We start from the raw sequence: 56949 nt of genomic DNA, 5'->3' as shown, positions 1-56949 counted from the left end.
CTGAAGCGGTTGCCAACGCTTTTTGGCCGGGCCCCTTGACGCTCGTCCTGCCCCGCCTTGCCAACTGCAGTATCTCCCGCCTTTGCAGCGCAGGGCTGGAGACCCAGGCCGTGCGGATGCCCGCGCACAACATCGCCCGCGACCTGCTGACGGCCTGCGGCCTGCCTCTCGCGGCACCCAGCGCAAACCTTTCGGGCAGGGTCAGCCCAACGACCGCGGCACACGTGGCTGCCCAGATCGGGGAAACCTTGACCATGATCCTTGATGGCGGGCCTTGCGGCGTCGGGTTGGAATCGACGGTCCTCGATCTCAGCAACCCGCTTGCCCGGCTTTTGCGCCCGGGTGCAATAACCCAGGAAATGCTGATGGAGGTGGTCGGCCCGCTGGAAGTGGTCTCTTCCGATCATGTCCCGCCGGAGGGAGCGGCCCTGACCTCACCAGGCCAGATGATAAGCCACTATGCGCCCACCCTTCCGGTTCGCCTCAATGCGGGTGACGTGGATCAGGATGAGGCCCTACTGGCCTTTGGTCCCGACGTCCCGATAGGTGCTGCCCAAACGGTCAACCTCAGCCCGACGGGCGATCTGGTCGAAGCTGCGGCAAGGTTGTTCGACGCACTCCATTGCCTGGATCGCAAGCCGCTGCGGGCGATCGCGGTTATGCCGATTCCGGAAGAAGGGCTGGGCCGGGCGATCAACGACCGCCTGCGCCGCGCCGCCGCGCCGCGCCCGCCAGTGCAGGGCTGACTTCTTGTTTAGCCATTGGGCTTATCCACTGGAAAACTGTTATCCAAGGACACTAAACTCCCCACCATGACAGACCATGCCCCCTACCAAGATGACGGACGGCTCAAGCGCCTCAAGGACTCGTTGATTGAGCGGCTTGGACCACAAGCGATCATCGACCAGCCCGACGACCTCGTTCCCTACGTCACTGAACGGCGGGGTCGGTACAAACCCCAGACTCCCTTCGTCGTCAGACCCGCGTCGACCCAAGAGGTCTCGGAGACCCTTAAGCTCTGCACTGCCCTGGAGGTGCCGATCGTGCCACAGGGCGGCAACACAGGGCTGGTGGGCGGTGGCGTGCCCTACGAGGGGCGCGGCGAGGTGATCTTGAATCTTGGTCGTATGAATAAAATTCGCTCACTCGATCCGGACAACTACAGCATCACCGTTGAGGCAGGTTGCATCCTGCAACGGATCCAAGAGGCGGCGGCGGACGTCGACAGGCTGTTTCCCCTTAGTCTGGGCGCAGAGGGATCCTGTCAGATCGGGGGCAATCTTTCGACAAACGCCGGCGGTATCCACGTAATCCGCTATGGGAATATGCGTGACCTCGTGTTGGGGGTGGAAGCGGTTTTACCCGATGGCCGCATCTGGAACGGCCTACGGTCGCTCAGGAAGGACAACACCGGCTACGACCTGAAACAGCTGTTCATCGGTGGCGAAGGAACCCTGGGCGTGGTCACGGCAGCGGTCCTCAAGCTCTTTGCGCGCCCACGGGAAACCGCCGTCGCCTTTGTTGCGGTTCAAGGCCCGGAGGCGGCGGTCAAGCTGCTAGGCGATCTTCGGCGCGCATCCGGCGAGGCGGTACTCGCCTTTGAGATCATCCCGCGCATTGCCCTCGATTTTGCCTTGAAGCATGTCGCCGGGACCATCGACCCCTTGGGTCAGCCAGCGGCTTGGTACATCCTTGTTGAGTTGGCGGCCGGACGCCCGGACTCGGGTCTGGGCGACTTGCTGGAAGAGGCTTTATCGGAAGCTTTCGAGTCGGAGCTTGTTTTGGACGCCACCGTCGCCCGCAGTGAAACACAGGCACAGCAGATCTGGTTCATCCGCGAGGCCATCGTCGAAGCCCAGAAGCACGAAGGCGGCTCAATCAAGCATGACGTGTCGGTGCCGGTAGCCGCAGTTCCAAGGTTTCTGGAGTTGGCGACCGCCAAAGTGCGGGAAATGATACCCGGAATTCGCCCTGTGCCCTTCGGACATCTGGGTGACGGCAACATCCACTTCAACCTCAGCCAGCCGTTGGGCGCCGACCGGGAAGCCTATCTGGCCCAGTGGGAAGTGGTGAACGAAGAGGTCCATACGATCGTTCATGCATTGGGGGGGTCAATTTCCGCCGAACACGGTTTGGGACGCCTGAAGTTGGAAGAGAACAAGCGGTTTAAAGAGCCGATCGAATTGGAGATGATGCGGGCAATCAAGGCCGTCTTCGATCCCAAGGGATTGATGAACCCGGGCAAGATGATCGACTAAGGAAACCTGTGCCGAAACCGCGTCGCGCGGGCCGTCACCGACCCTCCTTCTCATCGATCTTATCAGTTTCCATACGGTGCGATTCGATGCGCTGGCTGTCGCGTTGCGCTTCCTGCGCCGCCGCAAGCCGCTCGGCCTTGGTGCGTCCGTGCTTACGACGGTTCTCGGCCGCGCGGGCTTCCTGCTCGACTTTCTCACGTCGGCGACGCACCTGTTTCAAGCTAACGATGTTGTTCATGGCTGCCCCTCCCCGACCGAGCGCACTCTATCCCAGCATTAGGCGCTTTAGGAAGAGCTAAGCACGCCATCGTAACCATACTCTGGACACGCCGGAACCCGGACTATGGTTGTGGAGGAGACGGCGGCGACGCCATAATGCAGTATGGAACTCACGTCTAGCAGACCACAGAAGGAACGGGATCGGCATGCAGGATTATCGGGCGCCTATCGAGGACATGCGCTTTGTCTTGACCGAACTAGCGGGATTGGACCGGATTTCGACGCTTGCCGGTTACGAGGATGCAACCCCGGATCTGGTCGATGCGATCCTTGAGGAAGCCGCCAAACTGGCCGGTAACGTGCTGTCACCGATCAACCAGTCGGGCGACCTACAGAAGGCACGCTTCGAAAACGGCGTCGTACGCACACCCGACGGGTTTGCGGGCGCCTACCGCCAATTCGTCGACGGTGGATGGAACGCCCTGCCCTTCGATCCGGAATATGGCGGCCAGGGGCTGCCCTGGTTGGTAGCGGCCCCACTGACCGAGATGTGGAACAGCGCCAACATGGCCTTCGCGCTTTGCCCGCTGCTGACTCAAGGCGCCGTCGAACTCCTGCAAACACACGGCAGTAAATCCCAGAAGGACCAATATCTCGCCAAGCTTATCGCTGGAGAATGGACCGGAACGATGAACTTGACCGAGCCACAGGCCGGCACCGATGTCGGTGCGGTAAAGACGCGGGCACAGCCGGAAGGCGACCACTACCGGATCACGGGCCAGAAGATTTACATCACCTATGGTGAACACGATTTTACCGACAACATCATCCACATGGTGCTGGCGCGCACGCCGGGCGCACCGGCTGGCCCCAAAGGCATCAGCCTTTTCGTAGTACCGAAATTCCTCCTCGACGAAAACGGTAAGCCCGCCAAGCACAACGACCTGCGCTGCGTATCCATAGAACACAAGCTGGGTATCAACGGTTCGCCGACCTGTGTCATGGCCTATGGCGACCACGAAGGCGCTATTGGCTATCTGATCGGCGAGGAAAATCGCGGGCTGGAGTACATGTTCACCATGATGAACAACGCCCGCCTGACGGTCGGCATCCAGGGCATCGCCATTGCTGAACGTGCCTACCAGCAAGCCCGCGCCTTTGCGTTCGAGCGCGTGCAATCCAAGGAAATCGACAAACCCGGCGGCGGGGCGGCGGCAATCATCAAGCACCCTGACGTGCGGCGCATGCTGGCGTCGATGAAATGCCAGGTGGAGGCGGCCAGGGCGCTCGCCTACCGTGCCTCGGCCGAGTTGGACCTCGCCAAGCGCGCGCCGGAGGAAAGTGCGCGACAAGGCCATCAAGTCGACGGGATCGACTTGCTGACGCCGCTCGTCAAAGCCTGGAGCACGGATTTGGGTGTCGAGATTGCTTCAACCGGCGTCCAGGTCCACGGCGGCATGGGTTTCATCGAGGAGACCGGGGCGGCGCAGCATTATCGGGATGCACGCATAACGCCCATCTACGAGGGGACCAACGGGATCCAAGCCCTGGATCTCGTCGGGCGCAAAATATTGCGCTATCAGGGCGAAACCGCCCGTCGCTTCTGTGCCCGCGTCATCGATGAGGTGGCCGCCCTGAAGGGCTCGGAAAACGTGACCGCGACCGCGCGATCCGTGGGCGAAGCAACCAAGATCCTGGAACAGGCAACGGATTGGCTCGTCGAAACGGGCAGCCGCGACCTGCGCAAGGCAGCCGCATCGGCAACGCCCTATCTCAGATTGTTTGCCACGGTTGCCGGCGGTTGGCAGATGGCGATCGCCGCAGCCCGCGCCGAGTCAAAGCTTGCGAGCAGCGACGGCGATCCCGTTTTTATGGCAGCGAAGGTTAAGACGGCCGCCTTCTACGCCGACACGGTCTTGCCTCAGTGCTCAGGCCTGATGGTTTCGGCCACCAAGGGCGCGGACAGCACGCTCGCCTTTACGGACGAAGAACTGTAACAGCGCTCAAACCCGGTCGATCAAACCACGTCGCCGGACTTAAGCTGCTTGACGGCCAGCCGGGCGAGTTCGTCGGCCCGTTCGTTCTCGGGATGTCCGCTGTGGCCCTTCACCCATTCCCATTCGACTGTGTGGGGTGCCATGGCCGCCTCCAGGCGCTGCCAAAGGTCCTGGTTCTTGACCGGCTTCTTCGCAGCGGTCTTCCAGCCCTTGGCGCGCCAGCTATGAATCCACTTGGTGATACCGTCGCGCAGATAAGTCGAGTCGCTGGTCAGGCGCACCCGTGATGGCCGCTTGAGCGCCTCAAGCGCCACAATCGCCGCCATCATCTCCATGCGGTTATTAGTCGTGTCGGGTTCCGAACCGGAAAGTTCCTTCTCATGCGCGTTGTAGCGCAGCACCGCGCCCCAGCCGCCCGGTCCAGGATTACCGCTGCAAGCGCCGTCGGTAAATATCTCGATCAATGGTTCTTTCACCGTCATCCCAGGCCGTAGGCTCCGGGCCCTTTCACCAGTTGATGGAACCGCAGCTTTCGGCAGTATTCTCTTGGGTCCTTGGGCGTGACATAAGCCCCTGGTGGATGATTGAGAATGTCATAGAGCCGCGTGAGCAAAAACCGCAGCGCACTGCCCCGCGCCAGGATCGGCAAAGCCGCCAACTCGGCCTCGTTCAAGGGGCGGACACTCTGGTAGGACTGCAGAAGCATGCGGGCCTTGGTCGCATTGAAAGTGCTGGCGTCGCTCTCGAAGCACCAGGCGTTCAGGCAAACGGCAATCTCGTAGGCCAGGAAGTCATTGCAGGCGAAATAGAAATCGATCACGCCGGAGAGGCGCTCTCCGACGAAAAAAACATTGTCCGGAAAGAGGTCCGCATGAATGACACCCTCCGGCAAATCGCTTGGCCAGTTGGCCTCCAGAAAATTCAACTCCTGACGTATCAGGCCCGCAAGGCCCGGTTCAATTTCATCGGCCCGCCCCTCACAGGCGTCGACAAGCCCGCGCCAGCCATCGAGGGACAGGGCGTTGTCCCGTCTGATCTGAAAGGATTCACCGGCAAGATGCAATTCCGCCAGGGCCGCGCCAAGCCGCTGGCAGTGCCAGGGGTGAATGCGTTTGGGCCAAAGGCCGTCCAGGAAGGAGATTATGGCGGCGGGCCGCCCGCAAAGCTCGCGCAACGCAGAGCCGTCGCGGCCTTTGATTGGAACCGGGCAGGAAATACCGGCTTCCGCCAGATGCTCCATCAGCCCCAGAAAAAAGGGCAGATCGGCTGGATCAACGCGTTTCTCATAGAGGGTTAGGATGTAGTATCCGCTGGCGGTGTGCAGCACATAGTTGGAGTTCTCAACACCCTCGGCGATGCCTTTCAAAGAAAGCATCTCACCGATTTCATACTCCCGCAGAAACGCCTGCAGTTCCTCGTCAGAGACTTCCGTGTAAACCGCCATGACGTCGCCCGTTCCCTGACCTTTGCTCTATTCGTTATTCGTCTTGCTTACTGGTCCGCCCCAGCGCCCTGGAGCACTCTTGGCAGCTTGAAATGTACATCCTCACGTGTCTGCACACGCTCCTGCAGGGTCACGTCATAGCGTTCACGGCAGGCGGCAATCATTTCCTCAACCAATACATCCGGCGCTGAAGCGCCGGCCGTTATCCCCAAGGTGGAAACACCTTCCAATGCCGCCCAATCAATATCGCTCGCGCGCTGGACCAAGTAAGCCCTATCGCAGCCCGCCCGTTGGGCAACTTCCACCAGACGCCGCGAGTTGGATGAATTGGGAGCGCCTACGACAAGCAGCGCATCACACTCCGGCGCCAGCGCCTTGACGGCCTGCTGGCGATTTGTCGTGGCATAACAGATATCTTCCTTGCGGGGTGCCTCGATAGCAGGGAAGCGTGCCTGCAGGGCAGCGACGATTTCTGCGGTATCATCGACCGAGAGCGTCGTCTGCGTCACGAAAGACAGCCGTTTGCCCGCGGGCGGTTCGAGCCGCGCCACATCTTCGAGGGATTCGACCAGCGAGATCGCGCCGGGCGGCAATTGACCCAATGTACCGACGACTTCAGGGTGCCCGGCATGGCCGATCATCACGATGTGCCGTCCTTGCGCGTGATGGCGCTCGGCCTCCCGATGCACTTTGCTAACCAGCGGACAGGTCGCATCGACATACAACAATTCCCGTCGGTCAGCCTCCGCCGGGACCGACTTTGGCACGCCATGTGCAGAGAAGATCACCGGCACGCCACTCGGCACTTCATCAAGTTCCTTGACGAAAATCGCGCCCTTGGCTTCCAGCGATTCAACCACGAAACGGTTGTGCACGATCTCATGGCGCACATAGACCGGCGCACCATAAACTTCCAGGGCGCGCTCCACGATCAGAATGGCGCGCTCTACGCCTGCACAAAACCCGCGTGGTCCGGCCAGTAAAATCGTGAGCGGCTTACCTTGCATCAACTCTTCCTATCGCTCCAAGAGCATGGAACACTATATAAGAACCGTCGGCTCCCCTGTCGTTGCCCTTGTCGTCACACTCTGGCTTTTCTAGAGTGCGCTGGACAGTCGCCTGGAGTGCCGTCGGCCCGGTCGCTTGAGGACCGCGGGACAGTAAACCAGCCTGGCAGCAGAAGGAAAGAGCAAGATGGCCGATCCAATCCCCGCCCAGAAGGGTCCTTACAAGGTTTCAGTCGAGGCGGGGCGAAAATACTTCTGGTGTGCTTGCGGGCGCAGCCAGAAACAGCCATTTTGCGATGGGTCGCACAAGGGAACGGGATTGAACCCCGTACCTTTTTCGGCTGAACAATCAAAAGACTTGTGGTTTTGCGGCTGCAAGGCGACCAGTAAGCAGCCGTTTTGCGACGGCACCCACGCGAAGCTTTGAAAGGGCCCGGGGCTATGCAGAAACTCTCTCTCGGCGCCTTTGTGGCCCTGGCTTTCCTGGCAGGCTGCTCTAACACCGGCATCTTCGAGGACGTCCAGGAAACCCGATCATTTTGCCCAGGGCTTGAACTGGTCGAAGGCGCGCAACGCATCGTCGAATACAAGGGAAGTGGCCGCGATTTGACGGACGTTTCCCATTTGGTGGTGATTCTGGACGCGCAGTTCAGTTGCTTGGCTGATGACGACGAAGTCAGTGGCGACGTGCAGATCCAGTTCGAAGCGCGGCGCGGCCCGGCAAACGATGGCGTCGGCGCTCCCTTCAGGTACTTCGTCGCCGTAGCCGATTCACAGCGCCGTATCCTGGCCCGCCAGAGCTTTGACGTTCTGGTGCCTTTCGAAGGCAACCGCGGACGTTTTGTTTTCAACGAAACCATCGAGCCGGAAATTCCCTTGGCCAATGAAGGCGACGGTGCGGGTTACCGAATATTCATCGGCTTGGAAGTGACCCGCGAACAGTACCAGGAAAATCTTAGTGATATTCGCTAAGCGTGTTTTTGTTGACTTGTAGAAGACCCACGTTAGCCTAAGCGACGCTGAGTCCGGCTCAAGAGAAGAGTCGGAGTCTCGCCGCAAACGCCGCACGGGAGAGACCGGTCAAGACAGGCTAAAAAATGACCGGCGCCGAAGGAGCAACCGCCCCGGAAACTCTCAGGCAAAAAGGACCGTGCTGGCTAGGCGCCTCTGGAAAGCAGATGCTGTCCCTTGGGAGGGGCTGCGTCTCACCGAAGGGGTAAGTCCGGTTTTCGTCTTTTGATGATCCGGATGATTCTCTCAGGTTTAGGACAGAGGGGGCTGTGGCCGCCAGGAGGCGGTTGCACCCTCACGTCCGTAAATGCACCTGGGAGGCGTCTTAAAAGTGGCGGAACAATCAGAAAACCTGCGGCACACGCCGCTCTATGACCTCAATGTGCAACTGGGCGGACGCATGGTCCCTTTCGCGGGCTATGCGATGCCCGTGCAGTTCCCGGACGGCATTATCAAAGAACACATCCACGCGCGCGAAGCGGCGGGACTTTTCGATGTTTCCCATATGGGTCAGGCGGTCCTGGAAGGCCGCAACGGCCATGATCCTGCTGTCGCCCTCGAAACCCTGCTGGCCAATGACATTCAAGCCCTGGCGCCGGGCCGCACCCGTTACAGTCAACTGCTGAACGAACAAGGCGGCATCATGGATGACCTGATGGTGACCCGGCGCGCAGACGGTCCCGGGTTGTTCCTGGTCGTCAACGCCGCCTGCAAGGACGCCGACCTGGCGCATATCGAGAAACGGCTAGACGGCAAGGCGTCGCTCACCCGAATCGAGGACCGCGCGTTGTTGGCGTTGCAAGGTCCCGCTGCCGCAGCCGTGTTAGCGCGCTTCGCGCCGGATTGCGGCGCTCTCGTGTTTCTTGAGCAGCGCGCAATGGAGGTTGCAGGCGTTCCCTGCTTGGTCGGTCGCTTGGGATACACCGGCGAGGACGGCTATGAGATCTCGGTGCCTGAAGCCGAGGCCGAGGGTTTGGCGCGACGCCTACTGGGCGAACCCGAAGTAAAACCAATTGGCCTGGGGGCTAGAGATTCCCTGCGGCTGGAAGCCGGATACTGCCTCTACGGGCACGATATCGATACCACCACCACGCCGGTCGAGGCGGATCTAGCCTGGAGCATCAGCAAGCGGCGGCGGCAGGAGGGTGGTTTCCCGGGCGACAAGATTATCCTCCAACAGTTCGCCGAGGGGCCTCAGCGCAAGCGTATCGGCCTGCAGCCGGAAGGGCGCTCGCCGATTCGCGAAGGCACGCCGCTGGCGGACAGCAGCGGTCAGGAAGTTGGCATCGTGACCAGTGGCGGATTCAGCCCTAGCTGCCAGGGACCGGTGGCGATGGGATATCTGCCTCCAGCGCTGGCCACACCCGGGACCGAAGTATCGGCAATTGTACGCGGCAAGGCGGTGCCCTGCCGTGTCGTCACCCTGCCATTTGTGCCCAGTCGCACGGTGAGCACAAAAAAGTAACCCATCAACCGAAATCCAAGAAGCAGAGGAAACGTCATGTCGAGCATCAAGTTTAGCGAAGATCACGAATGGGTCGTTGTCGAAGGCGACGTTGGTAAGGTCGGCATCACCAATTACGCGCAAGAACAACTGGGCGATGTTGTCCATGTCGAATTGCCGGAAGTCGGACGCAGCCTTTCCAAAGGCGACGAGGCGGCCGTGATTGATTCCGTGAAGGCGGCCAGCGAGGTCTACGCACCGGTTGATGGTGAGATTTCGGAGATCAACGAAAGCCTGGCCGACGACTTCAGCAAGGTGAATAGCGACCCGCAGGGCGACGGCTGGTTCTTCAAGATCAAAATGTCCGACGCCAGCCAGCTTGACGGCCTGATGGATCAGGCCGCCTACGACGACTTTATCGCCGGTCTCTGAGCCAGCGTGACCGACGCATCGATAACGGGATAATCAGGAGTTCCCGCATGAACACGACTCGCACCAGCCTTCCCAGCCTTGAAGGCCAGGAGGAATTCGCCACCCGCCATATCGGCCCCGACGACAGGGAGGTCGCCGAAATGCTGGCGGTCCTGAAGGTCGACAGCCTGGATGAGCTCATCGAACAGGCCGTGCCTGCCAGCATCCGCACCTCCTTGACCGGCGATTTTCCCGACCCCCTGACCGAGCGCCAGGCCCTTGAGCGCCTGAGCGGGTACGCCGCCCGCAACAAGGTCGTGAAATCGATGATCGGCCTGGGCTACCACGATACCGAACTGCCCACTGTCATTTTACGCAATGTGCTCGAGAATCCGGGCTGGTACACGGCCTATACGCCCTACCAACCTGAAATCAGCCAAGGGCGCCTGGAAGCGCTTCTGAATTTTCAAACTATGATCGCCGACCTGACGGGCATGGAACTGGCAAACGCCTCGATGCTCGATGAGGCCACGGCGGCGGCGGAGGGAATGACCCTTTGTCATCGTATCGCTAAATCGAAAAGCAACCGCTTCTTTGTCGATGCAAGGACGTTGCCGCAGACCATCGCGGTTCTGGAGACCAGAGCGCAGCCCCTGGGCATCGAACTGATCGTCGGCGACGCCGCCAGCGAGTTGGCGAATACCGAGGTGTTTGGCGTTCTGCTGCAAAACCCTGACTTGGATGGCCGGGTGCGTGATCTCAGCGAGACCATAGCCGTGGCTCATGAACAAGGCGCCTTGGCGGTTGTCGCAGCCGATCCGTTGTCGCTGGTGCTGGTGAAATCACCGGGTGCCATGGGCGCAGATGTCGTGGTCGGAAGCGCCCAGCGATTCGGCGTGCCGATGGGTTTCGGCGGGCCGCATGCGGGTTTTATGGCAACCAAGGATGACTACAAGCGCTCGCTGCCCGGGCGCATCGTCGGCGTGTCCGTCGACCGCAAGGGTAATCGCGCCCTGCGTCTTGCCCTGCAAAGCCGGGAGCAGCATATCCGCCGCGAGAAGGCGACCAGCAACATTTGCACGGCTCAGGTTCTCTTGGCAGTGCTGGCGGGTTTCTACGCCACGTATCATGGGCCGGAAGGCCTGCGCCGCATTGCGGCGCGCGTCCAGCGCCAAGCCAGCATCCTGGCAGCCGGCTTGAAGCGACTAGGGGCCACGCTGGCCAACGACGTTTTCTTCGACACGCTTGTTGTGGAAGCCGGCGGTGATGCCGACGGCTTCATCGAGCGTGCCTTGGCCGAAGGCATCAATCTTTGCTCACTGGGCGATGGCAAGGTCGGTATCGCAATCGACGAGACTACCGAACGGCGGCATTTGATGGCCGTCCTTCGGGCCTATGGAAAGGGTGATCCGGATTTCACGGTACTCGATCTGGACGCAGAGGTGACGGACTCCTTGCCGCGGGACCTCCTCCGAGAAGACGAGATATTGACTCATCCCATCTTCCACGCCTACCGCTCGGAAACCGAGATGTTGCGGTACCTGCGATTGCTTCAGGAAAAGGACGTGGCGCTGGATCGCTCGATGATCCCGCTCGGGTCTTGCACCATGAAGCTCAACGCCACCACGGAGATGATTCCCATCACCTGGCCGGGTTTTGCCAAGATTCACCCCTTCGCGCCCCTCGATCAAAGCGAAGGATATCGCACGCTGATTGGCGAGTTGGAGGACTGGCTGGCCAAGCTCACGGGATTTACCGCCGTATCCCTGCAACCCAACGCGGGTAGCCAGGGCGAATATGCCGGGCTGCTGACCATCCGCAAATATCATGAAAGCCGCGGCGAGGGACAGCGCAACATCTGCCTCATCCCCAGTTCGGCGCACGGCACAAACCCAGCCAGCGCCATCATGGCCGGAATGAGCGTTGTCGTGGTGAAGTGCGACGACCACGGCAACATCGATGTGGAAGACATGAAAGCCAAGGCGGCAGCCAACAAAGATCGGCTGGCGGCGCTCATGGTCACCTACCCTTCCACCCACGGTGTGTTCGAGGAAGCGATCGTCGATATCTGCGAGCTGATCCACGAGCATGGCGGTCAGGTCTATATGGACGGAGCCAACCTGAACGCGCTTCTGGGCATCGCCCAACCAGGCGTGATTGGCGCCGACGTCATGCATATGAATCTGCACAAGACTTTCTGCATACCGCATGGCGGCGGTGGCCCCGGCGTCGGGCCGATTGGTTTGGCCGAACACCTCGCACCCTTTGCCCCGAATCATCCTATGCAAGCGGAAGCCGGCCCGGAGCTTGGCCTCGGCCCCGTTTCAGCCGCGCCTTGGGGTTCGGCGCTGATCCTGCCGATTTCCTGGGCCTACATCGCCATGATGGGCCGAAGCGGCCTGAAGCAGGCGACAAAGGTCGCCATCCTCAATGCGAACTACATCGCCGCACGTCTGGGCGACACCTTCCCGGTGCTTTATACAGGCGCGAACGGCCGCGTTGCGCATGAATGCATTATTGACCTCAGACCTTTGAAGGATCTGGCGCATGTCAGCAACGAGGATGTTGCCAAGCGCCTCATCGATTATGGTTTCCATGCACCGACCATGTCCTGGCCGGTCCCGGGCACCTTGATGATCGAACCGACCGAATCAGAGGCGAAGGCGGAGCTTGATCGTTTCTGCGAAGCCATGATCTCGATCCGTGCGGAAGCGGCGAGGATCGAGGCCGGTGATTGGCCGGAGACGGACAACCCACTGGTCAACGCGCCGCACACTGCCGAGCTGTTGCTGGCGGACGACTGGCAGCACCCCTACAGCCGAAGCGAAGCCGCCTACCCCGTCAAAGGCTTGCGCGGCGACAAGTATTGGGCACCGGTAGGGCGTGTGGACAACGCCTACGGCGACCGTAATTTGGTGTGTTCCTGTCCGCCGCTGGACAGCTATCAGGACGCTGCGGAATGATCTGAAGAAAGGAAAACTGGGGGGCCAATGAAAGTACTGATCGTCGGCCACGTAAAAACGGGAACGACGGCGCTTTACACGATTATCAAGGCGGCAATGCCTCAAGCTCACGGTGTGTTCGAACCACGGCACCTGGGCTTCGAGGCTGCGCACAGGCATCTGGTTACGAAGTACGTCCATCTTCGGACCTATAGGGGTGCCGCCGAGACCTACGACAAGCGCGTCGTTATCATTCGGGACGGGTTTGATTCACTTATCAGTTGGTTGTTCTTCGCGCCTTCTTTGAAACGCGGGTTCTCCGATGATGAAAAGGTGCGCGATTATCTGCAGCAGATTGAGATGCTGCGCGCGGGACAGGCCGGTTTCAAAGACCTGGATGCCCTCTTTCAGCAAATTTCAGGTCGCTCCGGCGCCGCGCAGATTTCTCAGCAGCAACGCTTGCTCTGCACGATACACGACGACTTAGGCGGCAATTGCCATCTTCTGCGTTACGAAGACTTGATCGCGGGTAGACTGGAAAGCCTTGCCGACTATCTCGGGCTCGATCTGCAAGCCAGCCACCAACCGCTCCCCCATCTTGGAGAACGCGTGGCGCGCAGCCGCAAGGCGGAGAACTGGAAGCGCTGCTTCTCGCGCCAGGATGTTCGGCACTTCGACCCTTACTACAACGAATTCCATAGCCGCTATGGCTACAACCTAACGGCGGACGATCTTCTTCCCCGCGCCATCACCAAAACCGAGTCCAGTGACTTCGTCCTGGCGCGGATAAACGGATTCCGCAAAGCCAAACACCTTCCCCTGGTTGGGGAACGCCCAAACGGCTTTGCCGGTGGGGCCGCCTTTGAAAAGGCGCTCGTCGCTTTCAACCGGGAGGCCGACAAGAACCGCGGCCTTGAGCACATACAAGAAGCAATCGCTGCTCAACCCGACATCGCTGGATACCATCTGCTTCACAGCCGCATTCTCGCGAACCAAAGACGATTGCCCGAAGCGCTCGCGGCGATGGATCGCGCGCTGCTGCTTTGCTCCTCGGAAAGCCGACCCGCGCTTTTGGCCGCGAAGGCAAAGCTGGCGGGTTGACGGGCTTGGGATAGAAACAAGGATCGGATTGGGGCGTCTGGACCTGCCTCAATCGGACCGGCTGCGCGCTTCCCAGGCATCTAGTACGCCTCGTGGCACCGCCTTACGGGGGTCGAGTTGGGCTGCCTTGTCCGCGGCAACCAACGCCTCTCGAGGGCGATCGACTTGGGCGAGAGTGCGGGCATAAACGGCCCAGTGCGCCGCAGCGTCAGGGCTGAGTTCCAAGGCCTTCGAGGCGGCCTGTAACGCATCCCGGTGGCGACTACAGTGCAGCAACACCCGCGCATAGCCCTGCCAGTATGCGGAGTTGGTCGGAAATCGCCCCAGCAATTCCTCGCAGCACAACAGAGCCTCGTCAAAGGCTTGCTCCCGGATCAGGAGGAAGATCAACCGGCGCCAGGCGGCTTCCTTGTCTTCAAGCTTGGCGAGGTCCCTATGGAACGCCAGCTCGGCCGCCCTATCACTCCGCTCAACGGCAAGATCGCGCAACAAGGCGAGCAAGTCCGTACTTTTGGGAGAAAGGTTGAGTGCAGCCGTCGCCACCGCCTCGGCCGATGCCTTGCGGCCAAGCGCCAGCAAAATTCGCGCCTTGAGGCGATGATAGCCCGCAATTTCCGGTTCCTGCAGGATTGCCTCGTCGACGAACCCGACCGCCTCTTCCAGGTTCTCCTCTCGCATCAGCGCAAGAAAGGCCCGCTCGTAATCTCTCGTCCCGGCGAAGCGGCGACTGCCGGAACGATAGGGCGGCAAAGCATTCTCCTGGCGAAAGCGGTTGACGACCTTGGTCACATAAGCGCCGGTTTCGTCCCACGAGGCAGATCGCGAAGCACCCGAACAAAGTTCCAAGCGGTACCCATAGTGATCATGGAAGCCTTCAAACGCTTCGGAGAACTTCAGGAAGTCGCGCCGTGAAAAGTACCGTGGCCAGTTTTGAATCGATGTGGTGCGTTTAATATAATCTGACCAGCCGACCGCTGGGCCGGCTGCGCCGACCGGGCGCTCGAGAAACTGCGTCAGGGAATCGTACTGACCGGCCATGATGTCTTCGTAGCGCACGACCAGATATTTCGATCCGGAAAGGCTGACCTGAATATGCAACAGCTTGTCGGAGATATCGCGCAGGTAGGCCAATTGATCGATTTCGCTGATGTCGCTCAACAGGTTGCATAGGTCCGTCACGTCGGCTTTGCCCGCGCGGAGCTTGTCGATACAGGCCAAGTACCTGTCGACCGCGGCGTTATCGGTAAAGCCATGGCAGATCGACGGGGCAAAGAACAAAGCGCTGATCAGGAAGTCGAAGCGATTGCGGACCGCCAGGATCACCCTATCGAAATTCTCTGCGCCGCCGTCATAAGTGAACAGCCGCAGAAACTTGCAAACAAGGTGTTCATTTCTTTGCGCAAGATCGCTCAGCGTTACCGGTTCAAAGGCGTGCAGGGCAGAGGAAAAGCTACCGCAAACAGCATCGAACAATGCCGTTGTCCCGGATTTCGGCGTCCCAAGGATGAGAATCTTCATCCAGCCCCCCTCGGCACGGCAATACTATTGCTCGCACCTCTAAGCGCGCCGCTCTTCGGCGGTTCTTTGCGCTTAACCTATGGATACAGCATCATGGAAGCACAGCCCTCTGGCGGTGGCAACCGCTTGTACCCGCCGGCCCGCTTCAAAATAACGCGATAAGAAAAAAGAAAACGCGGCTCGGAGAAAGCCGCGTTCTTAACCTGCTGCCCTTGTACAGGCGAGATCAGTTCAGCTTGGATCCCAGGCCCGCAATGCTGTCATCAACCAGCTTGCCCGCATCCTTGTCGGTTAGCTTGCTTTCAACCAGCTTGGCAGTCGCCGCGATAGCCAGATCGACTGCTTGGTCCCTGACTTCACGCAGCGCATGCTGTTCGGCCTGCGCGATTTTATCGAGGGCTTGCTGCTCGCGACGTGCCAGTTGTTCCTTGAGGTCGGCCTCGGCCTTTTTCGCGAGACGCTGGGCTTCCTGCTTGGCGTGATCGACGATCTGCTCGGCCTCGGCCAAAGCATCGCGCTGTTTGCGCTTGTAGTCGGCCAACAGCGCTTGCGCTTCCTCACGCAAGCTACGGGCCTCATCGAGCTCGTTACGAATCTTCTCGGAGCGCTGATCAAGCGAATCCAGGAGCGGACGCATACCCTTCCAGACCGCCAGGCCAATAAAGATGACCAGCGCGGCTGCAACCCAGAATTCCGGAGAGCTAAACATCTCTACCTTCCTCTATCGACCCGACGCGGCAGGCATCAACCCTGCACCGCGGCAACGGCCTTCTCAGCGTCCTTTGCCGTCACGCTCTTGCCCAACAAACGCTCGGTCGCTGCCATCGACGCTTCAACCGCAACGGTCTGAAGTTCGGACAGCGCTTCTGCTTTGGCGCGGGCAATCCGGTCCTCGGCTTCCTTCGTCTGCGCGTTCAGTTTAGCGCCAAAGTCGGCATGTCGCTTGGCGCTATCCGCCTGGACCTTGTCCGCCGCCTTCTTAAGCTCGGCCTGCGCCTCACCCCGCGCTTTGGCCACGGCCGCCTCATACTCCTCGAGAACGGCTTCGGCGCTTCTCTTCAGCTCTTCAGCCTTGCGCAGATCGTCTTCAACCTTCGCCTGGCGCTCTTCCAACACCTCGCCAATCCTGGGGATCGCGAGTTTGGATAGCAGCAGGTAAAGACCCACGAAAACGATGGTGAGCCAGAAAATCTGGCTGGCAAACCACTCAGGATTAAATTGCGGCATCACGCACTCCTGACAACGAGAACGTCGAACGGCATTGCGTCAACAGCCCTGCGGCGGCTCAACCGGCGACGTTCGATATGAAACGTCGGGCGAGCCCGCCGGGCCATAAGCGCCACCGCTCAAACGACGAAGAGAGCGATCAGAGCAACGATCAACGCGAAGAGCGCGATAGCTTCCGTAACGGCAAAGCCGATCCAGATGTTTGCGCCGATCTCTTCCTTCGAAGCGGGGTTGCGCGCGATGGCCTGCATGTAGCTGGCCCACACGTTGCCCACACCGATACCGGCGCCGATCATGCCGATAGCGGCGAGTCCCGCACCGATTACTTTAGCTGCTTCTACTTCCATGGTCCCTACTCCTTGCCTGGCAGGCGGAACAGTTAAACACGAAGGGCATTTGCCCCCAAGTGACGATACTCAACAACGATCATTAGTGTAGATGGATCGCGTCATGCAGATAGATGCAGGTCAAAATCGTAAAGACATAGGCCTGCAACACTGCAACCAGGACTTCCAAGGCGGTGATGCCGACGAGAACCGCCAGCGGCACGACACCGAAGAAACCCATCATAATCACGAAGCCGGCCATGACCTTCAGCAGCGTGTGCCCCACCAACATGTTGGCGAAGAGACGCACTGAAAGGCTGATCGGCCGCGACAAATAGGAAACCAGCTCGATCGGCACCAGAATGACGGCGGTCCAAAGCGGCGCACCTTCAGGAAAGAAGAGCCGCAGGAAATGCGCGCCATGACGGACAATGCCGATGACCGTCACCGCTACAAAGATGACCGACGCCAGGGCGAAGTTCACGATCAGGTGGCTGGTAAAGGTAAAAGAACCCGGGATCAGACCCTGCACATTACCGATCAGCAGGAACATGAAAAGGGTAAAGATAAAGGGAAAGTACTTGCGACCTTCCGAACCGACATTGTCGCGCACCATATTGGCGACGACCTGGTAAAGCATTTCCGCCACCGATTGCCAGCGGCCGGGCACCAAAGCGCGGCCGCGCATGGACAGAATCAGCAGAGCGCTGGAAATCAGCGCTGCGATCACCATCCACATGGAGGAATTGGTGAAGGAGAGATTCAGTCCCCCGACATGAATCGGCACCAGGGAAACAATCTCAAACTGGTGAATTGGATCGATGCCGCCGCCTTCAACTGCCACGAGACACCCTCACCTTCTCTCGTCGCCCCCGACCCGCTTTTCGCGCTCTTCGCGAATTCGCCGGTCGTAGTCTCTGGCGACCCTGATAACATTCATAAAGGCAGCACCTGATCCCAAGATGAAGAAAACAATCAACATCCAAGGCGTACTGCCCCACCACTGGTCGAGTCCGATACCGATCCCGACCCCGACGGCCAGCGAGACGATCATTTCGACGACGATGCGGAACCCCACACCCATGCCGCGCGAATTGAGCCGTCCGCCCGCACCTGCGCCACGAGTCCGGCCTTCCAGCCGTTCTTTGGCGCTTTGCAGCCGCGAGTCAAATGACGTACGCGACTGACTTTCTTTGGGCTGCTTCCCCATCCACTCCTTCGAGCGGCCTTGCGACCCTTCGGAAAGGATTGCCGCCCCCGCCTCTGACAGACACCAAACTAGCACCTGCCAATCGCCTCATCAAAGGCGCGCGAACCTTACGGAGAGGCCTACCCCCTGTCAAGACCCAAAGGCCGCCACTCCGAACTGCCCGAAAATGGCTGAAATCCGGGCAAAAACCACCAAAAAAGCCGACTGCGACATGACAGCCCAAGAGCCCTTTTCAAGCTCACGCAGTTTCGCGCAGCGCCTCTGCTGCCTCAAGATCAACGGACACAAACTGAGACACACCACGTTCGGCCATTGTGACACCAAACAGACGATCCACGCGAGCCATTGTCATACGGTGGTGGGTGACGACGAGAAAGCGCGTCTCGGTCTGCTCCGCCAACTCCGCAACAAGGGAGCAGAATCGATCCACATTCGCATCGTCCAAAGGTGCGTCCACCTCGTCCAGAACACAGATCGGCGCCGGATTCGTGAGGAAGCAGGCGAACAACAACGACAAAGCCGTCAAGGCCTGCTCGCCGCCCGAAAGCAAGGACATGACCTGCAAACGTTTACCCGGAGGGCTTGCCATGATCTCCAAGCCTGCTTCCAAGGGGTCATCGGCCTCCGTCAGGGCGAGATGCGCTCGCCCGCCGCCGAACAAGCGCACGAAGAGTTCCTGGAAATGCTCATTGACCTGCTCGAACGCCTTGAGGAGGCGTGCCCGACCCTCCTTGTTGAGACTTGAGATACCCTGGCGCAACCTGCCGATGGCGGCGATCAGGTCATCGCGTTCGTTCTGCATCCCCTCAATCTGCTCCTGCAGCTCGGCGGCTTCCGATTCGGCCCGCAGGTTTACCGGACCGATGTTCTCGCGCTCCCTTTGCAAACGCTGCAGGCGACTTTCGATCTCGTGACGGGGCGGCAGCTCCTGACCTGGGTCAAATTCGGCCACTTCCAGCAGCGATTCGACACGCGCCTCCAAGCGCTCTTCAACCCGCAGTTCCAGGGTCCTTACCGTGGCCTGCGCCTGTTCGAGCAATCCTTCGGCACGAACTCGGTCTTCCCGGGCCGTTCCCAGATCGGCCTCCGCCGCCTTTACGCCGCGGTCCGCCTCGGCCTGAGCCGACTCGCCCAACGCCAACGCGTCCGCGGCCTCGCGTCGGCCCTGTTCGGCGACCTCTATCTTCTCCGCCAACAGCCCGCGGCGCTCCGCCAACCCTTCCGGTCGGGTTTGCAGCCTCGCCAATTCGGCCTCGCCCTTCTGGCGACGTTCGCTCAACTCGGCCAAGTGCCGGGCCGCCGCCTCGGTCCTATCGATCCAGCCCTTGCGCTCGCTTTCGATGGATTGCAGTCGGTAGCGACGCTGCCCAGCCTCTGCCGTCAGACGGTTCAGAGTCGCCAAAGCCTCGCTTTGCCGGGCCCGGCGCTCCGCCAGGTCCGCACGCAAATCGTTCGCCCGCGCCCGCTCGGCGGCTAAATCCGGCAGCTCCTTGTGATCCGACCGAGCCATCGAGAGAGCCTGGCCGGTTTCTTCCTGCTCAGCCAGCAATCGTGCCTGCTGCTCTTCTAGGTTCGCCAGACGAGCCGCCAGAGCCGAGGCTTGCTGCGCCAACCGATTTTCCGCCTGCCGGGCTTCACCGACCTGCCGGAAGGCGGCGCGCTGCTCTTCCCTCAGCTCTTTCTCCTTCTCAACCACGGCTGCGACTTTCGCGCTGGCTGCCTTGAACCGCTGCTCCGCGGTCGTGACGGTCTGAAGGGCCGCCTCGATCTCCGCGCGCACTTCACCAAGCCGATTGCGTTGCTGCAGGCGTTGCGCCGCCGTCGTGGGCGCACCCTGTCGCAACGTGTAGCCGTCCCAGCGCCAGAGGTCGCCATCGCGAGTCACCAACCGCTGGCCTGGCTGGAGTGCCGATTGAAGGCGTCGGCCAGTTGCCTTATCCGCAACCACGCCGATCTGCGACAACGCCCGGGTCAAGGCCTTTGGACCCTTTACCCGGCCGGATAGAGGTTCGGCACCCTTCGGCAAGGCAGGCGGCCTATCCAATGGCGGCAATTCAAGCCAATGCGCGGGTGCCGCCTCGTCGCCGGAGGCGTCAAGCTCGTCGCCCAGCGCCACGCCCAGCGCCATCTCAAATCCGGCCGCGACTTTGACGGTGTGGATCAAGGGCGCCCAGATATCGCCTTCATCCGGTTCAACCAAAGCTGCCAGCGCGGCGGCCTCGGCCTCGCGTTTTTCCAGATCACGGCGCAGGGTCTCGAAAGCCTCCCGCTCCTTGGTTTCCGAAGCACGCACTTCCAGTGCTTCCACCTCGATCCGTTCAACCATTTTCTCCAGGTCCGCAAGGCGCCGCTCCGCCGTCTCGCGTGCTTGCACCGCCGCCGCCAAAGCGCCCTCTGGCAGGGTGTCCGCAGCGACCCTTTCGCGCTGCGCCTCGGTCTCCTCGCGTTGCCGGGTTAGTCTTGCCAACCGAGTTGCCAGTTCGTCGATCCTACGCTCCAGCGCTCCCGCACGCTCGGCATCGGCGGCGATCCGCTGATTGAGCGCACCCAACTTTTCTTCCGTTTCCGCTGCCTCGACGGTGACTTTCTCCAAGTGTTCGCGGGCCGCCTTCTCTGCCTCGGCCTCGCCGGAGGAAGCGTCTTGAAGTGCTGTAACTTCCAGATCCAGGCGCTGCTGCGCCTCGGCTGCGTCCGCCGTGACAGCCTGCGCCCTCTGGGAATCCTGATCCAACTGCTCCAGACGCTCGCGCGCCGCTTGCACCGCCTCGGCCAGTTGCTGCTCCTCGCGCTGCAGGCTGTCACGCTCCAGTACCAAGCGCTGCAGTGCCGCAGCGGCTTCCGCCTCGGCCTGACGAAGCAACGGCAGCTTGGACGCGAGATCGGCTTGCAGACTGCTACGGCGGGCAGCTTCCTCGGTGAGGCTTACAACACGCTCGCGAGCCGCCTCCAAGCGCTCCTCAGCCCGCCCCTGTTCCGCGGTCGCGGCCTCCGCGTCCAAATGCAGCAACAGCGCTTCGGTGCGGCGCAACTGCTCGGCGATGTTGCGATATCGGCTGGCTTGGCGAACCTGCTTCTTCAGCCCGGCAAGCTGAGCTTCCAGGGCGCCAATCACATCATCGAGACGCTCCAGATTGGTTTCGGCGGCGCGCAGTCGAAGCTCTGCTTCGTGACGGCGCGAATGCAACCCGGTGATTCCCGCCGCCTCTTCGAGCAAAATACGCCGATCCGTGGCCTTGGAGGAAATGATGGCACTGACACGGCCCTGGCTAACCATTGCCGTCGAATGAGCACCGGTGGCTAGGTCTGCGAAGAGCAGCTGCACGTCACGCGCGCGTACCTCCTTGCCGTTAACCCTGTAGTTGGAGCCGGAATTGCGCTGAATGCGCCGCACGATTTCCAGTTCGGTGCTGTCGTTGAACTGCGGCGGAGCGCTGCGATCGCTATTGTCGATGGTCAGGGCGACCTCGGCCAAATTGCGTGCCGGGCGGCTTGACGTACCGGCGAAGATCATGTCGTCCATTTCGCCGCCGCGCATCCGCTTGGCGGACGTCTCGCCCATGACCCAGCGCAGAGCCTCGACCAAGTTCGATTTTCCACAGCCGTTCGGACCGACGACACCAGTCATTCCTGGCTCGATCACGACCTCCGTCGGATCGACGAAGGATTTGAAACCGGAAAGGCGCAGCTTGGTGAAATGCACCCTGATCCTTCTCCTGTCTCTAGCCTCGTTGCCGCTTCATCCCGCTTCTCCCGTAAGGTGCGGTCGCCGCATCACCAAGAGCGCCAGAGACGATGAGACGCCGCCGGGACGGGCGGCATCCCCTCCTCAGGTTTTGGGCGCAACGCCTTCCAGGATTTTCTCGAGATCCTCAAATGACCGACCCCCGCGATAGACCTCACCGCCGATGACGAAACTCGGTGTCGCCTCGATCTTATAGGTCTCTTGCGCATGCTTGAGTTTTTCAAGGATCCGATTTAACTGCGCTTCGTCCTGCAGACAGGCGTCGAAACGCTCGCGGCTCATGCCGCCGATTTTCGCCAGGGACGCCAGTTCTTCCAGGGGATTCTCCGCCCGAGACCACCGCGCCTGCTGTTGGTAAAGCATGTCGACAAACGCGAAATAAGCTCTGTCACCATCGAAACAGTGGGCAATCATCGCTCCGGTCAAAGCGACCCTGTCCAGCGGATAATCGCGGTATACCAAACGCGCCCGGCCGTCCTTGATCCAACTATCCTTGAGCGGCGGCAGTGTATCGGAATGGAACCTGGCGCAGTGCGGACAGGTCAATGACGCGTACTCAATGATCGTGACCGGCGCAGCAGGGTCGCCCAAAATACGATCATCCTCGAAAACCTGCTCTTCCGCCCGTGCCGGATTCGGCATCAAGAAGGCACCGCCACCCACCGCGAGGGTCGCCAGTGCCGCCGTTCCCAACATGATCTGCCGTCTTTTCATCGTTCACCTACCATATATTGTGGATGCTATTCCGGTTCAGGAGATTCCTCAAGACGAGTCTTATCCACAGGAATTCCCCTCTTAAAGAGGGAATGGGGCAGGTTTGCGGCAGGTTTGCAACTTAACTCTTCGCGAGGTCACCGCCGCGCGAGCAGTTGGCGGCCCAAGCGTTCGAGCGACGCCCGTAACTCGGGATTCTCCACCTCCGAAAGAAGAGCCTGCAGCTTTTGCTCCTCCGCAGGCGTCAACGGCCTGGATGCTTTAGCCTTTTCCCAGGGGTCTGGATTGCCTCTACCCTCGGATTTGGTGCGTTGCCCCGGTAAAGGGCCTGTCTGAAGGCGGAGCTTGGCAACCGCACCGTAACCGAAATACCCGTTGATCCGCTCTAGCACGACATCTTGACTATGGCTCAGTTCCGCTGCCCAGGCGCCGGATTCCACCCGCAGGGTCAAGACAGCGTCGCGACGAATCTCCCGATCCGGAAACCGCAGAGACACCGGCAAGCAATGGCGCGCGGTTTCCTCGCCGACAATGCTCGGCCAATCGGTCAGGAAAGCCGCAAAGGCGCGGCCTTTACTGCCCAATGCCTTTCGGGCGATGCCCGCTCCCGCCGCACCAAGGCTGCGCCAGCCGCCGCCGCGTCGCTTCGATAATCCGCTATTTCCGAACTTTTCGATCACCCTTGGCCTTTCCCTGGAACCGCGCCGCCCCCATTATTGCCAGCGACATGGAAAGCGCCACAAGCAATACCACAATGACCAAGAACAACCGGGACCTTCCTGGCGCGCTGCTGGCTTGGTACGACCGTCATGCCCGACGCCTGCCCTGGCGTGCGCCGCCGGGCGCGAAACCGGATCCTTACCGGGTCTGGCTAAGCGAGATCATGCTTCAGCAAACCACTGTTGTTACCGTTGGTCCCTACTTCGAGCGTTTCGTCGCGCGCTGGCCAAGTGTTCAGGCGTTGGCCGCCAGCCCCCTAGAGGAGATTCTGACCGAATGGGCCGGGCTCGGTTACTACGCCCGTGCGCGCAACTTGCACCGGGCGGCGCAGATGGTCACCGACAAGTTCGATGGACGTTTCCCCGACGACGAGGCCGGACTCAAATCACTGCCCGGCATCGGCGACTATACCGCTGCCGCCATCGCGGCCATTGCCTTTGATCGCCCGGCGGCGGTCCTGGATGGGAATATCGAGCGCGTCACTTCCCGACTCTATGCGATCACGGAGCCCTTGCCGGGCGTCAAGCCGGTATTGCGCCGTCTCGTCGCCGAGATCACCCCCCGGCAAAGACCAGGTGATTTCGCCCAGGCCATGATGGACCTTGGCGCGACGGTCTGTCAGCCGGCACGGCCCCGGTGCCTGCTTTGCCCCCTTGTCCGGTTTTGCGAAGGAAGCGCCCAGGGGATTGCCGCCGAGCTACCACGCAAGGCCGCGAAGAAGGCACGACCGACACGCCATGGCATCGCCTTTTGGATCACCGACGCGCAAGGCCGCGTACTCCTACGCAAACGCCCGGAGAAAGGCCTGCTGGGATCGATGACGGAGATTCCCTCAACAGATTGGCGAGAAGACAAGCCCAGTCAGAATGCAGCGGCAAACGCCGCCCCCTTGGCTCTGGACTGGAGCCCCTTGCGAGGCCGGGTAAGGCACGTCTTCACCCACTTCAGCCTGGAGCTGGAAATCTGGAGCGCTGACGTGGAAGAGTCCGCGGCGCCGGAAGACACCTTCTGGTGCCGCCTCGACGATCTCGGCAATCAAGCGTTACCCAGCCTGATGCGCAAGATCGTCAAGCACGTGCTGACGGCAAAGTAACCGCCGGATCGTTCAGTTCAACTCCGCGCGCAGCTTGTCGCGCAAAACATCGATGGGGACACGCTTGCCTTCGGCATTGAGGCACCAGAACTGCCAGCCATTGCAGGCTGGGGCGCCCTGGACGTGTGCTCCAACCTGATGGATGGAGCCTGAAAAACCTTCGGTCACCAGAGTGCCGTCGGAGCGAACCTTGGCCCGGTAGCGTCCGTTGTAACTGACCAGCGTGGTCCCGGCCTCCAGCAACCCCCGTTCGACCAACCAGCCAAAGGGAACGCGTTTCTGCTCTCGTTTTTCGGTGATTTGGAGCGATTCCGGATCGCCCGGCTGAACACGCGATATGCGCTTCCGGGCCACGGCCGCATATTTCTCCTCGCGTTCTATGCCGACCCAGCGACGACCGAGCTTTCGGGCCACCGCGCCGGTGGTTCCGCTGCCGAAGAAGGGGTCGAGCACCACCTCTCCAGGTTTGGTCGAGGCCAGCAGGCAGCGATGCAACAATGCCTCGGGCTTTTGCGTGGAGTGTGCCTTCTTGCCCTCGCTGTCGCGCAAACGCTCCTGGCCGCCGCAGATCGGGATGAACCAGTCACTGCGCATTTGCAGATCCTCGTTCAGCGCCTTCATGGAGCGGTAGTTGAAGGTGTAATTGGCCTCCTGGTCCTTGGAGGCCCAGATCAAGGTTTCATGCGCATTGGTGAAACGGCGGCCTCGAAAATTGGGCATCGGATTGGATTTGCGCCAAATCACATCGTTTAAAATCCAAAAGCCCAGATCCTGAAGACCCGCACCGACCCTGAAAATATTGTGATAACTCCCGATTACCCAAAGCGTGCCATCGGGCTTCAACAGCCTTCTGGCCTGGCGCAACCAGGCATTGGTGAAATGGTCGTAGGCTGCGAAATCGTCGAAACGATCCCAAGAGTCCTCGACACCATCGACGCGGCTGTTGTTCGGCCGCGTCAGTTCTCCCCCGAGCTGCAGATTGTATGGCGGATCGGCAAAGATCATATCGACTGAGCCTGCTGGCAGGCCCTTCATGATCTCAACACAGTCGCCTACGAGAACTTCGCCCAGGGGCATGCTGCCCTGCACAGACATGCCCATAAATTCCCCGTTGTTGTCTCTGTTGTTCGCTTGATGAGGAATCTTCACTGATGCGGGATTCTACGTCAAGAGTCTTTCTGACTCAGTGAGTTATGGAAAGACTCTCAAAAACCGGTCGAAAAGAACGGCGATGTGCCAAGGTTGCGCCCTTGGATTTTAACGCTGCTAGATGGTCCGCCGTGCCATAGCCGCGATTGCGTTCCCAGCCATAACCCGGGAACTGCTCCGCCAAACGATCCATCTCCAGATCGCGCGTTACCTTCGCGACAATCGAGGCCGCGGCAATGGAGAGGCTTCGACTGTCGCCTTTGACCACGGTATCGGCAGGAGATCCTATTTCCGGCGGCAAGCGGTTCCCGTCGATCAGTAAAGCCGCAGGTCTGCACGGCAGGGAGGCAACCGCGCGGCGCATCGCCAGAAACGTGGCCTGGAGTATGTTAATGCGATCAATTTCCTCGACAGATGCCTGCCCGACCCCGACGCAGGCATTCCCTTGGAGAAATTGGTTCAAGCTTTCCCGCTTGCTGGGGCTCAACTTCTTGCTGTCATTCAACTGGGCAAGGAGCCGTGGGTCGAGCACCGCGATATCCAGAATGACCGCGGCGGCCACAACCGGTCCGGCCAAAGGCCCGCGCCCAGCTTCATCCACACCCGCCACTGGTGACAGGCCGCGTTCGATCCAAACCTCTTCGAGACGATAATCGGGCATCAGAAGGGAATTGGGGGCAACCCGCTAGCGGCGTCCTTCGCTCGGGCCTCGTCATCCAGGTTGTCGTATTTCGGGTCATCGTCACGGTCTTCCGATTTAACGGAAGAATTCCAGCCAAACAGCGCAGAGAGCCGCGCGACCAGCTTCAATATTTCGCTACGCTCTGGCTGCAGGATCAGGCGAAACAACTCGCGGCCCGACGAAACGCCAGCCAGGGAGTAGCGCAGTGTTCGGCGCGCCACCACCATCCAAGCCGGAGAAAAAACGAGACTGAGCACCGTAACCGCCACGATCAGGCGATAGGTTTCGTCGCCCAAAAGTCCAAAGGCCAAGGCCAGAGCCCCGAGCACGAAAGCAAATTCGCCTATCTGACCGAGCAGAGCACCCGGCACCACCGCGCACTCCCAGGATTCTCCCAGCAGACGCAGGAATGCGATGTTGGCCGCCGTCTTGACAAGCAAGACCAGCAGTACGAGCAGGCAGACCAACAGCAGATTGTCGACGATGAAATCAAGATCGATCAGCAAGCCGATCGACAGGAAGAAAACCATGACCAGGATGGATTGCACGGGCAGGATGCTTTGCTGCATCTCGTGGCTGGAGCGTGAGTTGCCGATAACGAGCCCCGCCAAGAAAGCGCCATAGGCCGTGGAAAGACCAATCAGTCCTGAAATCGCGGCGGCGGCAAAGCAAAAAGTAATGCCGCCCAAGACCCTCAGATCCGGGTTCTTGGTAATAATCGCACTGAAAGGCAGTTGCACCGGGCCGCGACGCAAAAGTACGAACACCAGCACCGCCATGATGCCCAGAGCCAGAATCAGCTTTCCGGCAATGCCCCAACCAAGCCCATCGCCGCTACCGAACGCGGCGATCACCAGCATCATGGGGACCACCGCCAGATCCTGGGCGATCAGGACACCAACGGCGATCTGCCCGCTGCGTTCCTCAAGGTCACCGAGATCCTCAAGCATTTTGATTGCAACTGCCGTCGAGGAGAGCGAGAGGACGAAAGCCAACACAAGCGTCTCCGGCGTATCCCATCCGAGGATAAGGCCCACAAGAAACGCCGCCGCAAGGCCCAGCGTCAGTTGCAATCCGAAGGTTCCAAAGGCAATTCGCCACAACTGGCTGAAGGTCTTGAGCGAAAGCTCCATGCCAACCAGAAACAGCAACAGGATAACCCCCAATTCGGCCATGAACTGGATCAGTTCCCGGTTTTCAACCAGTCCCAGCGCCGAAGGGCCCATCACAAGCCCCGCCAGAATATAACCGACAGCGGCAGGCTGCTTGATCCTGGCCAACAGCACCCCGCATGCCAGGGCGATCACCACGACGATCGCAAGGCCGGTCAGATGCCCAAGTGCGGCGCCATGGTCCATCGCAGCGCCAGCAGCATCAACCGCATTGGCCGCAGCTTGTTCGCCGGTAATGGTAGGCGTGATCCCCGATTCACTCATGGCCACAGCCTAGCATGGCCCGTCGCATCCATTGAACCGGATTTACGCAGAGAAAGGTAAAAGGCGCCGCTTTGGGTCAGTGCATCCGAGATCCGTTGGGTACTGGCTTGTCGGCAGCCAGCAATACCACTGCACCGTTCTCGTCAGCCAGTCCCAGCACAAGTACCTCGCTCATGAACTTGCCGATTTGCTTAGCCGGGAAATTAACGACGCCCAGAACCTGTCGGCCCGGCAGCTCCTCGGGCTTGTAATGCACCGTGATCTGGGCGCTTGTCTTGCGTTCGCCAATCTCAGGGCCGAAGTCAATCCACAACTTGATCGCCGGCTTCCGGGCCTCGGGATAGGGCTCGGCCCGTAGTATCGTCCCCACACGAATATCCACCTTGAGAAAATCGTCGAAGCCGATCAGTTTATCCTCGTCGTTCATCGCAGCTGTCCCTGACGTTCTTGGGTTTGCTCGCCAGCCTTAGACAAAGCTTCGGCATTGCTCAAGAAAAAGGCGGCCCCTCGCGGCAACCGCCTTTCTCGTCGCTTGCAATCCGAGCGGGCTTAGAGTTGGGCGAGAACCGCCTCGGCGCTCGACACCTCAAAAGCGCCCGGCGCCTCTTCGACCGCTATCCAGGTCACCACGCCCTTGTCGGCGATCAAGGCAAAACGGCGGCAGCGAACTCCGAGACCCGCGACCGACAGATCGGCCTCCAGCCCCAGAGCCTTGGTAAATGCCGCCAAACCGTCGGCCAAGGTTTCGACTTTGCCTTCCGCCGCTTGTGATTCGGCCCAGGCTTTCATCACGAAGGCATCGTTGACGGAAAGGCAGACAATCTTATCAACGCCCTTGGCCTTCAAGGCATCGTACTGTGCGACAAAGCCCGGCAAATGTTTAGCCGAGCAGGTCGGTGTGTAGGCCCCCGGCAGACCAAACAATGCAACTTTTCCACCGGCGAATAGCTCGCCGGTCGAGACATCTTCCAAGCCATTGGCGCCCAGATGCTTAACCGTAACGTCCGGGATCGCGTCACCTATCTTGATCATCCTAAGTTCCCCTCTCTACAAAACGCTAAAACTGAAAACGACTGGTCGCTGCCCTTTGGAGGCGCACCCATCTATAAACAGGCCACACCAAGTTTAGGTCCAGGACCACCAAAAGGTACAGACCGGTCAATACTCATCCGCCCCGCGCCTGGCGCAACCCTTCAAGCACGGCATCATCTGTCAAAAGCTCGGGCAAGGGTATCCCCTGCGGCGCAGCGGGTCCGTAAACCACGTTAAATGGAATCCCGTAACGCCCAAAGGACTCTAGAAAGGCCGCTATTTTTTCGTCCGGATTGGTCCAGTCGGCCTGCAAGGCAACAACACCCTCCGCCCGCAAGGCATCCAGAACCGGAGATCTTCCCAGCACCAGGGTCTTGTTAACTTGACAGGTGATACACCAATCAGCCGTCACATCGACGAAAACAACCTTCTTGTCAGCCACCAGTTCGGCGATTTCCACCTGCTTGAAATCACCCCAGAGATCGTCGGCTGCTACAGCCTCCCGACCCCCGGGTCTGGGCATCATGGCACTGACCATTACCACCAGAAGAGCAAGCGCGGCCACGCTTGGCAGCGCGAGGCCCCGACGCAAACGGCCCGCACGTGATCGCCAGATTACAAAACCGATCAGCAGCAACAGGATTCCTACAACCGCCGCCGCATAAAGATCGATCTGCGCTGCCATCACCGAAAGCAGCCACAAGGCGGTACCGGCCAGCGCAAACCCGAGAAGTCGCCGCAGTGTGATCATCCAGGGCCCCGGCTTGGGCAGACGCGTAGCAAGTTGTGGAAGCGCCGCGACAAGCAGATAAGGTAACGCCAGGCCGACACCCAATGCTGCGAAGATCAGAAGAATCTCGGCCGGTCCTCGGGCCAGCGCGAAGCCCACGGCAGTGCCCAGGAATGGCGCCGAACAGGGTGTCGCCAGCAAGGTCGCAAAGGCTCCCGTCATGAAGTGGCCGACGACCCCCTCATGCCGTGCCCCGGCCGCTACCTTGCCCATCGAGGATGGGAGGGGAATTTCAAAAAACCCGAAGAGATTGCAGGCAAAGAGCGTAAGCAGGAACGCCATGACTGCGAGGAAAATCGGCTGCTGAAACTGGATGCCCCAGCCTACGGCCAAGCCCGCCTGTTTCAACCCAATGGCCAGAAATGCCAGCAACAAGAAGGAGGTCACGATGCCAGCCGAGGACGCCAGAAAGCCCATGCGTACGGCGCGTGTTTCCCGACCGCTTTGCTTCGCCACCGATAAGAGCTTGATGGAAAGGACCGGCAAGACGCAGGGCATCACATTGAGAATCAAACCGCCGAGCAGAGCCATGCCGAGAATGGTCCACAGCCCAAAGGATGCAAATTCGGTCGTGGGCGCCGCCAACACGCCCGACACCTCCGTGCCCGCGCCAAAGCGCGCCAACCAGCTACGTTCCAGTCCCCGGTCTCCATCCATTACCGTCAAAGTGAGTCGTTTACCGTCCAGAACACCTTCGGCGAGACTGCCTTTTCCAACAGTCACCTTTATCAGAGCCTGGCGGTCTGCATCGCTGAGCGTCACCTCAGGCTTGCCATAGAAAAACCCCGGCGGGCCTTCGACGAGCAGATCGGGTCGCTCCAATGGTTGGTCGGAACGCAGCGTCGCCTCGATGATCGGCGCATTGAGGGTCCCGGCCAAGGCAAGGGTTTCCAAGGTGAGCCCGTCAGCTTCTGACCCCGGCACCTGACTTTCGTATTGCTTGATCAGCAGATTATCCAAAACCTCCCCACCGTCACCCGACGGAAGGGTCAAATCCAATACCGCACTCTGCGGGACGCAAATTTCCGAGCAGGTGAGATAGTCGACGCTGCCAACCAACTGCGTTGCCTGACCGGGGTTCTGTAAGGTGACGGTCAAAGGAAAGATTACTTCATCGCCATACCCGAAGGTCTGTAACCCAAAGAGCTCGAATCTATGAGGCAGCGGCCAAGCCATCTCAACGGCGGAGACATTGTTCGAACCGCTCCAATCAACCTGCGGCGGATAGCCCGCATCACCCGGTGATCGCCAGTAGATCTTCCATCCGGGTTGCATCTCGAAGTGAAGGCCGGCGGCGAGGTCGCCCGTATCGCCAACGCTGTCGACACCCGTGATCAGCCGTACCCGACCCTGCTCGTTGGCGGCCCAAGGGCTGCTGGCCGCTTGGGGATTCCCGGCGAACAGCATAACCATAAGCCCCGAGAAGAGGGCTGACATCCAAAAGGAGCCCGATAATAAGCTGCGCATTGCCGTGGTAGTCACTTTGCTTCCTTGCCGCTAAACTATGGCTGGTCAGTGTTATGTAACAACACGCCCTGCGCTGTCAGGTCACTTTTTTGCGTGTTGCGGCGGAAGGATGGAGAATTATCTAGGTAAAAGACAGTGACGGATCGACGCGCATGACGGACCAGCAAGAAAACCAAAAGACGGACAAAGCCCAAGGCAATTCAAAGAACACCGGTTTGACCGGTCAACTTTTGATTGCCATGCCCGGCATGTCCGACCCGCGTTTCAATCGCAGTGTCGTCTACATTTGCGCCCACAACGCCGACGGGGCCATGGGCCTTGTGATCAACAAGGCGGTCGATGAACTGACCTTCGATGATCTGCTGGAGCAATTCGAGATCGAGAATCAAGCGGCATCCGACGCGATTTCCATCCACTTCGGCGGTCCGGTCGAGACGCAAAGAGGGTTTGTGCTGCATAGCCCGGATTATCTAAGAGAAGGTTCGCTACAGGTGGACGAACACGTAGCCCTGACCGCCACCGTCCAGATACTCCAGGATATTGCCGCTGGAGCCGGCCCGCGCTTCAAACTCCTGGCTTTGGGATATTCAGGCTGGGGGCCGGGCCAACTTGATGCGGAGATACAACAGAACGCCTGGTTAAATGTAGCTGCCGACGACGCCCTGGTTTTCGGGCCGGACATTGCCGCCAAATGGGAGTCGGCGATCCGGAAACTTGGCGTTGAACCCTCGATGCTATCCGGTAGCGCCGGACACGCTTGACCTGATCACGATTCCACTGGAAGGACTCGCCAGACGACGGCGTTTCGCAGGTCGCTGTCTTCAAGCTCGCGCGTGGTTTGAACGGCATAGGTGTTCACACGCTCCAAGCCGCTTTTTGGCAAATAGCTTCGCCCCGGGTCGCCGAGAAGCACCACGGCTCCAGCGCTCGCCAGCGCCTGAAGCCAAGCGAAGAAGCGGGCTGCGGGCGCTTGTTCATAGCAGATGTCGCCGGCAAGAACGACCGCCCAGGCCGGGTCGATCCGCCCGACCAGGTCATCGGAAATAACGGTGAGCCCGACGTCATTGGCGGTGGCATTCAACGTGATGGCCGCCAAGGCAAAGGGATCAATGTCATTGGCCGTTACGTGACGAGCCCCCGCCATGCATGCGGCTATGGCAACCACGCCGGACCCGGAAGCGAAATCCAAAACATTACGTCCCTTGACGATCTCCGGGTGGTCGAGAATGTGGCGGGCCAAACCCTGCCCGCCGGCCCAGGCAAAAGCCCAAAACGGTGGCGGTACGCCCTCGGCCTCCAAAGCTATCTCGCTTGCCTGCCACAGGGGCAGCACTTCGCTCGCAAGGTGCAGGCGCAATTCGGGCAGGAGTGCGGGCGCTTCTAGAATGGTGTTGGCGAGAACGAAGGCGCGGGGAGCCTGTGCGCTCATGCTGTTACGACGGGCGACAGGATGATGCCCAGCCACAGGATGAGCCCGAAATAACGGTTCGATTTGAACCGCAGCAGGCAGTTATCGGGATTGTCGATATCGAGCGTCCAGACCTGCCAACCTGCCTGCAAGGCGACGCCCGCCACAGCCAGCCAGAAAGGCCAGCCCAGACCGGTCAGGCCGCCCGCCACCGCCATCAACAGTACCGCGACAGCATAAAATCCAGCGACCCAGGGCCGTGTCCGGTCACCCAGCTTCAAGGCCGAGGACTTGATTCCCACCAGCACATCATCCTCGCGGTCCTGGTGCGCATAGATGGTGTCATAGCCAAGGGTCCAGGCAAGGCTGCCCAAATAGAGGACCACCGGCGGCCAAGTCAGGCTGTCGGTCACCGCCGCCCAGCCCATCAGGGCACCCCAATTGAAAGTGAGGCCGAGAAATGCCTGCGGCCAGTAGGTCACCCGTTTCATCAAGGGATAGGCGACGATCAAGGCAATAGAAGAAACACCCAGCAAGATCGCGGTGGCAGTCAGCTGCAACAGGATAAGCAAGCCCAGCAGCAGTAGAATGCCCAGGAAAAACAGGGCTTGGCGCGGTGTGACCTGCCCGCTGGGCAAGGGACGCAAGGCCGTCCGAGCCACCTTGCCATCAAGATCGCGATCCCAAAGGTCGTTGATGACGCAGCCCGCGCCGCGCATCACGACGGCACCCACGCCAAAAAGCAACAGCAGCCAGACATCGGGCGCGCGCGCCTCCTGCGCCGTCGCTAGCGACAGACTCCAAGCCCCCGGCCAAAAAAGCAACCAAGCGCCGATCGGACGATCGAAACGGGTCAGGCGCAAATAAGGATGAAACATGCGCGGCAAAACCCGGAAAGACCAGTGATCGCCAACGATGTCACTTGCACTGCTTGAAGGGTTGGGCACACTCATGGCCTAATCTCTAACCCCGAAGCGGGGTCTAAGGAAAGTCGCGCGACCATGTCCAGCGAAAAGATTGCAACCAGATTGTACATCGAGCAAGACCTGCGGGCGGGCGCAACCATCGGCCTTGATCATTCCCAGGCTCATTTCTTGCGCAGCGTACTGCGATTAGAGGCTGGTGTTAGTCTGGGCGTTTTCAATGGACGGGACGGCGAGTGGCGCGCAGAGATAGAGGCGATTGGCAAGGGATGGGTGTCCTTGTTGGTCCACGAACAGCGCCGGCCTCAAGAACGAAGCCAGGATCTCTGGTTGGTGTTTGCGCCGGTAAAGCGCGCGCGAATCGATTTCATCGCCGAGAAGGCAACCGAGTTGGGCGTTTCCCGACTCCAGCCCGTGTTGACCCGTTATACCGATGTCTCCCGCGTCAATTGCGACCGCTTGGCCGCCACTACGAAAGAAGCAGCGGAACAATGCGAGCGCCTGGACCTGCCCGATGTAAGGGAGCCGATTACATTGCCGCGCTTGCTGGAGACTTGGCCCAGCGAGCGGCGGCTCTTATTGTGCGCCGAAGCCGGCGATGCCACACCCATAACCGAAGCGCTGCAAAAGATCGCTGGGGTGCCTGGGCCTCTCGCAGCCATGACGGGACCGGAGGGCGGCTTTGCGCCAACTGAACTTGACGCGCTGATGCAACTCCCTTTTGTTACTCCTGTAAGTCTCGGGCCGCGTATTCTTAGGGCCGATACGGCGGCGCTCGCCGCGTTGACCTGTTGTCAATCGATGCTCGGCGACTGGAAACGTCGACCCGCATTTCGGACGTGAGGTTGATGCCTGAGACCGCATAACCATATTGCAACGACCGGCTTGGCGTTCTTCGCTCGGGACCGGACTGCTCACCAGCAACCTTTCGGGAGCCAAGAACCCGCCAATGTCCGCACCACCACAAGCCAAGGGCGAGCCCGTAACGTCTAAAAGCCAATTGATCGAGTACCTGTCGGAGGGCTGTAAACCCAAAGATCAGTGGCGAATTGGTACCGAGCACGAAAAATTCGTCTACCGGTTAAGCGATCTCCAACGACTGCCCCATGACGGCGAGCAATCGATTCGCGCCCTCCTCGAAGGCCTAATCTCGTTCGGCTGGGAAGGAATCACCGAAAACGGCAACCTCATCGCCCTGAAGATGGGCGCGTGCAACATCACGCTGGAGCCGGGCGGTCAGCTTGAACTCTCCGGCGCGCCCGTGGAAAACCTGCATCAGACCTGCAGCGAAGTGCACAGCCACCTCGATCAAGTCAAGCAGATCGCCGAGCCGCTTGGCATCGGACTGCTGGGCATGGGCTTCGATCCCAAGTGGAAACGCGAGGACGTTCCCTGGATGCCAAAAGGCCGCTACGCGATCATGAAGAAGCAGATGCAGCGGCGCGGCAAACTTGGTCTCGACATGATGCTGCGCACCAGCACCGTGCAGGTGAACCTCGACTTCGACAGCGAAGCCGACATGGTGCAGAAGTTTCGCGTCAGCCTGGCGCTGCAGCCCGTGGCGACGGCACTCTTTGCAAACTCGCCTTTCACCGAGGGTAAAGCCAACGGCTTCTTGAGCTATCGCAGCCATATCTGGACCGATACCGACCCGGACCGCTGCGGCATCCTGCCCTTCGTTTTCGAAGATGGCATGGGTTTCGAGCGCTACGTCGATCACGTTCTCGACGTACCGATGTATTTTGTCTATCGCGACGGTGCCTACATTGATGCCGCGGGCCAGTCCTTCCGCGATTTTCTCGAGGGTAAATTACCGGCTTTGCCCGGGGAAATTCCAGCCATATCCGATTGGGCGGACCACCTAACCACCTTGTTCCCCGAGGTCCGCTTGAAACGCTTTTTGGAGATGCGCGGTGCCGATGGCGGCCCATGGCGCTCGCTCTGTGCCCTGCCCGCTTTGTGGGTCGGCCTGCTCTATGACAGCGACAGCCAACAGGCGGCTTGGGACCTGATCAAGGATTGGACGCCGCAAGAGCACCAAGACCTGCGCGACGAGGTGCCGCGACGGGCGCTCAAGACTCCCTTCCGAAAGGGAACCTTGCAGGATCTGGCCTTGCAAATTCTGGAAATATCCGAGGAAGGACTCGCGCGGCGTGCAAGGATCAGCGGCACAGGCGAAGATGAGCGCCAGTACCTCTGGACCTTGCGGGAGATCGCGGAAAGCGGCGTAACGCCCGCCGAACGCAAGCTGCAGGAGTTCGAGGAAACGTGGCATGGCGATATCGATCCAGTGTTCCGGGTCCACGCCTACTGATTTTTGCCGGCTGCGAATCGGTCCGGACCGAAGGGTGCAAGCAGAACGTCGCGCCTACCGGTCAGGATTTCCGATGCTGCGAAACTCCCAACGGCCGGGGCCAGTGTGATGCCGGAGTGCATTGTTGCCAGATAGAGGCCGGCGATGCTCTGTGGCCGCCCGACCACCGGAAAGCCGTCGCCAGGCGTGGGTCTATGGCCCAGACTGAAGTGGTCGAATTCCAAGGTCTCACCGGAGCGCAGCAGATTCTTCAGTTGGTCGAAAACAGCGCGTGCCGATGCCAGAGCGTCCTCGCCCGGATCGCTTCCGCCGAAATCATCGCCCGCGATAACACGCCCGTCTGCCGTCTGGCGCAGATGCATCTCCGGCGCCATGACAAGGCCGTTCAACAATCTGGAGTGCGGCTTCGAAACGACCAATAACCCTGGAGGAGCCGTCATCGGTATTTCGATACCCATCGGGGCCGCGAGCTCGGGCGTAGCGACCCCTGCGGCCAACACAACCTCATCGGCATCGATCATGCCGCCGTTGGTTTCGACTCCAACGAGTTTGCCGGCCCGCTCCACCAAATTCAGGACCGGCTGTCGGGGAATGATCTCTGCGCCTCGGCGTTTTGCCGCCGCCAGCAAGGCCAGGGTCGCGGCCAGTGGCTCAACGGCGCCTTCCTCCGCAACATAAAGAGCCCGTTCGGGCGGCGAAGCGAGTTGTGGCTCGATGCGCTGCGCTTCGAGCGCGCCGACATGCGCTACGCCGTAACCCCAGGCGCTGTGTTGTCTGGCATAGGCGTCGAGTTCGTCTGTCGGCATGTCCCAGATCAGGCCGCCACCCCAGGCAACGGTAATCCCCGGCACATCCCTCTCCAGGTCATGCCACATCGCCATGGAGCGATGCCGCAAGCGGAAATATGGCTCGGGGTTTCCCCAACTCGCATTGATCCAGGCCCAGGAACTGCGGGTCGCAAGCCCCCCGGCCTCACCGGCTTCGATTACGACCGGTTGGGCACCCGACCGAGTTAGGTGCCACGCGATGGACGCCCCAACGATGCCGGACCCTACGATCGCTATCTTAGGAGTGCGCGCCAAGTTGCGTTCCCTATCCCACCGCCAGCAGTTCTCTGGATTTTGCGACACAGGCCGCCTTGTCGGGCCTGAAATCCTCGGCGATCCACCAGTCCTCGACCTTCTTCAGCAAGCGCCCCATTTCCGGACCCGGCGCCACTCCCAAAGCCAGCAAGTCTTCACCCGAAAGGGGAAGCCGTGTGTCATCGTCCCAGTCATGAATGACGTCGAGCGCTTCGGTCAATGCAGTCAGCGAGACCCTTTGACGTGCAGCTGCCAGCAAGCATATCGCCAACGCGTCCGATCGGCCCGTCCGGTAACAGAGCACCCGCAACGTCGCCGCACTGGCCGGCAGAGACGGTGCAACCGGGGGTGCAACAAGCAGCGCGAGGCGTTGGCTTTCCTGATTGGAGAATCGCATGCGCCTTGCAAGATCAATCGCCCCGTCTCTTTGGGACGGCAACAACGCTGCCAGCCGGACGAGGGCGTCTGGCTCGTCCGGCTCCACGCCGAACGCTCTCTCCAATCCCAGGACCGCTATGAGATCCGAAAGGCCCACTGGTTGCGGCAAGAGGCGCGCCAGCACGCCATGGCGCACCATCAACTCGAGGGCCGGGGCCGGATCCCTTGCCGCCATGAGCTTCAAGAGTTCGCTACGCAACCGCTCGCCAGAAAGACTTTCGATACCTGCAAGCTCGGCCTCGATAGCAGCCAGCGTGTCGGGATCTGGAGCAACCCGTCCATAAAGCGCCAAGAAGCGGAAGAAACGCAGGATCCGCAAATAGTCCTCGCGAATGCGCTGCGCCGCCTGTCCAACAAACCTGATGACACCGGCAAGAAGATCGGCGCGTCCGCCGAAGGGATCGTATAGCAAGCCTTCCGGGGTTAGTGACATGGCATTGATGGTCAGGTCGCGCCGGGCAGCGTCAGCAGTCCAATCCCGGGTAAAGGCAACCGTTGCATGGCGGCCAAAGGTTTCCACATCGCGGCGCAATGTCGTGATCTCGAATGCCCGTTTTCCTATGACGGCGGTTACGGTCCCGTGCTCCAGGCCGGTCGCAACGACCTTGATACCGGCCGCATTCAGTAGCGCCAACACCCTTTCGGGCACGGCGTCCGTCGCAATATCAATATCTTTGACCGGACGGTGAGCCAGCGTATCCCGCACGCACCCGCCGACAAAACGCGCCTCGGCACCCGCTGCCCGCAACACCTCAATTACCTGTCGGGCAGGCCCGGCGGTCATCCATTCCTCGGGAGCGATCGTTTCGACAGGCTCCATAGCAGACGCGGATCCTTATGGGTTGTGGCCACTAATCCTCGCGGAGAATTTCCGCCAGATTCGATAGCATGCCAGCGGTCGCTCCCCAGATGTAATGCTTCTCGTAGGGATAGACGTAGAAAAATCGCGTGCGACCTTGCCATACACGGCTGTGAACCTCGCGATTAGCAGGGTCCAGGAAATAGCGCAGAGGCACCTCGAAAGCCTCAGCCACTTCTAAGGCGTCCAGCTTTAGTTTGAAGGGTGTGGCTACCAGCCCCACGACCGGCGTAACCTCAAATCCGGTACGGGTGATGTAGGTGTCCAATCGCCCGACAACCTCGATTCCATCCGGCGGTAGCCCGATCTCCTCTTCCGTCTCCCGCAAGGCCGCCGCATCCGGATCGGCATCACTGTCTTCGATGCGCCCGCCGGGAAAGGAAATTTGACCGGCGTGATCGCGGAGATGGTCAGCGCGCTTGGTAAGCAGAACGGTTGGCACTTGATCCCGGCGCTGAACTATCGGTACCAGCACAGCGGCGCCTATCAGCGTGCCCGCCGGAGGATAGAAATCCTTGTTCAGATCGTGGTCGCCTCTCGGAAGGTCGGCACTCGGATGACCACGACTGGGGTGATCCTCCTCCACGCTTTGAGGCGCGCGTCGGGTGAAACGTACGCGCGGTCGCGACAGACGCTTGACGATCTCCTCGGGGGTCACGCTTCGCTCTCCCCAAGATCGAAAAACACACCGCCGCTCCACACACCTAGACGCCCGTCGTATTGCGGGCTGGGTTCGGCAAGGTCGGCCAATTGATAAAAAACCGATCGGGCGATGAGCGCTTCCAGACCCGGCCTCACCCGTACATAGGGGCTTGGCTCGCCGGTATCCCGATCCTCAACGACGCGAATCGGGTGTGCGGAGCCCGCCACGATCCATTCGTCGATGTTGCTGCGAAACCGGAGCTGACGATCTCGGCCGCTCCCCTGGACTTCCAACTCCACTGCAACGAAGGGGGCATCTTCGACCTGAATACGCGTCTCCTCCACCGGCGTCTTGAGCCAATAATCACCGGCGTCATCGCGACTCAGAATCGTCGCGAATAGCTTAACCAGAGCCATTCTTTCTATGGGGGTACCCTTATAGAACCAGGTTCCATCACGTGCGATTCGCATGTCGATATCGCCGCGAAAAAACGGGCCTTTCTTTGCCTGAGTCATGCCCGGTTGGAACCTCCTTTAATCAACTCTTGGCGACCAAGGCGACTAATGCGCCCCCTTTTAGCCATCTTCGCTTAAGAATATGGTGAAGACTGACGCAAGCAAACAGGGGCAAGATAAACGAGTGGGAGGCCGAGCGTGAAGACAAGTGATTATTCGGACGACACCAATGGCCCAGAGGGTCTCGTGAAGGAAAACCTCGTGAAGGATGTAGAGACACTGGGAAACAAGCTGCGGCTTGTTCGCCAAGCTGTCGGCGAGGTCATCTTCGGTCAGGAACAGGTTGTCGAGCGCACCCTCATAACATTGCTCGCCGGTGGACACGCTCTCTTGATCGGCGTACCCGGGCTCGCCAAGACGCGATTGGTCGAGACGCTGGGCACCGTCTTCGGGCTGGACGACAAACGTATTCAGTGCACGCCCGACCTGATGCCGGCGGATATACTTGGCTCTGAGGTATTGGAGACCGATGAGGCCGGGCGGCGCAGCTTCCGCTTCATCCCCGGACCGGTATTCTGTCAGCTTCTCATGGCCGACGAGATAAACCGCGCCAGCCCGCGCACCCAGTCGGCTTTGCTCCAGGCGATGCAGGAACAGCGCGTCACGGTTGCTGGGCAGGCACATGGTCTGCCGACGCCCTTTCATGTGCTGGCGACCCAGAATCCGCTCGAACAGGAAGGCACCTACCCGCTACCAGAGGCGCAGCTCGATCGCTTTTTCATGGAGATCGACGTCGACCATCCGGATCTGGCCGCCGAGCGGCAAATGCTACTCGAAACGACGGGCGCGGAACAGAAGCAACCAAAGGCCGTCATGACACCCGCCGAACTGATCGCGGCACAGGCGCTGGTGCGCCGGGTGCCGGTTGGCGACAAGGTGGTCGATGCAATTCTTTCCATCGTGCGATCGGGCAGGCCGGAGCACAGCGAATTGGAGGAAGTTCGAAATCAAGTGGCTTGGGGCCCCGGACCACGCGCCAGCCAGGCATTGATGCTGGCGGTGCGTGCCGCTGCTGTCATGGACGGTCGCTATGCGCCCTCCATCGACGATGTGGTGACCCTGACCCCGCCGGTGCTGCGCCATCGCATGGCACTCAGTTTTACTGCGAGAGCGGAAGGTGTGACCTTGGATGACATCATCGGGCGCCTCTTGGCGCCACACCGCTGACGGGACGACGTGGATAAGCGGCACACCAGAGAGGGTGTCGGGCGCGAGGCGCTTCGCTTGCGCCAGCAGAGCGAACAGGCTGCGTCTCGGCTGCCTGCATTGCTACTGAATGCAGAGCGGGTCGCTTCCACCGTCGCGCAGGGCGTTCACGGGCGCCGCAGGGTCGGACAGGGTGAAACCTTCTGGCAGTTCCGGCAGTACGAACAGGGTGACTCGCTGCAACAACTCGACTGGCGGCAATCCGCCAAGAGCGACCGACTTTACATCCGCGAGCAGGAATGGGAGGCGGCGCAATCCGCCTGGCTCTGGGTCGATGCTTCCGCCTCCATGGATTGGCGTTCCCTCGATACTCTGCCGTTCAAGAGCGAACGGGCCAAGCTGTTGATGATGGCCCTGGCCGTGTTGTCGATCCGCGCCGGGGAGCGCGTGGCCTTGCTGGGCAGCAATCAGTCGCCGCGTAGCGGTCGGGGCGCGCTCATGAACTTGGCCAGCCAACTGTCTGTTGTAGCCGACCGCGGCCTGCCGCCTCTGCGGCACCTTCCCCGCAACGCCCAGTTGGTTTTTTGCAGCGATTTCTTGATGCCATATGACGACCTTGAGCAGCGCCTTCGTCACTTTTTAGCGTCCGGTCTGCGTGGCCATCTTGTGCAGATTTTGGATCCGGCTGAACTTGCGTTGCCCTACCAGGGGCGCACAAGGTTCGAGGGTTTGGAGGGCGAGGAAAGCTGGCTTTTGTCGCGCGTCGAGGCCGTCCGTCCCCGCTACATAGAACGCCTAAAGAGATTGCGTGAAAGCCTGGTTGATTTCTGCGCCGCGGCCGGTTGGGGCTATAGCTTGCATGTTACCGAACGAGCACCCGAAACTACACTGCTAGCGCTGCATCAAGCACTTTCGGCCAATCGGCGGAGGTTCTTCTGATGTTGAACCTCGGCATCATCGCTTTCGCGCAACCCTGGGTGCTGCTGGGATTGGGCGCATTGCCGGTGCTATGGCTGTTACTCCGTGTCACGCCGCCTGCACCCAAACGGCAGCTTTTCCCGGCGCTGCGGTTACTTCTTGGGCTCAAGCCAACGGAGGAAACGCCGGCCCGCACGCCCTGGTGGCTGCTGGCGCTGCGCATGCTGATTGCCGCATTGCTGGTTGTCGCCGCCGCCGAGCCGCTATTCAACCCCAGCGCGGGGCTCGCCGGGCGCGGTCCGCTGCTGCTGGTCATCGACGACGGTTGGTCTGCGGCACCGCGGTGGGAGGACCGGGTCACGTCCTGGAACCAGTTGCTTGAACGCGCGGAGCGGCAGCAGCGCCAAGTCATTCTGGCAACGACGGCTGAGGATACCGGTGGCCAAACGGGCCTGATCAGCGACCAACTCAGCCCCGCGCAGGCCCGCGAACGTCTGTCGGCATTGCAGCCCAAGCCCTGGCCCGTAAACCGGCGCGCATTGCTGGAATCCCTAACCGGCCTGACACTACAGGCGGGAACGCAGGCCTTCTGGTTGAGCGATGGATTGGCAAGCGACGGCGCCGCCGAACTGGCAACGACGCTCCAGAGGTTGGGATCCCTGACTCTGATCAGTGACCCACCGACCGTACTCGCCAAGACCCTGTTGCCGCCCGAGCACGGCGCACAGAATTTGGGCGCCGTCGTGCGACGCAGCGTGATCGGCGCGGCCGAAACGGTGGCGGTTGAAGCCTATGCGGAAAACGGCCGACTCCTTGGGCGATCGGAAGCGCTGTTCGAACCCGACGCGGGCGAGGTTAGTGTTTCCTTCGACTTGCCGATCGAATTGCGTAACGAGGCTGTGCGGCTTTCGCTGGCTTCCGCTGGCGGGCGAAGCGCAGCGGGTGTTGCGCTACTCGACGAACGTTGGCGGCGCAGGCCGGTGGGGCTGTTCTCGCCTGACCGACTGGCGGCCGACAAACCTCTGTTGGGAGAGCTTTTCTTCCTCGAAAAGGCGTTGGCGCCCTTCTCCGAGTTACGGCGCGGCAGCATCGAGGAATTATTGTCGCGCGATCTCTCTATGCTGATCCTCGCCGATAGCGGCACGCTCAGCCCGGAGGAACACGACACGCTGGTTGATTGGGTCGAAGCGGGCGGCTTGCTGGTTCGCTTCTCCGGCCCCCGGCTCCTGGATGCCGTCGCTGCAACCGGTGGCAGCCCACAAGCCCTACTGCTTCCCGTTCGGCTGCGCCCTGGGGATCGGTTGTTAACTGGTTCACTGGCTTGGGGACAGAGCGGGACATTGGCCGATTTCCCGCCGGACAGCCCGTTCCACGGCCTGGCAGGAAGCACGGAGGTTTCCATCGGACGCCAAGTGCTTGCAGAGCCCTCGTTGGATTTGGCCAACAAGACCTGGGCACGATTGGAAGACGGCACGCCACTGGTGACTTCCGCTCCGCAAGGCGAAGGCAGATTGGTGCTCTTCCACACCTCGGCCAACAGTAGCTGGAGCAACCTTCCCCTTTCCGGGCTGTTCGTCGATATGTTGCGACGGATCGTCGAGGTCAGCGAAGGCGTCGAAGCCTCGGCAGAAGGGACATCCCTGCCGCCTATTCAGTTGCTCAATGGCTTCGGCCACGTCGTCGCGCCCTGGCCGGAGGCTGGCGAACTGACCGATCCCGCGACGAAGCCATCTGCTGCCACACCGCCGGGGCTATACGGTTTGCAGGGGGAGCGGCGCGCCGTGAATCTTGGACCGAACCTGAGCGAGTTGGCACCCTTTGAGGTCACAGCCGCCGGCGTCATCCAAGAAACTTATCAGCGGGATCAGGAAACGAACCTGTTGACGCCCCTGTTAACAGCCGCGCTGCTCCTGGCCACTCTCGATCTTCTGATTGCGTTGCTGCTGCGCGGTCTGGTGCAAAAACCTCGATTCCTGACTGCCGCGGGCGCGACCGGCGCCGTCCTTGGATTTGCTTTGCTGGTTTCCCTGCCCTTTGGCGCCTTGGCCCAGCAAAGTATTTACGAGGGAACCCCGCAAGACCCGGAGCTCTTTGCGTTGGAAGCCTCTAACGAGACGCGACTCGCCTATGTTCTGACGGGCGTGCCGTCTATCGACAGGGTCAGTGAAGCCGGATTGACTGGCCTGACGCTGGTGTTGCGCCAGCGCACTTCGATCACCGCGGCCGCACCCTTTGCAGTACAGCTCGGCAGGGACGAACTGGCTTTTTTCCCCCTGCTCTATTGGCCGGTTACCCGCGAGCAACGGCCGTTGGATGCCACGGCCAGACAGGCCGTTGCCGACTACATGCGCAACGGCGGCACCATCGTCTTCGATTTGCAGGAGGAACGGGTTGGGCGCGGATTGGGCGGCCTGCTAACACCCGGCGAAGCGGCACTTCGGGCCATAACCGCCGGTCTGGACCTACCGCCACTTGCGCCGATAGACCCCGACCACGTGCTAACCAAAGCCTTCTATCTGTTGCAGGATTTTCCGGGACGCTTGCAGGGCGGCCTGCCCTGGGTCGAAAACGTCGGCGAAGAGCAGAACGACGGCGTTGCCTCACTCATCATCACAAGCGGCGATTGGGCGGGCGCTTGGGCCATCGATGACCGCGGCGCCCCGATCCTTCCGGTAACGCCCGGGGGCGAGCGCCAACGCGAGATGGCCTATCGGGTCGGCGTCAATTTGGTGATGTATGCGCTGACCGGGAACTACAAGGCCGATCAGGTTCATGTCCCCTTCATTCTGGAAAGGTTGGGACAGTGATGAGCGATGCTCTCAGCCTTTCTTTCTCGCCGTTGCTGCCATGGCCCTGGCTTTTGATCCTGGGCGCGCTATCGCTCGGCGTCACGGCGCTCTGCCTCTTACGCCAGGTGCGCGGCAGCCTGCCCCGCACCCTGTTCGCGCTGCTGTTGCTGATTGCTTTGGCGAACCCCTCGCTGATCGCCGAGCAACGCGAGGGGCTTCCCAACGTTGTCCTGATGATTCTGGATGAAACGCCAAGCCAGCAGGTCGCGCCCCGGCCCGATCAGTTGCAGGAAGCCGAGGCCTATCTGCAGGCGCAGTTCGATACCTTGCCAAACCTGGAGGTTCGAACCCTTCGGCTGGAAAGCGACCTTGGTCAGGACAATGACGGAACGCGCCTCGCCCCGGCTTTGCGGCGGGCGTTGGGTGAAGTGCCGCAGGGCCAACTGGCAGGCGTATTCCTGGTGAGCGACGGACGTATCCATGACGTGGATGCAGTGCAGGGCCTGCTGGGTGAGGAAGCGCCTTTGCAGGTGCTGCTCACCGGACAGCGCGGCGAAGGCGATCGGCGCATCACGATCACCCAAGCCCCTGCTTACAGCCTGGTGGACCAGGAGCAGAAGATCACCCTCAGGGTAGATGATCTTTCGGGGGACGAGGCCGGGCAAACAGCCGCCATGCCCCCTGGCGGACAAGCGCTCGTTCACCTGCGTCAGGCAGGAATGCCACCCCGGAGTTTCCTAGTGCCTTTGGGCAAGGAGTCGGATGTCTCCTTCACATTGGACCGGCGTGGCCGCAGCATTTTGGAAATCGAGGTGGACCCTGGGCCTGACGAGCTTTCCCTCATCAACAATCGAGCGGCGGTGGAAGTACAGGGGGTTCGCGAAAGACTGCGGGTGCTGCTGGTGTCGGGCGAACCGCATGCCGGTGAGCGCGCTTGGCGCAACCTGCTGAAGTCCGACCCTTCAATTGATCTCGTCCACTTCACAATTCTAAGACCCCCGGAAAAACAGGACGGAACGCCGATCCGCGAACTTTCGCTGATCGCCTTCCCGACTCGCGAACTCTTCGAGGTCAAGCTGAAGGAGTTCGACCTGATCATTTTCGACCGCTACCAGAGACGCGGCGTGTTGCCGCAACTCTATCTGGCCAATGTCGCCCAGTACGTAGAGGAAGGCGGCGCGCTGCTGGAGGCTGTTGGACCGGCTTTCGCCACGCCTTTGTCGCTCTACCGTACGCCGCTGGGCGCGGTCCTTCCGGGCGAACCGAGCGGACGCATTCTCCAGCAACGCTTCACCCCGCGCCTGACCGCTACGGGCTTGCGCCATCCCGTGACTACCGGGCTACCGGGCGTGGCGTCGGCCCAGGAGGTTCCTACCTGGGGCGACTGGTTGCGACAGATCGATTTGGATAGCCGCCGGGGCGAGGTGGTGATGAGCGGAATCGAACAGAAACCCTTATTGATCCTGGATCGTGTTGGCAGCGGCCGCGTCGCCCAGCTTGCCAGCGATCACATTTGGCTTTGGGCCCGCGGCTACGACGGTGGCGGACCGCAGCGTGAGTTAACGCGGCGGATTGCTCACTGGCTGATGAAGGAGCCGGAGCTGGAAGAGGAAGACCTGCGCGCCAAAATCGAGGGCGCAACCCTATCTATCGAGCGCCGCTCCCTGACCGTGGCGGCACGCAGGATTCAAGTCGTCGCTCCGGACGGCACAGAGACATCCTTGGTTATCGAGCCCGACGAAAAAGGCGCGATGCAGGTCGAGCTACCTGTCAGTCAGCCTGGTCTCTACAGAGTCAACGACGGCGCTCTTCAGGTCCTGGCGACTGCTGGCCCCTTGAACCCGCTGGAATACAGGGACTTGCGCCGTGATCAAAGGACCCTGGCGCCGTTGATAGCGGCGACGGGGGGACGCGAGACAACGCTCGACCAAGCGGATTGGCCGAACGTGCGTATGGTTTCCCCGGGCCGCGACCGCAGCGGTCGCGACTGGCTAGGCATCGTTGACCGGGCAGCCTTCCGGGTTACGGGAATTGACCGCACTCCCCTGCTGCCCGGCCTCTTGTTATTGCTATTGAGTATCAGCGCCCTTGCCTGGGCTTGGCAGCGTGAGGGACGTTGAGCCGGGCCGAGGCATCGACCGCCGGCGCGATCAGACCCGAGACGCCCTTCAAAGCGCCCTGGCGCAATTCAAAGACCTGGAAGCGATCCGGCTCGACCGGACCCGGGAGCCGCAACTTTCGGGCACCTGCGTTCTCGAATCCATAGGGGCCGTAATATTCAGGCGCGCCCACAACCAAGCAAAGCCGATGGCGCTGGCGTTTGGCGGCGGCCAGACTATGCCGCACCAATGCCCGGCCAATTCCCCGGCCTTGCAAGGACGGCTCAACGGCGAGTGGCCCGAGAAGAATTGCCGGCGTTGCCGCCTTGCCGATCACAGTCGGCCAATAGCGGATCGATCCCAGCAATTGCTTATCAGGATCGACCGCCACAAACGACAGCGCCACAACCGGCTCATAACCGTCGCGCAAGCGGTAAACGGTTTTGGATTTACGTTCGGGCCCAAAGGTCCGTTCCAGAAGAATATCAATCCGGCCCGCATCCTGCGGCCGTTCGGCAATGATTTGAAAACTCATAGCATTAGAACTCCAGCGTGACTCTTGACGATTCGTCGGCGTCGTTCCGCTTTGCGGCGGTCGGTCACTGTCTTGCTGTCTGGTGTTCGTCATCTCCGCTTTCTTGGGAGTGACCCGGCTTGGATGTATTCCGGCGCATTCGACGAGCAAACGCACCGCCACCCGCAAAGGGAGGCGTCAGGATCGTCGTCGTAGTCGTTGCCGAGTCAGCATGGATCATGCCTCTGATAATCTTGATGGTTTTCTCCTACCACAAGCTTAGGATCGCCGCCAACACGTAACTTCACCGAACGGCGCCGCGACGAAGCTGCGAGAAGGCATCGATACCGCCAGCGGTTGCCACCAGCACGCAGCCGATCAACTCGCGAAAACCAAAGGGTTCGTCCGTCAGGATCGCAGCGGACACCGTTGCAAAAATCACCTCCGTCATCATCAACAGCATGGCGCGCCCCGGCTCGAGTTTTTTGGTCGCCCAGAACACAACGATTGCCGCCGGTATGAACCAAATCACCGCGCTGATCGCCGCCACGCCCATCGCGGCGGTGATCTGGTGGCCGGTCGGCGTTGCCCCCAATTCGGGGTCGAGCAACAAAAACAGCGCAAGCAACGTCGCCACGACGTAAGCAACCCCGCTTTGCGACGGACCGCCAATCCCCGGCGTCATCCGGGAGAACAAGGCGGCAAGAGCAAAAGCGATTCCAGCGAAAAGCCCGAACCAGTCGCCGGTTTGCTGCGGCAAGGGCAACCCGTCCTGCAACCCCAACACAACCGCCGCGCCAAGGAGCCCGCAGAAAATTGCGAGTATGCGTAGCGGCCCGACACGGTCTTTCAGGAAAAGGCGTCCCAGGATGCTGGCCCACACCGGTGATAGGTAAAAGAGCAGAATCACGCGGACAACCTCGCCTGTCAGGATCGCCGCACCCCACAGCATCAACGCCGCACCAAAGAAGAAAGCGGAAGCCCAGGCCAGTCGGGCTTCCCAGGTGAAGGGGAGCGGACGCAGCCAGAACGCAGGCAGCATGAAGACCGCCGCTGCACCGTAGAGCAGGATATTCACCCAACCCGGCGCCAAGTCGTACTCCGCGATCCATCGGATCGGCAGCCAGGAGGTTCCCCAAAGAAGCGCCGCGAACAAAAGGGCTCCCGGCGCCATCCAGGAGGAGGCCTGACGGCCGTCGCCGGTCGGGTGCTTGCCTGCGGTCATACCTGCTCCATCATGGCAATCCTTCTTCCCAAAAGGGCCTGCCACCAAACCGCGCGGCGAGGAAATCTATAAATACCCGGACCTTTGGAGAGAGGTTGCGGGCCGCTGGATACACCGCATGAACAGCCGTGTCGGCTTCATCCTGCCAGTCGCAGAGGATTGGAAGCAAGCGCCCCTGGCGCAGAGCGGTTCCCGCCATGAAGCTGGGCAGCAGTCCGATACCCAACCCGGCTTCGCAGGCCTGCAACAACGCTTCGCCGTGATTGGCCCGAAGACGGCCTGAAACCGTTACCTGCCGCCGCTCGCCCTTTGCGTTCCGAAACTTCCAGCGCTCGCCGGAGGCCTGGTACCTATATAGCAAGCAATGATGATCCCGCAGGTCGCGCGGATCCTCCGGCAAGGTCCTGCGCCGGAGGTAATCGGGACTGGCACAGAGGTATCGACGACTGGGCGCCAGGCGGCGCGACACGAGACTGGAGTCGTCCAATTCGCCGATCCGGATTGCCAGGTCGATCGCGGACTCTACCAAGTTTATCATCTGATCGTTCAACGTGAGATCGATGGAGATTTCCGGATAGCGATGCATGAACGCAGGCAAGAGCGGTGCAATCTGGCGCACGCCAAAAGAAGCCGGAACGTCCAGGCGCAGCAGGCCGCGCGGCGCTTCGGCCAAGGGTCTCAGGGTCGCCTCAGCCTGCTCGGCCTCGTCCAGTATGGTCCGACAACGCGCATAAAGCGCCTCTCCCGCTTCCGTCATCGAAAGACGGCGCGTGCTACGGTTGAGCAGGCGGAGCCCCAAGGCGTTCTCCAGGGACGCAACGCGTTTTGAAACCACAGCCTTGGATTGGTCAAGCGCGCGGGCCGCACCGGTGAAACTGCCTTCGTCGACGACGGCGGCGAAAACTGCCATTTCAGTAAGGCGATCAAGATTCATATTGTTCACCTATAGAAACAATTATGTTCGATTTTAATCACTAATACATTAATAGCCAAGCCCCCATCTGTGATCGTGAAGGCGGTTACCACACCGTCACTATCCTTGGATTACACTGAAAGGAAGCCGATCATGACGAAGGTTCTGGTTCTCTATTATTCCTCTTACGGCCACATCGAGACGATGGCGGACGCCATCGCGACAGGTGCGCGGGGCGTGGCCGACACCGAAGTGACGATCAAACGTGTGCCCGAGCTTGTTCCGGCGAACATTGCCGCCCAGTCCGGAATGAAAGTCGAGCAGGACGCGGAGATCGCAGAGCCGCATGAGTTGGCGAATTATGACGCGATCATCTTCGGGACACCGACGCGCTTCGGCAATATGGCCTCGCAGATGCGAAACTTCCTCGACCAAACCGGCGGCCTTTGGGCGAAAGGCGCTTTAGTGGGCAAAGTCGGAAGCGCATTCGCGTCGACCGCCACCCAGCACGGCGGCCAGGAGACGACCTTGACATCATTCCATACGACTCTGTTCCATCACGGCATGGTGGTTGTGGGTGTGCCCTACTCAGTTCCGGAGTTAGGAAACATGACGGAAATTTCCGGTGGTACGCCTTACGGTGCGACGACGCTTGCAGGCGGCGATGGATCACGCGAACCGTCGGAAAACGAACTTGCCATCGCCCGGGCTCAGGGTCGCCATGTGGCCGAGGTCGCCAAGAAGCTGGCTGCCTGAAGGCAACAGCTCAAAGAGCAGAAGAGGAGTCCCTAACAATGTTAGACCTAAGATCTTTCGACACCCTGGGACGTTTCCGGAATGACTGGTTGAACGCTCGGCATCATTTCAGTTTCGGCAGTTATTATGATCCGAAACGGAGCGGACTTGGCGCACTGCTGGTCTGGAACGATGACACCATCGCCCCCGGCACCGGCTTTGATCTACACGGCCATCGGGACATGGAGATCATCACCTATGTCCGCAAAGGTGCCATCACCCACCGCGACCATCTCGGAAACACGGGACGGACAGAGGCGGGTGATGTCCAGGTCATGTCGGCAGGCAAGGGAATCCAGCATGCCGAGTTCAATCTGGAGGATGAGGAAACAGAACTGTTTCAGATCTGGATCATGCCCAATCAGCAAGGGGTTGAGCCACGTTGGGAACAGCGCCAATTTCCCAAATCCAGTCGATCCGCCGGCCTGGTAGCCCTGGCCTCCGGACGTAACGGGGACGAAGAGGCCCTACGGATACACCAGGATGCGGCGGTCCTAGCGGCCAGCTTGGGCAACGGGCAAACGGTTCGTCACGAACTTACGGCCGGCCGCGTTGCTTATCTTGTCCCCTCTACCGGGCGCCTGACCGTTAATGGAAAGCCGGTGGAGACGCGCGATGGCCTGGCCGTACGCGGACCGGAGACTCTCGAGATCACTGCCGTAGACGACAGCGAAGTGGTTCTCGTCGACGCGCCGGAGGTTTGATGGCGTCTTGAACGGAACGATCCATGGAAGCACCAAGGGGGGCTCGCGCAGCGACGCCTGGGCGGTTATCCTCTTGGTGTGATCCAATGGAAAGGACTTCATGGTGCGCGCGGCCAGACTGCTTCCCACCCTCGCGGTTTTCATCCTCCTGCTAACGCTGGCGATTCAACCAAGCCACGCACAGCAACTCAACGACATACGTCAGACCCTGGCCGACCGGAGCGATTCGCTAAACGAAATCGATGACGATCTCGCAAAGCAGCCCCTTACGGACAAGCTCGCTGGGCAGATTCGAGACCAGGTGGAACGGACGCTTGATGACCTGAACGGCGTCAAAGACGACATCCGCCGTTTGCTGGCACCCGTGCGCACGCAATTGGCGGCAATGGGACCCGCACCCGAGGAAGGACAACCGGCGGAAACGGGACAGGTCGCACGTGAACGTGATCGGCTGAATGAAAGAGCTGCGGAGTTGGAGGGGTTGCTACGCCAAAGCGAAACGATTCAGGCGCGCGCGGAGGTGGTGCTACGGCAACTCTCACTCGAACGCAGCGCCACGGTTGCGGCGGAACTCTTGCAGCGCGGTCCCTCGCCTCTTTCATTGGAGGTCTGGCGCAAGGGCCTGCAGGAAGCATCCGCCATCGCGTCGGAGCTAGCCCATCGGCCAGTCCTCTGGTGGCAGGCTGCGCGACCGGCAGTTGTCGGCTGGAAGCCTTACTTGACCGTATTGTTGGCTTTGATCATTACCTTGGCCTTGGGCGCGTTGATACGCCACCGGCTCAAGGCTCGCTACGGTCAGCGCTCGGATATTGAAACGCCCAGCTATCCAAGGGCCGTCATGGCCGCGGCGATCGTTGGGCTGACAGACAGTCTGATCCCCGCCGCCAGCGCCTATGTTCTGCTCTTGCTGTTGCACCAGACCGGTTTGGTTCCCGACGAATCGGCGCCGCTGGCGCGCGGTATCGCCATGGCAATCATCTTTTACAGTATCGTGGGTCAGTGCGCACGCGCCGTATTGGCGCCGCAGAAGCCGCAATGGGCGATTGTGCCGTTGGACGCGGACCGGGCCCGAAAGGCCGGATTCCACACGAAGCTACTCGTGGCATGGTTGTCGCTGGGAACGGCAATCTGGATCGCAACCGAGCCGTATCGGCCGGCATCGGCGGAAGTCTCCATGCTCTTCGCATTACTGGGCAACGGAATCACGGCGTTCTTCCTGCTTCCTTTCCTGGGAAATTGGCTCTGGAAGCAAGAGAAGCCATCTGAGAGCGGTGAAGGAGAAAGTCCCGGTACCAGCCATCTTCCCTTACTGCGCCTTTTCATAATTCTGGCTGTTGCCGCTATCCCGCTATCCGCCCTGTTTGGCTATGCCAACCTTTCCTATCAGATCGCCAGCGGGGTGGTTCTGACGGCAATACTGATTGGCGGACTGCTTTTGGCACGCACAATGTCCAATGCCTTCGTCAACGCGATTTTTGCCCCGGCAGGAAAAGGCGGCTGGATATCAAATCAGCTGGAGATCACGGAAAACGGCAGCCAATCGATCGGCTTCTGGTTCGGATTGCTGATCGATTTCGGGCTGCTTCTCCTAGGATTGCCGCTGCTGCTGCTCGTCTGGGGCGTACCCGAGACGGTCATCGCTTACGGCGCTGCGGAGTTTATGCAGGGATTCACCGTGGGCGGTATGACCTTCCAACCCGTTTCACTTTTCTGGGCGGTGGTGATCTTTGCTTTGGCGCTCATCGCTTTCCGGTTCCTGCGCAAACTTCTTAATCAACGCGTACTGTCGCGCACCCGGTTGGATGTTGGCGCCCGCCACTCGATATCCGCTGCTCTAGGTTACGTTGGCTTCTTCATCGCCTTGATGCTGGCCGTTGCCACCATGGGGCTTGACCTGTCGAACATAGCGATCATTGCCGGTGCCCTGTCGGTCGGCATAGGCTTTGGTTTACAAAACGTGGTGAACAATTTCGTCTCCGGGCTTTTGCTGTTGATTGAGCGGCCCATAAAGGTCGGGGATTGGATTGTCGTCGGTGGCTACGAGGGTACAGTAAAACGCATCTCGGTTCGCTCCACGGAGTTGGAAACGTTCGACCGTGCGGAAGTCATCGTTCCGAACTCGGAGCTGGTATCCGCGCCCGTGGTCAACTGGACCCACAAAACCCGGATCGTACGCGTGACGATCCCGGTCGGCGTCGCCTATGGTTCCGACACCCGGCTTGTTGAAAAGCTGCTTCTGGATTGTGCCAAAGACCACCCGGATGTGCTCAGCTATCCAGCGCCGTTCGTCGTTTTCATGGCCTTCGGGGATTCGTCGCTCGATTTCCAGCTACGCGTTTACGCCCGTGACACCAATTACTTCATTACAGTCACCAGCGACCTGCACTTTGCCATCGATAAGGCCTTCCGCGAAAACAACGTGGAGATCCCCTTCCCGCAACGTGATCTGCATGTGAAGAATCCAGAAAGGGTCGTAGAAGTCCTTCGTAACGGCAGCAAGAAACAAAGCGAGATTCCGCCACAAGGCAGCGACGACTGACCAATTCGGTGTAATGCCGTCAGAGGTGAGGTGCGATCTTTGCGTCGTAAACGCCCAGGTTCTCGCTCACCTTCGGGCCGTCGCACCCTTCCGCCTTGACGGTCTTCTTCGATTCCTGCTTGGCCGCATCGATCAACGAAAGCTGTTTGCCGATGGCGACCTTGTTGCCGGTTTGGGCGGAAATGATAGCCGTAACCTTTTCGTTCAGCCCCTCATCTTCCAACTTGCGACAGCTTCTCGTGATATCGAAAGCGCGGTAAAGGTCCTGAAACACTGACTCGGCCTGGTCTTGGGTCATGGATTGCACTTGATCGGCATCGCTGGTCTGCGCACTGGCCGCTAGGGGCCAAGTCGTCATGAACATCATCAACAGCAGGCCCCGGATTATAGGTCTCACGGTCCACTCCTTTTAAAACGACGCATGGGGATCATTCGCCAGGAAATCCATTTCTTCGGTCGTCGTAAGCCGCCCTAGCGCTTCGTTGCGGTGCGGAAATCTCTCAAACCGCTCAATGATAACCTTATGCCAGACAGCGTATTGCAGCCAGTCGGGGTTTTCATCCAAGGCTGCGATCAGGGCACAGGAACGTTCTTGCGCCCCAAGTGTCTCACTATGCTCGAAAGGCAGATATAGAAAGAGCCGTTCTTTTTGCCGCAACCCGCGGTCGAACCCTCTATCAACTGCCTCTTCAGCGACCTCCAAAGCCGACGCGTCGCCAGCAAATGCCTGAGCAGTGCCCCGATGAAGGTTGCGTGGTACCTGGTCCAGCAACAACACCAGGGCCAGGGCACCGCGCGGACTGCCACGCCAACCGTCCAGCGCTCCCGCGAACGCCAGCCTCGACAAATCGCCAAGCCGTAGCGCGACACGATCATCGAACTGCTTGTCGCCTGCAAACCAGAAAGGCTCATTCTCGGGGGAGAACCAGAAATCAAGGACATGTTCGATCCGGCTCATGCCTAATCCTTGAAGGTCCCGTGAGCGAACGTCGCGCAGAATTTACGCGTCGCGGCTCTATAGTACTGGGATTTGACGCTTGCCAATCTTACAAAAAATTACGTAATTGCTGCGTTCAAATTCGTCCAGCGCACATTAATAAAGCCGCTAACCGCTCCAATAATCAGAATCACCGTTGCAGCGATCATCCCGATCAAGATCGAATATTCGATCAAAGAGGCGCCGCTCGAATCACCAGCAAACCTACACAGCGTGCTTTTCAATGCCGGTCCAAGTGCCCTCATCCGCATGTCCGACTCCACTTCATCTCACGTCACGTTGCTTTTCCCGGAGCTTTTGCCCAGTGCCCCGCGTATTTTCTTGGTTAGTATTACAATTATTAAACACAGCGTAAACCGAAACTGTAAACAAACTGTTTAGAAGCCTAAAATTTAATAACAATTTTTCAGAATCTAATTTTGCCGAGCCTAGCAACTCCAAGAACGGATTCTCGACCTCCTCCCGCTACCCTTGCAATCTCCGGTGTGTCGGTCAATCAAGGGCGGACCACTTACATTTATGGTAGTCTGTTACGCCACAGGGATTTCTATGGGTTGCGAATTGTCTGGACCTATGACAACCCATAAAATCGGTACAATCAACAACGACTGCGCGGATAAGGATCAATTTGGCGACCAACAAACGTAAAGCCGTTATTTCCGAAAAGAGGGAGAAGGCCCGACGCTGGCCTGAGGACGCGCGGCTCGCAACTTTGCAGGATTTTGACATTTTCGACTCTGAACCCGATGTCGAGTTCGAAGGTTTGGCCCAAATAGCCGCGCATCTCTGCGATGCGCCGATAGGTTTGATCGTTTTTTCTGACGGCAACCGGCAGTGGATCAAAGCCAGTGTAGGTTGGAGCGCGAGGGCATTGAAGTCAGCCGCGTCCAGCGGACAATCGATACTGTTCAGCCAGGATATCCAGATCCTCGACGATTCCGGTAAAGACGGGACCTTCTGTAAAACGCCGTTCTACGCCGCAGATAAGGACTTGCGGTTTTATGTGGGTGTGCCGCTACTGGCTGGAGATTGTCTCCCGCTCGGGATGCTTTGCGTTTTGGACTACAAACCCCGAAGCCTGAAAAATTCTCAGAAAACAGCGCTGCGAACCGTGGCCGACCAAGTGATGACCTTGCTGAATCGTCGGAAGGATCAGCAGCGATTACATAGTGTCATCGATAGCGTTCCTGGCATTTTCATGATCCTTGCGGGCGACGGCACCATTGGCTTCCTGAACGATCAAGCCACCACCTTCCTGGGCTGCGGCAAGGCAGAAGGCGTTGGAAGACACCTGGTGGAAATGCCGGTTTTCAAAGGTGAACCGGCGCTCGCTTCGACGTTTTCCGAAGTGCTGGAGACGCCGACGCCAACACAGTTCGAGGTGGCCCTGAAAACCAGCGGCGCCTGGCTCGAAGTGGCTACCAGCAGCGCGCCTGCGGGCCTTGTGATTAAGATACGCGACATCACAGACAGCAAGCGTACTGATTTTCAGAACGCGACCGCAAGCCGGGCCTTGGAATTGGTTTCTTCCGGCGTCACGCTGGAGGAGGTCCTCGATTCCATCGCCCGGGCGGTCGATCAGCTCATGCCGGGCGTCAGCTCCTCTATATTATTGCTCGACCCCGACGGTATCCATGTCAGACATGGAGCAGCCCCCAGGTTGCCGGATTCCTATAACAAAGCGCTCCATGGATTGGCCATCGGCCCGCGCACCGGGTCCTGTGGCACTGCCATGTACCGCCGGGAACCGGTGATCGTAACGGATATAGCGAACGATCCACTTTGGGAGGATTACAAGGATTTAGCCCTGCCTCACGGTTTACGGGCTTGCTGGTCGATTCCAGTCATTGCATCGAATGGCGAAGTTGTCGCGTCCTTCGCTCTCTACTGGAACGAGCCGAAAACGCCGAAAGCCGCCGACCATGTAACGGTAGAGCGCTACGCCAATCTCGTAGCTGTCGCCGTGGAGCGCCACCGCAAGGACCATGCGCTCAAGGAGAGCGAACTGCGGTTTCGCGAGATTGCGGAAACCATAGGTGAAGTGTTTTGGATCAGCAGCCCGAAGGCAGATGAAATTTGCTACGTCAGTCCGTTGTACGAAAAGTTCTGGGGCCAAAGCTGCGCGGAGCTGTACCGCAACCCGATGATCTGGGTCGCCGCCATCCACGAAGACGACCGGCCGCAGGTCGACCCTGCGCCTCAGGAATTTCCAAATGGCAGCTATGACGCGCAGTACCGGGTCGTCAGACCGGACGGTTCAACGATCTGGATTCAGGACCGCCATTTTCCGGTCTACGATTCACAAGGGACACTCCTTCGAGTGGTCGGTGTCGTTACCGACATAACCGAGCAAAAGATGGCTGCCGAGCGACTGAAGCTCCAGGAAGAGCGGTATCGGCTCGCCGCCAAGATTGTCAGCGATGTCATTTGGGATCGGGACATCGCCAGCAACACGGTCTGGTGGAGCGACGGGCTTCCAGAGGTATTCGGTCATGATTGGTCCGATCCCCAGACAAGCAGGCAATTGTGGAGGGAGCACGTTCATCCCGATGATCGCGAGCGCGTTTTCAAGGAGTTGCAAGACTTGGTCGAGAACGACGCCGGGTTCTGGTCCATGGAGTACCGCTTGCGCCGAGCCGACGGAAAGTATGTAAACGTCTCAAACGATATCGTCATTATCCGCGATAAAAACGGCAAGGCGGTGCGGATGCTCGGCTGCACGACCGACATCACCGAACGAAAGGTCATGGAAGAGCAGGTTCGTCAGTCCCAACGGCTTGAAGCAGTTGGACAGATCACCGGCGGCGTCGCTCACGATTTCAATAATTTACTGACCGTGATCTTGAGCAACGCCGAAGAGCTGGAGGAGAATCTCCCCCCGAGCTCTTCCCTTCAGGCGCTTGCGGAACTGACACGCATTGCCGCGGAGCGAGGCGCAGAACTGATCAGCAGCTTGCTGGCCTTTTCTCGCCAACAACCGCTCAACCCGAAACCAACGGATGTCAATGCTCTCATTTCAAACATGGGAAACCTGCTAAGACGGGCATTGGGCGCACAGATCTCTATTTCCATGCGCCTGAACGGAAGTCCCGCCCAAGCCATGGTCGACAGCCCTCAACTCGAAAGCGCGATTCTGAACCTTTGCATCAACGCCCGAGACGCCATGCCGGAAGGCGGCGAGTTGATCA

The 56949-nt window shown here is 60.1% G+C and carries 52 protein-coding genes and 1 riboswitch (2 of these 53 only partly in view); of the genes, 21 read left to right on the top strand and 31 right to left on the bottom strand.

Annotated features, from left to right (window positions below; genetic code table 11):
- Positions 1-746, top strand: the 3' portion of a protein-coding gene (locus tag ABIE63_RS11270; RefSeq protein ID WP_354504570.1) for an L-threonylcarbamoyladenylate synthase. The gene continues 241 nt to the left of window position 1, outside the view; only the last 746 of its 987 coding nucleotides appear in the window; its start codon lies off the left edge, out of view; its stop codon occupies positions 744-746.
- A 66-nt stretch (positions 747-812) separates the two neighbouring features.
- Positions 813-2258: an FAD-binding oxidoreductase gene (locus tag ABIE63_RS11265; RefSeq protein WP_354504569.1), complete on the top strand. Its 1446-nt coding sequence runs from the start codon at positions 813-815 to the stop codon at positions 2256-2258.
- A 34-nt stretch (positions 2259-2292) separates the two neighbouring features.
- Here the strand turns inward: ABIE63_RS11265 and ABIE63_RS11260 are convergent, their stop codons facing one another.
- Positions 2293-2496 (bottom strand): DUF4169 family protein, encoded by a 204-nt coding sequence (locus tag ABIE63_RS11260; protein ID WP_354504568.1) that lies wholly within the window; start codon positions 2494-2496, stop codon positions 2293-2295.
- Between the two features lie 187 nt (positions 2497-2683).
- Between ABIE63_RS11260 and ABIE63_RS11255 the strand changes: the two genes are divergently transcribed.
- Positions 2684-4474 carry an acyl-CoA dehydrogenase gene (locus ABIE63_RS11255; RefSeq protein WP_354504566.1) on the top strand — a complete coding sequence of 597 codons (1791 nt, stop codon included), beginning with the start codon at positions 2684-2686 and terminating at the stop codon, positions 4472-4474.
- A 20-nt stretch (positions 4475-4494) separates the two neighbouring features.
- Here ABIE63_RS11255 and rnhA read toward each other — a convergent pair whose 3' ends face one another.
- From rnhA to ispH, 3 genes are read right to left on the bottom strand one after another with little or no spacing between them, the layout of a single operon-like run.
- Positions 4495-4956, bottom strand: a complete 462-nt coding sequence (gene rnhA, locus ABIE63_RS11250; RefSeq protein ID WP_183416766.1) for a ribonuclease HI — start codon at positions 4954-4956, stop codon at positions 4495-4497.
- Entirely contained in the window at positions 4953-5918 is a 966-nt protein-coding gene (locus tag ABIE63_RS11245) for a homoserine kinase (RefSeq protein ID WP_354504565.1), read from the bottom strand. Before ABIE63_RS11245 ends, rnhA begins: the two co-directional genes overlap by 4 nt.
- 47 nt (positions 5919-5965) lie before the next feature.
- A complete protein-coding gene (ispH, locus tag ABIE63_RS11240; RefSeq protein ID WP_183416768.1) occupies positions 5966-6925 on the bottom strand; it encodes a 4-hydroxy-3-methylbut-2-enyl diphosphate reductase in 960 nt (319 codons plus the stop codon).
- Positions 6926-7112: 187 nt separating this feature from the next.
- Here ispH and ABIE63_RS11235 point away from each other — a divergent pair, with 187 nt between their 5' ends.
- The 6 genes from ABIE63_RS11235 to ABIE63_RS11210 all read left to right on the top strand — a co-directional run bounded on the left by ABIE63_RS11235 (position 7113) and on the right by ABIE63_RS11210 (position 13834).
- The gene (locus tag ABIE63_RS11235) at positions 7113-7352 is read left to right on the top strand and encodes a CDGSH iron-sulfur domain-containing protein (protein WP_183416769.1); all 240 of its coding nucleotides are present in this window, start codon (positions 7113-7115) and stop codon (positions 7350-7352) included.
- Between the two features lie 14 nt (positions 7353-7366).
- Positions 7367-7897, top strand: coding sequence for a hypothetical protein (locus ABIE63_RS11230; RefSeq protein ID WP_354504563.1), 531 nt, complete (start codon positions 7367-7369; stop codon positions 7895-7897).
- Between the two features lie 85 nt (positions 7898-7982).
- Positions 7983-8086: riboswitch (glycine riboswitch) on the top strand.
- A gap of 157 nt (positions 8087-8243) precedes the next feature.
- Positions 8244-9401 carry a glycine cleavage system aminomethyltransferase GcvT gene (gcvT, locus tag ABIE63_RS11225; protein ID WP_354504562.1) on the top strand — a complete coding sequence of 386 codons (1158 nt, stop codon included), beginning with the start codon at positions 8244-8246 and terminating at the stop codon, positions 9399-9401.
- A 36-nt stretch (positions 9402-9437) separates the two neighbouring features.
- A complete protein-coding gene (gcvH, locus tag ABIE63_RS11220) occupies positions 9438-9812 on the top strand; it encodes a glycine cleavage system protein GcvH (protein WP_354504561.1) in 375 nt (124 codons plus the stop codon).
- A 47-nt stretch (positions 9813-9859) separates the two neighbouring features.
- Positions 9860-12754 (top strand): aminomethyl-transferring glycine dehydrogenase, encoded by a 2895-nt coding sequence (gene gcvP, locus ABIE63_RS11215; RefSeq protein WP_354504560.1) that lies wholly within the window; start codon positions 9860-9862, stop codon positions 12752-12754.
- A 27-nt stretch (positions 12755-12781) separates the two neighbouring features.
- A complete protein-coding gene (locus ABIE63_RS11210; RefSeq protein WP_354504559.1) occupies positions 12782-13834 on the top strand; it encodes a hypothetical protein in 1053 nt (350 codons plus the stop codon).
- Between the two features lie 48 nt (positions 13835-13882).
- On the opposite strand, the gene ABIE63_RS11205 is transcribed toward ABIE63_RS11210, so the two are convergent.
- From ABIE63_RS11205 to ABIE63_RS11165, 9 genes are all read right to left on the bottom strand, one after another.
- On the bottom strand, positions 13883-15352 hold the full coding sequence (locus ABIE63_RS11205; protein WP_354504558.1) for a hypothetical protein: 1470 nt from the start codon (positions 15350-15352) through the stop codon (positions 13883-13885).
- 226 nt (positions 15353-15578) lie between these two features.
- The gene (locus ABIE63_RS11200) at positions 15579-16061 is read right to left on the bottom strand and encodes a F0F1 ATP synthase subunit B (protein WP_354504557.1); all 483 of its coding nucleotides are present in this window, start codon (positions 16059-16061) and stop codon (positions 15579-15581) included.
- 35 nt (positions 16062-16096) lie between these two features.
- Positions 16097-16579, bottom strand: a complete 483-nt coding sequence (locus ABIE63_RS11195; RefSeq protein ID WP_354504556.1) for a F0F1 ATP synthase subunit B' — start codon at positions 16577-16579, stop codon at positions 16097-16099.
- A gap of 119 nt (positions 16580-16698) precedes the next feature.
- Positions 16699-16926, bottom strand: a complete 228-nt coding sequence (locus ABIE63_RS11190) for a F0F1 ATP synthase subunit C (protein WP_183416778.1) — start codon at positions 16924-16926, stop codon at positions 16699-16701.
- A gap of 82 nt (positions 16927-17008) precedes the next feature.
- Positions 17009-17728, bottom strand: coding sequence for a F0F1 ATP synthase subunit A (locus ABIE63_RS11185; protein ID WP_354504578.1), 720 nt, complete (start codon positions 17726-17728; stop codon positions 17009-17011).
- A 30-nt stretch (positions 17729-17758) separates the two neighbouring features.
- Entirely contained in the window at positions 17759-18190 is a 432-nt protein-coding gene (locus ABIE63_RS11180; protein ID WP_354504555.1) for an AtpZ/AtpI family protein, read from the bottom strand.
- Between the two features lie 163 nt (positions 18191-18353).
- On the bottom strand, positions 18354-21815 hold the full coding sequence (locus ABIE63_RS11175; RefSeq protein WP_354504554.1) for an AAA family ATPase: 3462 nt from the start codon (positions 21813-21815) through the stop codon (positions 18354-18356).
- Positions 21816-21941: 126 nt separating this feature from the next.
- Complete coding sequence (locus ABIE63_RS11170) at positions 21942-22571, bottom strand: DsbA family protein (protein ID WP_183416781.1); 630 nt, start codon at positions 22569-22571, stop codon at positions 21942-21944.
- A gap of 137 nt (positions 22572-22708) precedes the next feature.
- On the bottom strand, positions 22709-23251 hold the full coding sequence (locus tag ABIE63_RS11165; protein WP_354504553.1) for a DUF721 domain-containing protein: 543 nt from the start codon (positions 23249-23251) through the stop codon (positions 22709-22711).
- Between the two features lie 74 nt (positions 23252-23325).
- On the opposite strand from ABIE63_RS11165, the gene mutY reads away from it, so the two are divergent.
- Positions 23326-24384, top strand: coding sequence for an A/G-specific adenine glycosylase (gene mutY / locus ABIE63_RS11160; RefSeq protein ID WP_354504551.1), 1059 nt, complete (start codon positions 23326-23328; stop codon positions 24382-24384).
- A gap of 12 nt (positions 24385-24396) precedes the next feature.
- Here the strand turns inward: mutY and ABIE63_RS11155 are convergent, their stop codons facing one another.
- The 6 genes from ABIE63_RS11155 to ABIE63_RS11130 form a co-directional block, all read right to left on the bottom strand.
- Entirely contained in the window at positions 24397-25479 is a 1083-nt protein-coding gene (locus tag ABIE63_RS11155) for a site-specific DNA-methyltransferase (protein ID WP_246377749.1), read from the bottom strand.
- An 88-nt stretch (positions 25480-25567) separates the two neighbouring features.
- Positions 25568-26194, bottom strand: coding sequence for a ribonuclease HII (locus ABIE63_RS11150; RefSeq protein ID WP_354504550.1), 627 nt, complete (start codon positions 26192-26194; stop codon positions 25568-25570).
- Positions 26194-27651: a cation:proton antiporter gene (locus ABIE63_RS11145; protein WP_354504549.1), complete on the bottom strand. Its 1458-nt coding sequence runs from the start codon at positions 27649-27651 to the stop codon at positions 26194-26196. Before ABIE63_RS11145 ends, ABIE63_RS11150 begins: the two co-directional genes overlap by 1 nt.
- 76 nt (positions 27652-27727) lie before the next feature.
- Positions 27728-28078, bottom strand: a complete 351-nt coding sequence (locus ABIE63_RS11140; RefSeq protein WP_354504548.1) for a tRNA-binding protein — start codon at positions 28076-28078, stop codon at positions 27728-27730.
- A gap of 122 nt (positions 28079-28200) precedes the next feature.
- Complete coding sequence (locus ABIE63_RS11135) at positions 28201-28683, bottom strand: peroxiredoxin (protein ID WP_354504546.1); 483 nt, start codon at positions 28681-28683, stop codon at positions 28201-28203.
- Positions 28684-28816: 133 nt separating this feature from the next.
- On the bottom strand, positions 28817-30910 hold the full coding sequence (locus ABIE63_RS11130) for a protein-disulfide reductase DsbD domain-containing protein (RefSeq protein ID WP_354504545.1): 2094 nt from the start codon (positions 30908-30910) through the stop codon (positions 28817-28819).
- A 182-nt stretch (positions 30911-31092) separates the two neighbouring features.
- Between ABIE63_RS11130 and ABIE63_RS11125 the strand changes: the two genes are divergently transcribed.
- A complete protein-coding gene (locus tag ABIE63_RS11125) occupies positions 31093-31701 on the top strand; it encodes a YqgE/AlgH family protein (RefSeq protein ID WP_354504544.1) in 609 nt (202 codons plus the stop codon).
- Between the two features lie 5 nt (positions 31702-31706).
- Here ABIE63_RS11125 and ABIE63_RS11120 read toward each other — a convergent pair whose 3' ends face one another.
- Together ABIE63_RS11120 and ubiA are read right to left on the bottom strand one after the other, a co-directional pair.
- A complete protein-coding gene (locus ABIE63_RS11120) occupies positions 31707-32369 on the bottom strand; it encodes a methyltransferase (protein ID WP_354504543.1) in 663 nt (220 codons plus the stop codon).
- The gene (gene ubiA, locus ABIE63_RS11115) at positions 32366-33301 is read right to left on the bottom strand and encodes a 4-hydroxybenzoate octaprenyltransferase (RefSeq protein ID WP_354504542.1); all 936 of its coding nucleotides are present in this window, start codon (positions 33299-33301) and stop codon (positions 32366-32368) included. Before ubiA ends, ABIE63_RS11120 begins: the two co-directional genes overlap by 4 nt.
- Positions 33302-33349: 48 nt before the next feature.
- Here ubiA and ABIE63_RS11110 point away from each other — a divergent pair, with 48 nt between their 5' ends.
- Together ABIE63_RS11110 and ABIE63_RS11105 are read left to right on the top strand one after the other, a co-directional pair.
- Positions 33350-34114, top strand: coding sequence for a 16S rRNA (uracil(1498)-N(3))-methyltransferase (locus tag ABIE63_RS11110; RefSeq protein WP_354504541.1), 765 nt, complete (start codon positions 33350-33352; stop codon positions 34112-34114).
- 106 nt (positions 34115-34220) lie between these two features.
- Positions 34221-35585, top strand: coding sequence for a glutamate--cysteine ligase (locus ABIE63_RS11105; protein ID WP_354504540.1), 1365 nt, complete (start codon positions 34221-34223; stop codon positions 35583-35585).
- Here ABIE63_RS11105 and ABIE63_RS11100 read toward each other — a convergent pair.
- Genes ABIE63_RS11100 through ABIE63_RS11085 form a run of 4 tightly spaced genes read right to left on the bottom strand, consistent with a single transcriptional unit; the run spans position 35579 to position 39122 of the window.
- Positions 35579-36667 carry an FAD-binding oxidoreductase gene (locus ABIE63_RS11100; RefSeq protein ID WP_354504539.1) on the bottom strand — a complete coding sequence of 363 codons (1089 nt, stop codon included), beginning with the start codon at positions 36665-36667 and terminating at the stop codon, positions 35579-35581. The two genes, ABIE63_RS11105 and ABIE63_RS11100, sit on opposite strands and share 7 nt — an antisense overlap.
- Positions 36668-36677: 10 nt before the next feature.
- On the bottom strand, positions 36678-37925 hold the full coding sequence (locus ABIE63_RS11095) for a CCA tRNA nucleotidyltransferase (RefSeq protein WP_354504538.1): 1248 nt from the start codon (positions 37923-37925) through the stop codon (positions 36678-36680).
- 31 nt (positions 37926-37956) lie between these two features.
- Entirely contained in the window at positions 37957-38622 is a 666-nt protein-coding gene (locus ABIE63_RS11090) for a CoA pyrophosphatase (RefSeq protein ID WP_354504537.1), read from the bottom strand.
- Positions 38619-39122, bottom strand: coding sequence for a DUF1285 domain-containing protein (locus ABIE63_RS11085; protein ID WP_354504536.1), 504 nt, complete (start codon positions 39120-39122; stop codon positions 38619-38621). The genes ABIE63_RS11090 and ABIE63_RS11085 overlap by 4 nt, the downstream gene beginning before the upstream one ends.
- Before the next feature lie 186 nt (positions 39123-39308).
- On the opposite strand from ABIE63_RS11085, the gene ABIE63_RS11080 reads away from it, so the two are divergent.
- From ABIE63_RS11080 to ABIE63_RS11065, 4 genes are read left to right on the top strand one after another with little or no spacing between them, the layout of a single operon-like run.
- Complete coding sequence (locus tag ABIE63_RS11080; protein ID WP_183416944.1) at positions 39309-40289, top strand: MoxR family ATPase; 981 nt, start codon at positions 39309-39311, stop codon at positions 40287-40289.
- A 9-nt stretch (positions 40290-40298) separates the two neighbouring features.
- Positions 40299-41207, top strand: coding sequence for a DUF58 domain-containing protein (locus ABIE63_RS11075; RefSeq protein ID WP_354504535.1), 909 nt, complete (start codon positions 40299-40301; stop codon positions 41205-41207).
- On the top strand, positions 41207-43993 hold the full coding sequence (locus tag ABIE63_RS11070; protein WP_354504534.1) for a DUF4159 domain-containing protein: 2787 nt from the start codon (positions 41207-41209) through the stop codon (positions 43991-43993). Before ABIE63_RS11075 ends, ABIE63_RS11070 begins: the two co-directional genes overlap by 1 nt.
- Positions 43993-46095: a hypothetical protein gene (locus ABIE63_RS11065; protein ID WP_354504533.1), complete on the top strand. Its 2103-nt coding sequence runs from the start codon at positions 43993-43995 to the stop codon at positions 46093-46095. Before ABIE63_RS11070 ends, ABIE63_RS11065 begins: the two co-directional genes overlap by 1 nt.
- Here ABIE63_RS11065 and ABIE63_RS11060 read toward each other — a convergent pair.
- From ABIE63_RS11060 to ABIE63_RS11050, 3 genes are all read right to left on the bottom strand, one after another.
- Positions 46055-46609, bottom strand: coding sequence for an N-acetyltransferase (locus ABIE63_RS11060; RefSeq protein ID WP_354504531.1), 555 nt, complete (start codon positions 46607-46609; stop codon positions 46055-46057). The two genes, ABIE63_RS11065 and ABIE63_RS11060, sit on opposite strands and share 41 nt — an antisense overlap.
- Before the next feature lie 283 nt (positions 46610-46892).
- Positions 46893-47813, bottom strand: coding sequence for a DMT family transporter (locus ABIE63_RS11055; protein ID WP_354504530.1), 921 nt, complete (start codon positions 47811-47813; stop codon positions 46893-46895).
- A 10-nt stretch (positions 47814-47823) separates the two neighbouring features.
- On the bottom strand, positions 47824-48747 hold the full coding sequence (locus tag ABIE63_RS11050; RefSeq protein WP_354504529.1) for a LysR family transcriptional regulator: 924 nt from the start codon (positions 48745-48747) through the stop codon (positions 47824-47826).
- Positions 48748-48879: 132 nt separating this feature from the next.
- Between ABIE63_RS11050 and wrbA the strand changes: the two genes are divergently transcribed.
- From wrbA to ABIE63_RS11035, 3 genes are all read left to right on the top strand, one after another.
- Positions 48880-49482, top strand: coding sequence for an NAD(P)H:quinone oxidoreductase (wrbA, locus tag ABIE63_RS11045; protein WP_354504528.1), 603 nt, complete (start codon positions 48880-48882; stop codon positions 49480-49482).
- Between the two features lie 38 nt (positions 49483-49520).
- Positions 49521-50225, top strand: a complete 705-nt coding sequence (locus ABIE63_RS11040; protein ID WP_354504527.1) for a pirin family protein — start codon at positions 49521-49523, stop codon at positions 50223-50225.
- Between the two features lie 100 nt (positions 50226-50325).
- Positions 50326-52764, top strand: coding sequence for a DUF3772 domain-containing protein (locus ABIE63_RS11035; RefSeq protein WP_354504526.1), 2439 nt, complete (start codon positions 50326-50328; stop codon positions 52762-52764).
- Between the two features lie 19 nt (positions 52765-52783).
- On the opposite strand, the gene ABIE63_RS11030 is transcribed toward ABIE63_RS11035, so the two are convergent.
- From ABIE63_RS11030 to ABIE63_RS11020, 3 genes are all read right to left on the bottom strand, one after another.
- Positions 52784-53161 carry a hypothetical protein gene (locus ABIE63_RS11030; protein ID WP_354504524.1) on the bottom strand — a complete coding sequence of 126 codons (378 nt, stop codon included), beginning with the start codon at positions 53159-53161 and terminating at the stop codon, positions 52784-52786.
- Between the two features lie 12 nt (positions 53162-53173).
- Positions 53174-53722 (bottom strand): DUF924 family protein, encoded by a 549-nt coding sequence (locus tag ABIE63_RS11025; protein WP_354504523.1) that lies wholly within the window; start codon positions 53720-53722, stop codon positions 53174-53176.
- Between the two features lie 98 nt (positions 53723-53820).
- On the bottom strand, positions 53821-54012 hold the full coding sequence (locus ABIE63_RS11020) for a hypothetical protein (RefSeq protein WP_354504522.1): 192 nt from the start codon (positions 54010-54012) through the stop codon (positions 53821-53823).
- A 377-nt stretch (positions 54013-54389) separates the two neighbouring features.
- On the opposite strand from ABIE63_RS11020, the gene ABIE63_RS11015 reads away from it, so the two are divergent.
- Positions 54390-56949: the 5' portion of a PAS domain-containing protein gene (locus ABIE63_RS11015; protein WP_354504521.1), read on the top strand. 710 nt of this gene lie beyond the right edge of the window; 2560 of the gene's 3270 nt are visible here — the first part of the coding sequence; its start codon is at positions 54390-54392; its stop codon lies beyond the right edge, outside the window.

The organism is Limibacillus sp. MBR-115 (assembly GCF_040549425.1).
Taxonomy (GTDB): Bacteria; Pseudomonadota; Alphaproteobacteria; order Kiloniellales; family CECT-8803; genus Limibacillus; species Limibacillus halophilus.
The sequence above is the reverse complement of the archived record's forward strand: the minus strand, read 5'-3'. Positions and strand labels throughout refer to the sequence as shown.

Coding starts and splice junctions, on each gene's coding strand:
- ABIE63_RS11265 (WP_354504569.1), top strand. CDS start 813: ATGACAGACCATGCCCCCTACCAAGATGACGGACGGCTCAAGCGCCTC.
- ABIE63_RS11260 (WP_354504568.1), bottom strand. CDS start 2,496: ATGAACAACATCGTTAGCTTGAAACAGGTGCGTCGCCGACGTGAGAAA.
- ABIE63_RS11255 (WP_354504566.1), top strand. CDS start 2,684: ATGCAGGATTATCGGGCGCCTATCGAGGACATGCGCTTTGTCTTGACC.
- rnhA (WP_183416766.1), bottom strand. CDS start 4,956: ATGACGGTGAAAGAACCATTGATCGAGATATTTACCGACGGCGCTTGC.
- ABIE63_RS11245 (WP_354504565.1), bottom strand. CDS start 5,918: ATGGCGGTTTACACGGAAGTCTCTGACGAGGAACTGCAGGCGTTTCTG.
- ispH (WP_183416768.1), bottom strand. CDS start 6,925: ATGCAAGGTAAGCCGCTCACGATTTTACTGGCCGGACCACGCGGGTTT.
- ABIE63_RS11235 (WP_183416769.1), top strand. CDS start 7,113: ATGGCCGATCCAATCCCCGCCCAGAAGGGTCCTTACAAGGTTTCAGTC.
- ABIE63_RS11230 (WP_354504563.1), top strand. CDS start 7,367: ATGCAGAAACTCTCTCTCGGCGCCTTTGTGGCCCTGGCTTTCCTGGCA.
- gcvT (WP_354504562.1), top strand. CDS start 8,244: ATGCACCTGGGAGGCGTCTTAAAAGTGGCGGAACAATCAGAAAACCTG.
- gcvH (WP_354504561.1), top strand. CDS start 9,438: ATGTCGAGCATCAAGTTTAGCGAAGATCACGAATGGGTCGTTGTCGAA.
- gcvP (WP_354504560.1), top strand. CDS start 9,860: ATGAACACGACTCGCACCAGCCTTCCCAGCCTTGAAGGCCAGGAGGAA.
- ABIE63_RS11210 (WP_354504559.1), top strand. CDS start 12,782: ATGAAAGTACTGATCGTCGGCCACGTAAAAACGGGAACGACGGCGCTT.
- ABIE63_RS11205 (WP_354504558.1), bottom strand. CDS start 15,352: ATGAAGATTCTCATCCTTGGGACGCCGAAATCCGGGACAACGGCATTG.
- ABIE63_RS11200 (WP_354504557.1), bottom strand. CDS start 16,061: ATGTTTAGCTCTCCGGAATTCTGGGTTGCAGCCGCGCTGGTCATCTTT.
- ABIE63_RS11195 (WP_354504556.1), bottom strand. CDS start 16,579: ATGCCGCAATTTAATCCTGAGTGGTTTGCCAGCCAGATTTTCTGGCTC.
- ABIE63_RS11190 (WP_183416778.1), bottom strand. CDS start 16,926: ATGGAAGTAGAAGCAGCTAAAGTAATCGGTGCGGGACTCGCCGCTATC.
- ABIE63_RS11170 (WP_183416781.1), bottom strand. CDS start 22,571: ATGAAAAGACGGCAGATCATGTTGGGAACGGCGGCACTGGCGACCCTC.
- mutY (WP_354504551.1), top strand. CDS start 23,326: ATGACCAAGAACAACCGGGACCTTCCTGGCGCGCTGCTGGCTTGGTAC.
- ABIE63_RS11155 (WP_246377749.1), bottom strand. CDS start 25,479: ATGTCTGTGCAGGGCAGCATGCCCCTGGGCGAAGTTCTCGTAGGCGAC.
- ABIE63_RS11150 (WP_354504550.1), bottom strand. CDS start 26,194: ATGCCCGATTATCGTCTCGAAGAGGTTTGGATCGAACGCGGCCTGTCA.
- ABIE63_RS11145 (WP_354504549.1), bottom strand. CDS start 27,651: ATGAGTGAATCGGGGATCACGCCTACCATTACCGGCGAACAAGCTGCG.
- ABIE63_RS11140 (WP_354504548.1), bottom strand. CDS start 28,078: ATGAACGACGAGGATAAACTGATCGGCTTCGACGATTTTCTCAAGGTG.
- ABIE63_RS11135 (WP_354504546.1), bottom strand. CDS start 28,683: ATGATCAAGATAGGTGACGCGATCCCGGACGTTACGGTTAAGCATCTG.
- ABIE63_RS11130 (WP_354504545.1), bottom strand. CDS start 30,910: ATGTCAGCCCTCTTCTCGGGGCTTATGGTTATGCTGTTCGCCGGGAAT.
- ABIE63_RS11125 (WP_354504544.1), top strand. CDS start 31,093: ATGACGGACCAGCAAGAAAACCAAAAGACGGACAAAGCCCAAGGCAAT.
- ABIE63_RS11120 (WP_354504543.1), bottom strand. CDS start 32,369: ATGAGCGCACAGGCTCCCCGCGCCTTCGTTCTCGCCAACACCATTCTA.
- ubiA (WP_354504542.1), bottom strand. CDS start 33,301: ATGAGTGTGCCCAACCCTTCAAGCAGTGCAAGTGACATCGTTGGCGAT.
- ABIE63_RS11110 (WP_354504541.1), top strand. CDS start 33,350: ATGTCCAGCGAAAAGATTGCAACCAGATTGTACATCGAGCAAGACCTG.
- ABIE63_RS11105 (WP_354504540.1), top strand. CDS start 34,221: ATGTCCGCACCACCACAAGCCAAGGGCGAGCCCGTAACGTCTAAAAGC.
- ABIE63_RS11095 (WP_354504538.1), bottom strand. CDS start 37,925: ATGGAGCCTGTCGAAACGATCGCTCCCGAGGAATGGATGACCGCCGGG.
- ABIE63_RS11085 (WP_354504536.1), bottom strand. CDS start 39,122: ATGACTCAGGCAAAGAAAGGCCCGTTTTTTCGCGGCGATATCGACATG.
- ABIE63_RS11070 (WP_354504534.1), top strand. CDS start 41,207: ATGTTGAACCTCGGCATCATCGCTTTCGCGCAACCCTGGGTGCTGCTG.
- ABIE63_RS11065 (WP_354504533.1), top strand. CDS start 43,993: ATGAGCGATGCTCTCAGCCTTTCTTTCTCGCCGTTGCTGCCATGGCCC.
- ABIE63_RS11060 (WP_354504531.1), bottom strand. CDS start 46,609: ATGAGTTTTCAAATCATTGCCGAACGGCCGCAGGATGCGGGCCGGATT.
- ABIE63_RS11055 (WP_354504530.1), bottom strand. CDS start 47,813: ATGACCGCAGGCAAGCACCCGACCGGCGACGGCCGTCAGGCCTCCTCC.
- ABIE63_RS11050 (WP_354504529.1), bottom strand. CDS start 48,747: ATGAATCTTGATCGCCTTACTGAAATGGCAGTTTTCGCCGCCGTCGTC.
- wrbA (WP_354504528.1), top strand. CDS start 48,880: ATGACGAAGGTTCTGGTTCTCTATTATTCCTCTTACGGCCACATCGAG.
- ABIE63_RS11040 (WP_354504527.1), top strand. CDS start 49,521: ATGTTAGACCTAAGATCTTTCGACACCCTGGGACGTTTCCGGAATGAC.
- ABIE63_RS11035 (WP_354504526.1), top strand. CDS start 50,326: ATGGTGCGCGCGGCCAGACTGCTTCCCACCCTCGCGGTTTTCATCCTC.
- ABIE63_RS11025 (WP_354504523.1), bottom strand. CDS start 53,722: ATGAGCCGGATCGAACATGTCCTTGATTTCTGGTTCTCCCCCGAGAAT.
- ABIE63_RS11020 (WP_354504522.1), bottom strand. CDS start 54,012: ATGCGGATGAGGGCACTTGGACCGGCATTGAAAAGCACGCTGTGTAGG.